47 protein-coding genes and 2 tRNA genes are annotated in these 57,671 nt (G+C 40.3%); 21 read left to right on the top strand and 28 right to left on the bottom strand.

Features of this window, described 5'->3' with window-relative positions; genetic code table 11:
* Positions 1-89 precede the first annotated feature (89 nt).
* Positions 90-461 carry an SPOR domain-containing protein gene (locus LV92_RS10780; RefSeq protein WP_072862846.1) on the top strand — a complete coding sequence of 124 codons (372 nt, stop codon included), beginning with the start codon at positions 90-92 and terminating at the stop codon, positions 459-461.
* A gap of 47 nt (positions 462-508) precedes the next feature.
* On the opposite strand, the gene infB is transcribed toward LV92_RS10780, so the two are convergent.
* From infB to rimP, 3 genes are read right to left on the bottom strand one after another with little or no spacing between them, the layout of a single operon-like run.
* On the bottom strand, positions 509-3,328 hold the full coding sequence (gene infB / locus LV92_RS10785; RefSeq protein WP_111623680.1) for a translation initiation factor IF-2: 2,820 nt from the start codon (positions 3,326-3,328) through the stop codon (positions 509-511).
* 43 nt (positions 3,329-3,371) lie between these two features.
* Positions 3,372-4,604 (bottom strand): transcription termination factor NusA, encoded by a 1,233-nt coding sequence (gene nusA, locus LV92_RS10790; RefSeq protein WP_031442384.1) that lies wholly within the window; start codon positions 4,602-4,604, stop codon positions 3,372-3,374.
* Between the two features lie 13 nt (positions 4,605-4,617).
* Complete coding sequence (gene rimP / locus LV92_RS10795; protein WP_111623681.1) at positions 4,618-5,079, bottom strand: ribosome assembly cofactor RimP; 462 nt, start codon at positions 5,077-5,079, stop codon at positions 4,618-4,620.
* 566 nt (positions 5,080-5,645) lie between these two features.
* Between rimP and LV92_RS10800 the strand changes: the two genes are divergently transcribed.
* Positions 5,646-8,003, top strand: coding sequence for an alpha-L-fucosidase (locus LV92_RS10800; protein WP_111623682.1), 2,358 nt, complete (start codon positions 5,646-5,648; stop codon positions 8,001-8,003).
* A 109-nt stretch (positions 8,004-8,112) separates the two neighbouring features.
* Here LV92_RS10800 and LV92_RS10805 read toward each other — a convergent pair whose 3' ends face one another.
* The 3 genes from LV92_RS10805 to LV92_RS10815 form a co-directional block, all read right to left on the bottom strand.
* Positions 8,113-9,276, bottom strand: coding sequence for a sialidase family protein (locus LV92_RS10805; RefSeq protein ID WP_211322963.1), 1,164 nt, complete (start codon positions 9,274-9,276; stop codon positions 8,113-8,115).
* Positions 9,277-9,346: 70 nt separating this feature from the next.
* Positions 9,347-10,609: a sialidase family protein gene (locus tag LV92_RS10810; protein ID WP_111623683.1), complete on the bottom strand. Its 1,263-nt coding sequence runs from the start codon at positions 10,607-10,609 to the stop codon at positions 9,347-9,349.
* 564 nt (positions 10,610-11,173) lie between these two features.
* Positions 11,174-11,245, bottom strand: a tRNA-Gln gene (locus LV92_RS10815).
* Between the two features lie 284 nt (positions 11,246-11,529).
* On the opposite strand from LV92_RS10815, the gene LV92_RS10820 reads away from it, so the two are divergent.
* Positions 11,530-14,862 carry a glycosyltransferase family 117 protein gene (locus LV92_RS10820; protein WP_111624105.1) on the top strand — a complete coding sequence of 1,111 codons (3,333 nt, stop codon included), beginning with the start codon at positions 11,530-11,532 and terminating at the stop codon, positions 14,860-14,862.
* 57 nt (positions 14,863-14,919) lie between these two features.
* On the opposite strand, the gene LV92_RS10825 is transcribed toward LV92_RS10820, so the two are convergent.
* The 3 genes from LV92_RS10825 to LV92_RS10835 all read right to left on the bottom strand — a co-directional run bounded on the left by LV92_RS10825 (position 14,920) and on the right by LV92_RS10835 (position 17,316).
* The gene (locus LV92_RS10825; protein WP_072862855.1) at positions 14,920-15,216 is read right to left on the bottom strand and encodes a thioredoxin family protein; all 297 of its coding nucleotides are present in this window, start codon (positions 15,214-15,216) and stop codon (positions 14,920-14,922) included.
* 91 nt (positions 15,217-15,307) lie between these two features.
* The gene (locus LV92_RS10830; RefSeq protein ID WP_111623684.1) at positions 15,308-16,537 is read right to left on the bottom strand and encodes a metallophosphoesterase; all 1,230 of its coding nucleotides are present in this window, start codon (positions 16,535-16,537) and stop codon (positions 15,308-15,310) included.
* A gap of 50 nt (positions 16,538-16,587) precedes the next feature.
* Entirely contained in the window at positions 16,588-17,316 is a 729-nt protein-coding gene (locus LV92_RS10835) for a copper homeostasis protein CutC (protein ID WP_111623685.1), read from the bottom strand.
* A gap of 42 nt (positions 17,317-17,358) precedes the next feature.
* Between LV92_RS10835 and LV92_RS10840 the strand changes: the two genes are divergently transcribed.
* Entirely contained in the window at positions 17,359-18,354 is a 996-nt protein-coding gene (locus tag LV92_RS10840; protein WP_111623686.1) for an isoaspartyl peptidase/L-asparaginase family protein, read from the top strand.
* A 44-nt stretch (positions 18,355-18,398) separates the two neighbouring features.
* Positions 18,399-21,242 carry a DNA polymerase I gene (polA, locus tag LV92_RS10845; RefSeq protein WP_111623687.1) on the top strand — a complete coding sequence of 948 codons (2,844 nt, stop codon included), beginning with the start codon at positions 18,399-18,401 and terminating at the stop codon, positions 21,240-21,242.
* Between the two features lie 82 nt (positions 21,243-21,324).
* On the opposite strand, the gene LV92_RS10850 is transcribed toward polA, so the two are convergent.
* Positions 21,325-21,825 carry a hypothetical protein gene (locus tag LV92_RS10850; protein WP_111623688.1) on the bottom strand — a complete coding sequence of 167 codons (501 nt, stop codon included), beginning with the start codon at positions 21,823-21,825 and terminating at the stop codon, positions 21,325-21,327.
* A gap of 403 nt (positions 21,826-22,228) precedes the next feature.
* On the opposite strand from LV92_RS10850, the gene rplM reads away from it, so the two are divergent.
* From rplM to tsf, 4 genes are all read left to right on the top strand, one after another.
* A complete protein-coding gene (gene rplM / locus LV92_RS10860; protein ID WP_111624106.1) occupies positions 22,229-22,684 on the top strand; it encodes a 50S ribosomal protein L13 in 456 nt (151 codons plus the stop codon).
* Positions 22,684-23,070: a 30S ribosomal protein S9 gene (rpsI, locus tag LV92_RS10865; RefSeq protein WP_111623690.1), complete on the top strand. Its 387-nt coding sequence runs from the start codon at positions 22,684-22,686 to the stop codon at positions 23,068-23,070. The genes rplM and rpsI overlap by 1 nt, the downstream gene beginning before the upstream one ends.
* A gap of 274 nt (positions 23,071-23,344) precedes the next feature.
* Positions 23,345-24,415 (top strand): 30S ribosomal protein S2, encoded by a 1,071-nt coding sequence (gene rpsB / locus LV92_RS10870; protein WP_111623691.1) that lies wholly within the window; start codon positions 23,345-23,347, stop codon positions 24,413-24,415.
* 96 nt (positions 24,416-24,511) lie between these two features.
* Positions 24,512-25,336, top strand: coding sequence for a translation elongation factor Ts (gene tsf / locus LV92_RS10875; protein WP_111623692.1), 825 nt, complete (start codon positions 24,512-24,514; stop codon positions 25,334-25,336).
* A gap of 204 nt (positions 25,337-25,540) precedes the next feature.
* On the opposite strand, the gene LV92_RS10880 is transcribed toward tsf, so the two are convergent.
* On the bottom strand, positions 25,541-27,433 hold the full coding sequence (locus LV92_RS10880) for a M61 family metallopeptidase (protein WP_111623693.1): 1,893 nt from the start codon (positions 27,431-27,433) through the stop codon (positions 25,541-25,543).
* Positions 27,434-27,675: 242 nt separating this feature from the next.
* Between LV92_RS10880 and pyrH the strand changes: the two genes are divergently transcribed.
* The 6 genes from pyrH to LV92_RS10910 all read left to right on the top strand — a co-directional run bounded on the left by pyrH (position 27,676) and on the right by LV92_RS10910 (position 35,247).
* Positions 27,676-28,383, top strand: a complete 708-nt coding sequence (gene pyrH / locus LV92_RS10885; RefSeq protein WP_111623694.1) for a UMP kinase — start codon at positions 27,676-27,678, stop codon at positions 28,381-28,383.
* Positions 28,384-28,424: 41 nt separating this feature from the next.
* Positions 28,425-28,979 (top strand): ribosome recycling factor, encoded by a 555-nt coding sequence (gene frr, locus LV92_RS10890; protein WP_111623695.1) that lies wholly within the window; start codon positions 28,425-28,427, stop codon positions 28,977-28,979.
* Between the two features lie 226 nt (positions 28,980-29,205).
* Positions 29,206-31,608 (top strand): efflux RND transporter permease subunit, encoded by a 2,403-nt coding sequence (locus LV92_RS10895; RefSeq protein WP_111623696.1) that lies wholly within the window; start codon positions 29,206-29,208, stop codon positions 31,606-31,608.
* A 102-nt stretch (positions 31,609-31,710) separates the two neighbouring features.
* Positions 31,711-33,144: an asparagine--tRNA ligase gene (gene asnS, locus LV92_RS10900; RefSeq protein ID WP_111623697.1), complete on the top strand. Its 1,434-nt coding sequence runs from the start codon at positions 31,711-31,713 to the stop codon at positions 33,142-33,144.
* A gap of 40 nt (positions 33,145-33,184) precedes the next feature.
* Positions 33,185-34,642: an RNA polymerase factor sigma-54 gene (gene rpoN, locus LV92_RS10905; RefSeq protein ID WP_111623698.1), complete on the top strand. Its 1,458-nt coding sequence runs from the start codon at positions 33,185-33,187 to the stop codon at positions 34,640-34,642.
* The gene (locus tag LV92_RS10910; protein ID WP_111623699.1) at positions 34,642-35,247 is read left to right on the top strand and encodes a hypothetical protein; all 606 of its coding nucleotides are present in this window, start codon (positions 34,642-34,644) and stop codon (positions 35,245-35,247) included. The genes rpoN and LV92_RS10910 overlap by 1 nt, the downstream gene beginning before the upstream one ends.
* Here LV92_RS10910 and LV92_RS10915 read toward each other — a convergent pair.
* The 8 genes from LV92_RS10915 to LV92_RS10950 all read right to left on the bottom strand — a co-directional run bounded on the left by LV92_RS10915 (position 35,242) and on the right by LV92_RS10950 (position 40,521).
* Positions 35,242-35,904 carry a porin family protein gene (locus LV92_RS10915; protein WP_245946351.1) on the bottom strand — a complete coding sequence of 221 codons (663 nt, stop codon included), beginning with the start codon at positions 35,902-35,904 and terminating at the stop codon, positions 35,242-35,244. The two genes, LV92_RS10910 and LV92_RS10915, sit on opposite strands and share 6 nt — an antisense overlap.
* Positions 35,905-36,022: 118 nt before the next feature.
* Positions 36,023-36,505 carry an ExbD/TolR family protein gene (locus LV92_RS10920; RefSeq protein ID WP_110356941.1) on the bottom strand — a complete coding sequence of 161 codons (483 nt, stop codon included), beginning with the start codon at positions 36,503-36,505 and terminating at the stop codon, positions 36,023-36,025.
* 25 nt (positions 36,506-36,530) lie between these two features.
* Complete coding sequence (locus LV92_RS10925) at positions 36,531-37,151, bottom strand: ExbD/TolR family protein (RefSeq protein WP_111623701.1); 621 nt, start codon at positions 37,149-37,151, stop codon at positions 36,531-36,533.
* A 14-nt stretch (positions 37,152-37,165) separates the two neighbouring features.
* Positions 37,166-37,609 carry a hypothetical protein gene (locus tag LV92_RS10930; RefSeq protein ID WP_111623702.1) on the bottom strand — a complete coding sequence of 148 codons (444 nt, stop codon included), beginning with the start codon at positions 37,607-37,609 and terminating at the stop codon, positions 37,166-37,168.
* Between the two features lie 26 nt (positions 37,610-37,635).
* Positions 37,636-38,385: a MotA/TolQ/ExbB proton channel family protein gene (locus tag LV92_RS10935; RefSeq protein WP_111623703.1), complete on the bottom strand. Its 750-nt coding sequence runs from the start codon at positions 38,383-38,385 to the stop codon at positions 37,636-37,638.
* A gap of 79 nt (positions 38,386-38,464) precedes the next feature.
* A tRNA-Ser gene (locus tag LV92_RS10940) sits at positions 38,465-38,552 on the bottom strand.
* A 66-nt stretch (positions 38,553-38,618) separates the two neighbouring features.
* Positions 38,619-39,644, bottom strand: coding sequence for an asparaginase (locus LV92_RS10945; protein ID WP_262511298.1), 1,026 nt, complete (start codon positions 39,642-39,644; stop codon positions 38,619-38,621).
* Positions 39,645-39,753: 109 nt separating this feature from the next.
* A complete protein-coding gene (locus LV92_RS10950) occupies positions 39,754-40,521 on the bottom strand; it encodes a TatD family hydrolase (protein ID WP_111623704.1) in 768 nt (255 codons plus the stop codon).
* Between the two features lie 39 nt (positions 40,522-40,560).
* Between LV92_RS10950 and LV92_RS10955 the strand changes: the two genes are divergently transcribed.
* Positions 40,561-41,001, top strand: a complete 441-nt coding sequence (locus LV92_RS10955; protein ID WP_111623705.1) for a retropepsin-like aspartic protease family protein — start codon at positions 40,561-40,563, stop codon at positions 40,999-41,001.
* Positions 41,002-41,090: 89 nt separating this feature from the next.
* Here the strand turns inward: LV92_RS10955 and odhB are convergent, their stop codons facing one another.
* Positions 41,091-42,314 (bottom strand): 2-oxoglutarate dehydrogenase complex dihydrolipoyllysine-residue succinyltransferase, encoded by a 1,224-nt coding sequence (odhB, locus tag LV92_RS10960; RefSeq protein ID WP_111623706.1) that lies wholly within the window; start codon positions 42,312-42,314, stop codon positions 41,091-41,093.
* Between the two features lie 116 nt (positions 42,315-42,430).
* Positions 42,431-45,241 (bottom strand): 2-oxoglutarate dehydrogenase E1 component, encoded by a 2,811-nt coding sequence (locus LV92_RS10965; RefSeq protein WP_111624108.1) that lies wholly within the window; start codon positions 45,239-45,241, stop codon positions 42,431-42,433.
* A gap of 105 nt (positions 45,242-45,346) precedes the next feature.
* Here LV92_RS10965 and LV92_RS10970 point away from each other — a divergent pair, with 105 nt between their 5' ends.
* Positions 45,347-45,877, top strand: a complete 531-nt coding sequence (locus tag LV92_RS10970) for an alpha-ketoglutarate decarboxylase (protein ID WP_245946353.1) — start codon at positions 45,347-45,349, stop codon at positions 45,875-45,877.
* 1 nt (position 45,878) lies between these two features.
* Here LV92_RS10970 and LV92_RS10975 read toward each other — a convergent pair whose 3' ends face one another.
* From LV92_RS10975 to LV92_RS10990, 4 genes are all read right to left on the bottom strand, one after another.
* Positions 45,879-46,235, bottom strand: coding sequence for a hypothetical protein (locus LV92_RS10975; protein WP_111623708.1), 357 nt, complete (start codon positions 46,233-46,235; stop codon positions 45,879-45,881).
* A 170-nt stretch (positions 46,236-46,405) separates the two neighbouring features.
* The gene (locus LV92_RS10980) at positions 46,406-46,834 is read right to left on the bottom strand and encodes a hypothetical protein (RefSeq protein ID WP_111623709.1); all 429 of its coding nucleotides are present in this window, start codon (positions 46,832-46,834) and stop codon (positions 46,406-46,408) included.
* A gap of 155 nt (positions 46,835-46,989) precedes the next feature.
* Positions 46,990-48,006 carry a UDP-glucose 4-epimerase GalE gene (gene galE, locus LV92_RS10985; protein WP_111623710.1) on the bottom strand — a complete coding sequence of 339 codons (1,017 nt, stop codon included), beginning with the start codon at positions 48,004-48,006 and terminating at the stop codon, positions 46,990-46,992.
* 67 nt (positions 48,007-48,073) lie between these two features.
* Positions 48,074-49,234: a DegT/DnrJ/EryC1/StrS family aminotransferase gene (locus LV92_RS10990; protein WP_111623711.1), complete on the bottom strand. Its 1,161-nt coding sequence runs from the start codon at positions 49,232-49,234 to the stop codon at positions 48,074-48,076.
* Between the two features lie 58 nt (positions 49,235-49,292).
* On the opposite strand from LV92_RS10990, the gene LV92_RS10995 reads away from it, so the two are divergent.
* The 4 genes from LV92_RS10995 to LV92_RS22070 all read left to right on the top strand — a co-directional run bounded on the left by LV92_RS10995 (position 49,293) and on the right by LV92_RS22070 (position 52,521).
* Complete coding sequence (locus tag LV92_RS10995) at positions 49,293-50,585, top strand: 3-deoxy-D-manno-octulosonic acid transferase (RefSeq protein ID WP_394336263.1); 1,293 nt, start codon at positions 49,293-49,295, stop codon at positions 50,583-50,585.
* Between the two features lie 17 nt (positions 50,586-50,602).
* Positions 50,603-50,863, top strand: coding sequence for a hypothetical protein (locus LV92_RS11000; RefSeq protein WP_111623712.1), 261 nt, complete (start codon positions 50,603-50,605; stop codon positions 50,861-50,863).
* A gap of 60 nt (positions 50,864-50,923) precedes the next feature.
* On the top strand, positions 50,924-52,240 hold the full coding sequence (locus LV92_RS11005) for a sugar porter family MFS transporter (protein ID WP_111623713.1): 1,317 nt from the start codon (positions 50,924-50,926) through the stop codon (positions 52,238-52,240).
* A 152-nt stretch (positions 52,241-52,392) separates the two neighbouring features.
* Positions 52,393-52,521, top strand: coding sequence for a hypothetical protein (locus LV92_RS22070; protein WP_262511300.1), 129 nt, complete (start codon positions 52,393-52,395; stop codon positions 52,519-52,521).
* A 125-nt stretch (positions 52,522-52,646) separates the two neighbouring features.
* Here LV92_RS22070 and LV92_RS11010 read toward each other — a convergent pair whose 3' ends face one another.
* The 3 genes from LV92_RS11010 to LV92_RS11020 form a co-directional block, all read right to left on the bottom strand.
* The gene (locus tag LV92_RS11010; RefSeq protein WP_111623714.1) at positions 52,647-54,098 is read right to left on the bottom strand and encodes a DUF1501 domain-containing protein; all 1,452 of its coding nucleotides are present in this window, start codon (positions 54,096-54,098) and stop codon (positions 52,647-52,649) included.
* 6 nt (positions 54,099-54,104) lie between these two features.
* Positions 54,105-56,948 carry a DUF1549 domain-containing protein gene (locus LV92_RS11015; protein ID WP_111623715.1) on the bottom strand — a complete coding sequence of 948 codons (2,844 nt, stop codon included), beginning with the start codon at positions 56,946-56,948 and terminating at the stop codon, positions 54,105-54,107.
* 251 nt (positions 56,949-57,199) lie between these two features.
* Positions 57,200-57,484: a hypothetical protein gene (locus LV92_RS11020; protein ID WP_111623716.1), complete on the bottom strand. Its 285-nt coding sequence runs from the start codon at positions 57,482-57,484 to the stop codon at positions 57,200-57,202.
* Positions 57,485-57,671: the final 187 nt, after the last annotated feature.

The raw sequence follows: 57,671 nt of genomic DNA on the forward strand, positions 1-57,671 counted from the left end.
TATACCAATTCTAAATAAAAATAAAATCTTTTGATTGATTCTGAATAATTTACATTTGTACTGTCTAAATTTCATAACATAAATACCCTATGAAAACCATTTCTTTTACCCTTATTTTAGCCTGTTCCGTATTTTATTGCCACGGACAACAGGGCAATATCAACATTCAGCAAGACGAAAAGATCACAAACCTACTTGGAATCTACAAATCTGTGAATGAAAACAGCAGCCATTATAGAATTCAGGTTGGATTTGGCTCCTTTCAGGAAGCAGAAACCCTGAAGGCCAATGTAGATAAGGATTTCCCCGATTGGCCCACAAAAATAGATTTTGAATCCCCGAGCTACAGGGTTAGGATAGGAAGATTTAAGACCCAATTGGAAGGGGAGCGAAAACTTATAGAAGTAAGACAAAAATATCCGAGTGCCATGCTCTTAAAACCAGAAAAAGCGACCAATTAGGTCGCTTTTTTCTTTTATAGTTTACTCTTTATATAAGGAATATCCGGTTATTTCAATTTCTTCTTAACAGCCACTTCCTGGAATGCTTCCACGATATCCAACTCCTGAATATCATTATAATTTTTAACCTGCAATCCACAGTCATAACCTTTGGACACCTCTTTAACATCGTCCTTAAACCTCTTCAGCGAAGATAACTCTCCTGTGTAGATAACCACACCGTCCCTGATCAATCTAATACTTGAATTTCTAAAGATCTTACCACTGGTCACCATACAACCTGCAATGGTACCCACTTTGGATATTTTAAAGGTTTCACGAATTTCCGCCGTTCCTGTAATCTCTTCTTTCATTTCAGGCGACAACATGCCCTCCATAGCATCCTTAAGATCATTGATGGCATCATAAATAATAGAGTACATTCTAATATCTATTTCTTCTTTCTCGGCCACCTGTCTGGCATTGCCCATAGGTCTCACATTAAATCCAATAATAACCGCATCAGAGGCAGAAGCCAACAATACGTCCGATTCCGTAATTGGACCAACCGCTTTATGGATAATATTAACCTGTATTTCGTCTGTAGACAATTTCTGGAACGAATCTGTCAAGGCCTCCACGGAACCATCCACATCCCCTTTAAGAATTATGTTCAATTCTTTAAAGTCGCCCAACGCAATACGTCGTCCAATCTCATCCAAAGTAATATGTCTTTGTGTCCTAACCGATTGCTCACGCAACAATTGGGATCTCTTGGTAGCAATTTGCCTAGCTTCACGCTCATCTTCCAGAACGTTAAACTTATCCCCTGCTTGAGGGGCTCCGTCCAATCCCAATATGGATATTGGTCGTGACGGCCCTACTTCCTTAATAATATTACCACGTTCGTCCTGCATGGCCTTTACCTTACCACTACATGTTCCCGCCAATACGTAATCTCCTATTTTTAAGGTACCTGCCTGAACAAGAATTGTAGAGACATACCCCCTGCCCTTATCCAAAAAGGCTTCCACAACAGTTCCTGACGCCAATTTATTTGGATTGGCCTTTAATTCAAGAAGTTCTGCTTCCAAAAGCACTTTTTCCAACAACTCCTTAACTCCAAGACCGGTCTTTGCAGAAATATCATGGGACTGTATCTTACCACCCCAATCTTCCACCAAAAGGTTCATTTGTGCCAGACCGTCCTTAATCTTTTCAGGGTTGGCAGTAGGCTTATCAATTTTGTTGATCGCAAAAATTATAGGAACACCCGCTGCTTGCGCATGGCTTATGGCCTCCTTGGTCTGTGGCATAATATCATCATCTGCCGCAACCACAATAATAGCTATATCCGTAACTTGGGCCCCACGCGCACGCATTGCTGTAAACGCCTCGTGACCAGGAGTATCCAAGAAGGAGATCATTTGACCATTTTCTAAGGTTACCCCATAAGCACCAATGTGCTGGGTAATTCCTCCGCTCTCCCCGGCAATAACATTTTCCTTTCTAATATAATCCAACAAGGAAGTTTTACCGTGATCCACATGCCCCATAACCGTTACAATTGGAGCTCTTGGTTTCAAATCTTCTGGGGAATCCTCTTCCTCCACAATACTTTCTTCCAAGTCGGCGGTTACAAATTCTACCTCATAACCGAATTCATCGGCCACAATGGACAAAGTCTCCGCATCCAATCGTTGGTTCATGGTTACCATGATTCCAAGGGACATACACGCAGATATAATCTTAGTAGTAGGCACATCCATCATGGTAGCCACTTCACTGGCCGTAACGAATTCCGTAACCTTTAATATTTTACTTTCCAGTTCCTGTTGCTCAAGGTCCTTTTCAGTTTGTTGACGGTGCTGATCCCGCTTATCCCGTCTATACTTGGCACCTTTTCCTTTTTTGGATTTTCCTTGAAGTTTCTCCAAGGTTTCCCTTACCTGCTTTTGTACATCTTCCTCGGTAGGCTCTACCTTGGCATTGGACACAAAACGCTGGCCAGGGGCCCTCCTTACAACAGGACCTCTTCCTTTTGCAGCTGGCGGCCTGCTCGAAGATTCCGTACCAGGTTTGGAAACTATACGTTTCCTTCTTTTTTTCCTATCGGCAGTATCACCAGCCTTAGGTGCTTCTTTTTTCTTCTTGGGCTTTTCAAATTTTGTGAGATCTATTTTGTCCCCCATGATTTTTGGCCCACTTAGTTTTTGATACTTGGTAGCAATAACCTCATTTTCTGCCGATGCCTCCTGTTCAGCAGGAGTCTCATCCTGCTTTTCTTCCTTCTCCGCCTTAACCTCTTTAACCTCTTCAGGTTTAACGGTTTCCGACTTAGGAGTCTCTTCAACTTTCTTGGCCTCAGGAACTTCCACTTTCTCTGGCACTTCAACTTTTGGCTCTTCCTTGGCTACTACTTCAGGAGTCTTTTCCGCTACTTTCTCAGGAGCTTTTTCCGGAGTTTTTTCAGGAACCACCTCTTCCGATTTAACCGGTTCGGCAGGAGCTGGTTTTTTGCTAGCGTCCAAATCTATCTTTCCAACAGTTTTTGGACCGGCAAGTTCCACTCGACCCTTGATAACATTATCTTTCTCGGCCCTCTTTTCCCTTGCAAGCTTTTTCTCTTCCTGCTCTTGCTCCAGTTGTAATCGTATGGCTTCCTTTTCCTTCCTCTTTTCTTCACCCACCTCTTTGGACGCAACTTTCTTGCTCATGTCCGTTTGGAACTCGTCCAATAGAACCTGATATACCTCATTGGATATTTTAGTGGTAGGCCGTGCATCTATATCGTGCCCTTTGGACCCGAGATAGTCTACCGCACGGTCCAATGAAATATTAAGTTCTCTTAGGACTTTATTAAGCCTTATCGTTGCATTATCCGCCATAAAAAAAAATTCCTATTCTTGTAATTTACTGCTAATATATAGTTTAATCTTCTAATTCTTCCTTAAGAATTCGCACAACTTCCAAAATTGTTTCCTCTTCTAAATCGGTTCTTTTTACCAAATCATCCACATCTTGTTCCAAAACGCTTCTGGCGGTATCCATACCAATTTTCTTAAATTCTTCAATGATCCATGCTTCAATTTCATCGGAGAACTCAGTAAGCTCAACATCCTCTTCCACACCTTCACGGAAAACATCGATCTCATAACCAGTTAATTGTCCTGCCAATCGAATATTGTGACCTCCCCTACCAATAGCCTTGGAAACTTCCTCTGGCCTAAGATACACCTGGGCGGTCATTTTTTCATCATTCAATTTCACAGAAGACACCCTGGCAGGGCTCAAAGCCCTTGTAACCAATAATTGTGGGTTACTGGTCCAGTTTATTACGTCTATATTTTCATTGCCCAATTCACGGACAATTCCATGGATCCTGGATCCTTTCATTCCCACACAGGCACCTACAGGATCAATACGATCATCGTAGGAATCCACAGCCACCTTGGCCTTTTCACCTGGAATTCTCACTGCCTTCTTAATGGTTATCAAGCCATCAAAAACTTCAGGGATTTCCTGAAAGAACAATTGCTCCAAAAACAAAGGGGAACTTCTGCTCATAATTATGGTAGGCTTGTTGCCCTTAAGCTCAACGCTTTCTATTATTCCGCGTACATTATCTCCCTTCCTAAAGAAATCTGAAGGAATCTGCTTATCCTTTGGTAAAATAATCTCATTTCCCTCATCATCCAAAAGAATAATGGCCTTATGTCTAATATGATGTACCTCAGCGGTGTAAATCTCACCTTCAAGATCCTTAAATTGCTTGTAGATCGTGGTATTATCGTGCTCGTGAATCTTAGAAATAAGATTTTGTCTTAAGGCCAAAATAGCCCTTCTTCCAAGATCTATCAATTTTACTTCCTCTGACACATCTTCACCCACCTCAAAATCCGGTTCAATTTTTCTGGCTGCAGAAAGGGATATCTCTTCGTTAGGATCTTCAACTTCCCCGTCTTCTACCACAACCCTGTTTCTCCAAATCTCCAAATCCCCTTTATCCGGGTTTATAATGATATCGAAATTGTCATCGGAACCAAACTTCTTCTTTAACGCATTCCTAAAAACATCCTCCAAAATCGCCATTAGCGTTACCCTATCTATGAATTTATCATCTTTAAATTCCGAAAAAGATTCGATTAGCGCAATATTTTCCATTTTTGAACTACAATTAAAATTTTAATACAACTTTAGCTTCCTTAATATCAGAAATTGCAATTTGCTGCTTTTTCTGAACCGTAATTTTCCCTTTTCCTATGGGTTTGGGTTCCCTATCTTTCCACTCCAGGGTGATACTATCCCCTGATGCCTCTGTCAACTTGCCTTCGAATTCCCTATCCTGGGTCTTAACTTCAAGTTTTCTACCAATATTTTTTGTGTACTGCCTGGGCAACTTGATCGGAGAAGCCGCTCCCGCAGAAGCCACTTCCAAGGAAAAATCCTCTTCCTCCCGGTCCAAATTGTGTTCTATGGCCCTACTTACATTCATGCAATCCTGCAAGGTAACTCCATGGTCACCGTCCAAGGTTATCCTTATTTTATTATCTGCGGATATCGAAAAATCCAATAAAAAAAGTGATTGATTCTCCTTTAACGCTTCCTCTAAAAGTGCAGTAACTTTATCCTTCAACATATACTTCGGTTTTATTAAACATATGCTCCCAAATCTGAAATCGACCTGCCTCAGAATATAACGTAAAGCTGTTTTCTTACCGTGCCGTTTAAATAAAGTATAGTAATAAAAGAGGGGACAAAATGTCCCCTCATGAATACTTTATATTCTTTCAGCACCGCAAATATACATAATTTTTAGATTCCACAATAATCTAAGTTATTTATTCTAAAAAGGATTCCAAAAATTACGGACACTCTACAAAGGCCAATCCTTCTATATCACAAAAAAATAACAAAAACTAATCCCTACATTTCAAACCATGCCTTAACCCTTGTGCGCGGCATTTTTAATAGCAATGTTCATTCCCAGATGGACATTTTGCAAAAACCTTAAAATGTATAGTTAAAAATAATCCCAGATGACTATACCTTCCAAACCAGACCAAACCAACTTCACTGGTTATCTCCCTGTTTCCATTCAATTATTGAAGATTGGCTAAATTATCATCATACATTGAGTAAAATCAAGTAGTTTTTAATAAAGGTTCATCATATTTTTAGAGCTCGTAACAAGCACATTGACCGATGATTAAATTAACAGAACTGTGTGCCTTTTTAATGGCCTGCCTTATTAGTTGTAACATTCTTGCGCAAACACCTTTTGAGAATCCAATAAAAAAACAAGAACGGCTTGGATCCCCACTAGTAGAAACCTCTCCCTTTGTTTTCGACAATAAATTATACCTGTTGGAAAACAACCAAAAGTTTTGGGATGTGCCGGGAGCAAAGCCAGGAGATTTTTTCCACGAGGACGAAGTTCGCATAAGGGACATAGAATCAGGAAAACTAATTTCGGTTCCCTTAAAAAATCATGGTTTTGGAACTGTATTGGTCTGGAAAGGCGTTGTTTACGTTTTTGCCGGAAATTACGGAAAAGGAAAACCATGGCGTAAGATGACAGAAATAACCATGACCAGTTCTAAAAATTTAAAGAATTGGACGAAGCCCCAAACTGTATTTAAGGCGTCAGGTGAAGAGTTCTTTTTCAATACCGCGGTCTGCAGGGGCAAGGATAAGTTTATACTACTTTACGAGACCAATGACTCCCAATGGAAACCATTTACATTCCGATATTTGGAATCAACGGATCTGATCAACTGGAAGGAGATTCCCGATGCCATTTATGGAACTAACAAATATGTAGGTGGTCCTGCTTTATACTATGAAGGAGGTTGGTATTATACCCTCTACCTGGAGGCACTTAACAAATCATGGGAAACACATATTACGCGCTCAAAAGATTTGATTCAATGGGAGGATGCACCGAAAGAGAGGCCTTTCGTTACTTTTGACTCAACCCACTTTAACATGCCATTGACTGATCCTAAAATCAGCGAAAATAATGCCTCTGATGTGGAATTGTGTTATTTCAATGGCAAAACCATTCTTTATTTTACGGGAGGAAATCAACAAATTGCAGGTGATTTGCAAAGGGCTACTTATAAGGGAACACCCCGGCAGTTGTTTGAACATTTTTTTAAAGATACTGGAAAACAGTCCAAAGCTCCACCCGAACATGAAGGCGAATGGGCGCCGGTATTGACTGCAGGCGAGAGCAAACTGGGCGTTCAAATTACCCCCACATCGGAGTTCCAAACCAAACCCACCCCTCAACAGCTTGTGTTTCAGGAAAGACAATTGGGAGCATTTGTTCACTACGGTCCAGCTGCTTATATCGAATCCGATATGATGTCCGTTCCTGATGCCGATATTTTCAACCCTTCCCAATTGAATGCCGAGCAATGGGTGAAAACTGCCAAATCCTTTGGCGCCAAGCATATTGTTTTAACAGCAAAACATCATAATGGCTATTGCCTGTGGCCAACCGAAACTACGGATTACTCCATAAAGAAATCCCCCTGGAAAGAGGGCAAAGGCGATGTGGTGGGCGAATTTGTAAAAGCTTGCCGCAAATATGATATTGAAATTGGCCTATATATCTCAGGGGGCGATAAGCATTTTGGATGCAGTAGTACCACAGACCCCCAGGGTGAAAGAAAAATTGTAGGGGATATCCACAAGTACTTTCCCGTATTTATGGAACAACTGAGGGAACTACTGACCAACTATGGCGAGATATCATACCTTTGGTTCGATGGCGCCTACGACCCCTTTGGCTGGGATGTAATGGACCCTGAAACCATGCAACCATTTGGAACAGCCTACGGCGATGCTATCCATTCCATGGTAAAACATCTACAACCCCAAGCAGTGATAATGGGAGGGACCAAACCCGATGTAAGGTGGTCTGGGAGCGAACAAGGTTGGGCCGCTTATCCCTTGGATAATATTGTAAAACCAGGAGAAGGTCTCGACATGTGGGTGGGGCCACAAAATGCCGGATGGATTCCTGCTGAGGCCAATCTGCATACCAGAAGTACCTGGTTCTGGACACCAAATTCGGACAATACATTGAGGGATATTCCATTCTTAAAGAAAGTATATTTTGAATCGATAGGGCGTGGCGCCAACCTCCTTGTCAACATGACACCAGACACCACTGGCCTTATTCCAGAGGCTGAAGTAAAGCGATTATCCGAATTTGGCAAGTCGCTGGAAGAGACTTTTGCATCACCTTTGGGCAGTACCTCCTCAAAAGCTGATCAACCCAATAACCAACTTGGCATTGATTTTCACAAAAAGCAAAAAGTGAACCTACTGGTCCTTGAGGAAGATATTGAAAATGGCCAACACATCAAGTCATATAAAGTTGACGCCTACATTGACAAGCAATGGAAAACTATTGCAGAAGGCCAAAGCATAGGCAGGAAGCGCATTCAAACTTTCCCTGTGGCCAAAACCTCAAAACTCCGACTTACCATGGACGGGGAAGATGAAAGGATGTTTATTGATAATTTTACAGTTTATTTTTCGGAAAAATAAACTGCAAAATTAGAATCAATATTAGAAAACCAAATGGAAATCTTGGGACTTCTATAGCATCAATCCATTTTATTGCTAAATATGCACCTTTATAACCTAAATTATTGGATTATTCTGCACCACCTTGGCTTATAAGTATCCGTCGATTAAAAACTTCTAAAATTATTCTGCTGGAAGCCAGCGCCACATCTTCCTCAGAAAAACTAGTAACAAAGATCTTCTGATCACTTCTGCGGTTATAATCGTAGGTAATATAAATAGTTCCATCATTTGATTGCTGACCATCTGGATAGGACACATCTTTTCTTTCATCCAGTAACAACCCATCGGACCATGAATATCCATCATCTTTTGAAACAAAAGCCATGAGGTGGGAACGTCCAATTTTCATATCTATTGGCCCATGTTTTACTAGTAAAAGATTTCCAGAATTGAGTCGATAAATGAAAAATCGAGCAGTGGGGTGTTGAATTCTAGAGGGTATTAGTGAAGTCCAAGAATAACCTTTATCGTTTGAAATACTTTCACCCATCCCATATTTGGTTCTAACAAGCATCCATAATGACCCATCCTTTCTCTCAACAATCATGTGTTCATCAGCATTACGCGCCGATTCTGGAACGTTAACGGCGCCCCGTACTTGCCAGCTTTGGCCATGATTAACTGATACAACTGCTTTTGCCCCATCGTTTATTTGCCATGTTGAGACTGGTAAAACCCATTCACCTGTAGATAATACGACTGGCTTACACATCATAATACCATCAACAATTCGTTTAGGGGTGGGCCAAGTTGGGTTACTTTCTTCTGGATCATCCATCGTCAAAACCCACACACCTGTATTAATGCCATCGTAATGCTTATCCATCTCCTTATGAATTGATTGAGACCAAAAAATCCAGAGTTTACCTTCAGGGTCAATCCATAGTTCAGGATCAAATGCCCGAACAGGACCCTGTTTATCAGAATCTATCACAAGTACTTCTTCCCAAGTTTGCCCTTGATCTCCACTAGTAGCAACAACTACATAATTATTAGCATCTTCCCCCGGTGTTATTCCAGAATACCATGTAGCCCACATTCGCCCTTTAGGGCTAACAGCGAGGCTAGAAATACCAGTAAATTTTCTGTTTTCGGGTGAATAATACTCCACTGATGATGGATTCTTTATTAGTTTGGGCGGATCAAGGAAGGATTTATCCATTTGACCAAGACACAAATTGTATGTCATTGTGGTGATAAGAAATACGCAGCAAACTTTTAAATTCATCATATATCAAATTTATTTATAAATCCAATTTGGGCTTAATCTATTAATTTGTTTAGTCTCCTAGGCGTTCTAGTTACTTCTCCGTCATGGCCTTAACATTAAAGTAGGTGCCCACGAGTTCACTTTTCCAATGATCGTTTGGGTTGGTGCGGGAATACACTACCAGCAAAATGTCCGGAGCTACTTCCGCAACTGATACATAATTTCCGCAATCCGGGGGATAAAGATCATTATAAAATGGAATAATTGGACCCCAGGTATCGCTCTCCCCTAGATTAAACATTATCCAGTTGCCCGGTCGCCCATAAGTAAGTGCTATAATCCCATTTATCATTAGAGTGGCATCCGGCCAAACACCATGGGAAGTTATGGGGTCCGGCATACTCCAGTTTTTACCACCATCAACTGAAACAGTCTTATAGATAGGTGTTTGTTGCCCAAAACTGAAAGGCATTTTATTATCCCAATCATTGTTATTAAAGCTACCTAAGGAGGCCTGGTAACTTGCACCCGACCTCATGTAGCAATTAATTTTACCGTCGGGAAGGACCAGCAATGATGCTTCATTAAAGCCTTCTCCCCTATTATCTTCCGACATATCAAAGGCTACCGTAGATAGATAATGCCACGTCTTACCTCTATCAGAGGATTTTAGAACAATGTCTCGGAATTTATTCTCAATGGATTTCTTGTCCCCACTTCTGAGGTACATACTCATAAGAAGGCTCCCATCATTGAGTCCAACAATATTACGGCATAAAACGCCCGACCAATTTTTAAATTTTTCAGGCAAATAAACTCTTGCAGGATCACTTACCCTAGTTAATCCATTATCCTTTGAACGAAAAAAATTAGCTTCCAAAACTCCTTCTTCATCGGTCTTTTGCAAAGAGATTTCCGGTCTTCCCGCGCTGGTCGAACCTCCCGCCTGATTATCCGATTGAAACATGACTACTTCCCCATCCGGATCAGGGTACTGGTAGGTAGAATTTTCTAGAATATGGGCTACCTGGAGCCAAGTCTTTCCACCATCACTAGAACGCCTGTCAAAAACCTGAATATCCCCATTATTGAATTTAAAAACACTGCCGGCAGGGCAGAAAAATTCTTGTTCGGGAACAATTACATGGGTTTCCCCTCTGATCACCTTAACGCCCGGAACATAACTCACCCTAGACTTGACCTTCTCATATTCGGGATTAAAATCATAAGCCGATTTACCTGCACTGCCAGGCTGCTCCTTTTGGTGTTTCTGAGCTAGTGCCCTTGTAGAGGAAAAGCATATTATAGTTAGGCATAGAAAAACACTAAGTCTTGAAAAATTACGTAAATTCATAATTGTACTCTCTTTATTAATTTGGTCGCTTTTTGATACAACAACATGTTGACGCCCCTAGGTAAAACAACATTCTTGATTTAAACGATTAAGCAAATTTCATGAAAGTATCTCATTTTTTTATCGTTGAATAAAAGTGGGAATATAATATGAAACACTCCATATTCCAACTTTGTCCGATTTTTTTTGGAAATTAAGTATATGCTTTTTATAAGCTTATAACAATCCAAATGTAGTTGATGTCGCCCACAAAAAGAGATATTGCACATTTTACATTGCTGATAATCAATTTTTATGATGTCATATTTACATTAAACTAAAGAGACATAAACAATGGGTGAACAAACCTGGAAAAAAACTGTTCAACCAACAATTTTCCACGGAAAAGCTATTAGGAACAAGTATACGATTTATAAAAATATCGCTATGGTAGTTGGATTATGAAATGTTACTTTTTTACTGAAAAGAAGTTGGGATTATACCTAATCTCCGGCATTTGGAGAATTTCATCTAAAATAAAAATCCCAATACCTTTGCATTGGGATTTTACTTCTAAACTTTAAGTTGGCCTACTAGGACTCGAACCTAGAACGACTGGACCAAAACCAGCTGTGTTACCAATTACACCATAGGCCACTACCTCGTTTGAGCGTGCAAATTTAAAACAAAGTTTTATATGCACAAATATTTTTGTGCCATATTCCAAAAAAATAGAAAAATATTCCACCACAACCAGCACTGTAAGGGTTCCAGCAACAGCATTAACTACTTGCCCTTAAGGAATACTCCTTTGCATTACCCACATTGGCCTACTTAATGAAGTCGCCTTGACCCATATATCATGTTAAAGGTTTATGAAATATATATCCCATTATATTTTTAAATTAGTAAATTCGCCCTTCGGACAAACGACAAACCGCATGTTTTCAAAAAATTTCAAAAAATGGGATACCATCACAGGATGGTTTGTTTTTTTTATAGCCCTTATCACCTACGGAATAACTGTTGAACCCACTAGTAGTTTTTGGGATGCAGGTGAATATATCTCAACAGCGGCCAAACTACAGGTAGGGCATCCACCAGGAGCACCTTTACTGCAAATGATCGGGGCATTTATGGCCCTGTTCGCCTTGGAACCTACCCAGGTTGCAAAAATGGTAAACCTCGTTTCCGGGGTTTCCAGTGCCTTCACCATCCTCTTTATGTTTTGGACCATTACCAACCTAACAAGAAAACTAATTTCTAAAGAGGAAGTCATAACAAATAGCAAAGCTTTGGCCATTTTAGGGAGTGGTATCGTAGGTTCCTTGGCCTTTACCTTTTCTGATAGTTTTTGGTTCAACGCAACAGAAACCGAAGTCTACGCAATGGCCAGTTTAATTATGTCCCTGCTGCTGTGGCTAGGATTAAAATGGGTAGATGACCTGGAGAATCCAAGAGGTAATAAATGGATAATACTTATTTCTTTTGTGGTTGGACTTACCTTTGGAATACAGTTTATGGGGTTCCTGGCGATACCCACAATTGGTTTGTTGTACTACTTTAAAACCTACCAAACCACTACCATTAAGAATTTTCTATTGGCCAATATTATTGTGGTTGCCATATTGATGCTGGTCTATAAATTTTCATTGACCTATGTGCTAAAAGTTTTTGGTTGGAGCGAGGTGTTTTTTATCAACACCATTGGCCTACCATTTAACTCGGGAACCATTATCATGGGCCTCATTTTTATAGGAGTTTTTTATTGGGGTTTACGTTATACCCGCAATAACAACTACACAATAGCAAACACCATTGTGCTCTGTCTAATGTTTTTATTTTTAGGGTTCTCTTCTTGGCTAATGCTTCCCATTAGGGCAAATGCCGATGTGGTAATCAACGAAAACGATCCTTCGGATGCCAGATCTTTGTTGGCCTATTACAACCGTGAACAATACCCCGGAGTAGACAGCCCGGTTTATGGCGCCTATTACTCCGACACTTTTGCGCCTGCAGGCGATGAAAAGGACGAGAAACCCAAATACGAAAAAGACCTAAAGGCAGGAAAGTATATTATTGTAAACAACTATGAGGATGCGTTACAAGGACCAAACTCTGATCATGTGGGACTCTTGCCACGGATGTGGAGCGAACAAAATGCAGAGAATTATATGAAGTATTTTGACCCGCTGACCTTTAGGATAAAATCTGATTACCTTGGAAACAACGAACTAAGGGAAGCCGTAAACCAATTTAAGGACGGTTACGCCAAGGGAGAAATAGACACTTCCCAATATATGAGATTCCTTAGAGAGTTTAGCGAATATATTGATGTACAGCCCCCAACAGTAATGCAAAATATAAAATACATGTTCCAATTTCAGTTTGGCTATATGTACTGGCGTTATTTTATGTGGAATTTTGTTGGCAAGCAAGATGATATACAAGGAAGATATGACAACCATGGAAATTGGTTAAGCGGTATAAACTTTGTTGACAATGCCAGGTTGGGCAGCCAGGAGAACCTTCCTAGCGATATTAAGAACAACAAAGGCAGGAACACCTATTTCTTCCTCCCCTTACTTCTAGGTATTATTGGTCTTATCTTCCAAATAAGCAAAAACCCCAAACAATTTTGGGCTTTATTCGTATTCTTTATGTTTACGGGTATTGCCATCCAGTTTTACACCAATCCGGCCATTTTTCAACCAAGGGAGCGGGACTATTCCCTAGTGGGCTCCTTTTATGTTTTTGCCCTCTGGATCGGCTTGGGGGTGTACGGACTATTTGATGAATTCCAAAAGCTATTGAGTCCCAAAATATTGGCTCCCGGAATTACTATTCTCTGCCTTTTGGCCGTACCGGGAGTAATGGCATTCCAAAATTGGGACGACCACGACAGATCCAATAAATTTACCGCTAAATCTACCGCAAAGGCCTATCTGGAATCGACCAAGGAAGACGCGGGCGCAATTTTGTTCACTATTGGGGACAATGATACTTTCCCTCTGTGGTACGCCCAGGAAATTGAAGGTTACAGAACGGACGTACGCGTGGTAAACACAAGCCTTTTTGCCACAGATTGGTATATAGACCAAATGAAAAAGAAGGCCTACGAAAGTGAACCTATTCCCTCTCAACTTACCCATAACGAATACAAATGGGGATCTAGGGACGCCATATACTTTAACGAACTTACCGAGAGCAGATGGGACATAAAAGACTTTATGAACTGGGTAGGTAGTGACAAGGAACAAACGAAATTTAGAAGTATATTACAGAAGAAAGGCGCGGATCTGAGTCAGTATTCCGAAAGCAATTTGGATGTTGTCTACTATCCGACCAATAAAATTAGGGTTCCGGTAAACAAGAAAAATGTTCTGGAGAGTGGCTTGGTCAAAGAAAAAGATTCGGCATTAATTGTTGATTATATTGATATTGACCTACCAAAAAGTGCCCTGCCCAAGAACCGAATCCTGATGTTGGACATCATTGCCAACAATGACTGGAAACGCCCCATATATTTCTCCGGGGGAAGTTTTGATGCCGCAGAATACATTTGGATGAAAGATTATCTTCAATTGGATGGCCTAGTCTACAAACTGGTCCCTATTAAAACAACCAATAGGAGTACTTATGAGATGGGTAGAATAGATTCCGATCTTATGTACGACATTGTAAAAAAATGGGATTGGGGCAATGCGGGAAGCCAGGATATCTATCACGACCCCCAAACAAGAACACAGGCTCTTTCCTTTAGAGGTAACTTGGCGCGGCTTACCGAAACTTTGATAGACGAAAACAAGATTGAAAAGGCGAAGGACGTCATCAATATTGCAATGGAAAATATGCCTGTTGAATATTTCGGGTACTACGCTTTTGTAGAACCTTTTATAGATGGATATTTTAAAGTAGGGGAAACCCGAAAAGCTAGGGACCTATTTCAAAAATTAAAAAACATTTATCAGGAACGATTGAATTATTACGCCAATTTACCCTTTGAGGAACAGCGAATGTTCTTGGACGAAATTATTCCCGACCTAGAGGCCTACAGTAGAAATATAGACATTTTAATCACTAACCAGGATCAGGAAACCGCCGAAAAGGAAACGCTTATCTTCAACGAATACATAGAGAAGTTTGAACGCTTTTATCGCAACGATCCAATGGAGGGCATACAGGCTCCAACTTCGGATCCCGATCTAATAGATTCATCTGCTATAGATGCTATACCGGAAGAACAATTGGATAGCATAGCAATTCCGGAATAAAGGACACAAAAAAACCGAGACTTAAGTCTCGGTTTTTTTTGTATAATGTTTAATTAGTTAGAGATACTCATTGAGTATACCTATAAGGGTATTAGCATCCTGTTCCCCACTTTGCCTCCAAACCATTTCACCTTTCTTGTATATCATCAAGGTTGGCAGGCCTTTCACCCGCAATGCTTGGGAAAGCTCCTTATTCTTATCCACATCAATCTTAATAACCTTGCCCTTATCGCCCAAGGCCGCGGCAACATCCCGTAGTACAGGGTGCATGGCTGTTGACTGTTCGTTCCACTCAGCGTAAAAATCCAATAGCACGGGAACATTAATATCAATTAATTCACCAAATTTAGACATATACTATACATTGGGTTATAAATCAAAAATAAGAAAAAATGTTAAAACACAACTAGTGCTATCGTTTTTGTCGACAAGGTAGTAGTTAAAATCAGGTTAACGACCTCTTTTTTAAGGTAATTACAGTAATTTCTGGCCATATACCCACCCTTCCAGGGTATCCCAAAAATCCAAATCCCCGGTTTACATTTATCATCTGCCCCATTTCTTCGTACACCCCGGCCCAATACTTATACCTCCATTTAGCCGGGCTCCATTTTATCCATCCTGGAATTTCTATTCCAAATTGCATCCCATGGGTATGTCCGCTTAAGGTGAGATGATAGTGATAATCATCTTTTAAAACTTGATCCTCCCAATGGGATGGATCATGGCTCATTAGAATTTTAAAATCATCCTTGTTAATATTGGAGACAGCCTTTTTAAGGTCTCCCGCTTTTTTAAATCCTCCCCTGCCCCAATTTTCAACACCTATCAAAGCAATCCTATCCCCTCCTTTTTGCAAGTACCTACTATCGTTTAATAAGAGGTCAAAGCCCATGTCCTTTTGAATATTTTTAAGATCGGTCAAGTTATTGCTTTTGGCCTCTTCGGTTTCCCAGCTTACATAATCCCCATAATCATGGTTCCCCAAGACTGAAAACTTCCCGTCTTTTGCGTTTAAGGTAGAAAAAAGGTCTTTCCAAGGCAACATTTCCTCTGCCATGTTGTTCACCATATCTCCCGTAAAAAGCAACACATCACTTTTTTGCTTATTTATCAAGTTTATTGCGTATTCAATTTTCTCCCTATTATCAAAACTACCACTGTGCACATCCGATATTTGGGTTATTTGATATCCATCGAAGCTATTGGGCAAATCGTCGAATTCCAAATTATACTTAAGTACTTTAAAATTATACTTCCCCTTAATCATCCCATACAACAAGGCCGAAAATGGCAAAGCGGCAATACCCATGGCAAGGGTACTTAAAAAACGTCTTCTCGCGGGTAGGCTGAATTCTTTGGTGCCGCCAAATATTTTGTGATAGCTTGCAGTAAGAAATCTAAAAATATCTTCGGAGAATAAAAATACAATGGTAATCAACATAAAAGTGAGGATTGCCAACAAGAGACCAAAAGCATAACTTTTTGGTACACTCAACACCCTACCAGGGGCATCGCCCATGGTAAACTGATAAATGAAATTCCCTAAAACAAATAGTGATAATGCCATATAAGCATAATAGACCCAGGGATATCGGGTTGAGGCCTTTATGGCTTGCAAAGTATAAATTCCGAGCGTTATATAAATGACAATAAAAACAATCCAACGTAGCATTCCTTATTTTTTTAGTAAAGATATTGGTTTCAAATCCATTAGGTGGTTTTTTACTTTTCTTTAACTAGGCGGACCACCTCCTTCAGAGTAGCCAAATCGCTGATGCCAATTTCATCATCCCTAAGAAACCCGGGGCTGCTCATTGGAATTTCAGGTGTATGATCCAACGTTTTATGAAATTTTATCCCGGACAAATGCACTGCGCCAAAGCCCGGCTGCTTAAATTCCAACACATTAGTATCGCGTATACCTCCCCCGGGCATTATAACACAGCCCTTGGATTTTTTTAACAACCCGGTCAACAACTCCATTCCTTGAACCGAAGAATTTTGCTGCCCAGAGCTTAATATGGTATCTACTTCCAATTCCTGCAATTGCAACAAAGTAGCCATAGGATCCCCTACCCAATCGAAAGCCCTGTGAAAGGTAAATTGCAAAGGTCTGGACACCTCTATCAATTCTTTTGTCCTTTTATAATCCAAGGTAAAATCCCTTAACAGCACCCCTGAAACAATTCCATTAAAACCGAGGTCCCTGCACAATGCAATATCCCTTTTCATAATCTCAAATTCCAGATCGGAATAGGTAAAATCCCCACTTCTGGGTCTTATCAATACATTTACTGGAATAGAAATATGTTTCTTTATAAGCTGCAAGAGACCAAAAGAAGGGGTGACCCCACCTACGGCAAGCTCCGCACACAACTCAATTCGGTCAGCACCAGCTTTTTGGGCATTTAGGGCAGATTCTAAAGAATTGGCACATACTTCTACAATCATATTTCTTATATTTAGAGCCTTAAAATTAAGTAACACTGTCTTATGAAAAGAAGAAATTTCCTTAAAAATTCCACCTTGAGTACCGCTGGAATAATATCAGCACCACTTTTCGCATCATATAGCGATGCAAAAAAAGAGTTACCGCCTACGTCAGAAGGTATGGAAACGGTAAAACCTATTGTCATTTGCACTTGGAATTTCAAGAATGCCACGGCAAAGGCTTGGGAGGTTCTGGAAAAAGGAGGCTCTTCGTTGGATGCAGTAGAACAAGGGGTAATGATAGAGGAGGCAGATCTTAGCAACGAAACGGTCGGCAACGGCGGAAGACCGGACAGGGATGGCCATGTTACCTTAGACGCCTGTATCATGGACAAGGATGGAAACTGCGGGGCGGTGTTATGTATGGAAAATATTGCCCATCCTATTTCTGTTGCAAGAAAGGTAATGGAAGACACACCCCATGTAATGTTGGCCGGAAAGGGAGCAGAGCAATTTGCCTATGAAAAAGGGTTCCCTAAAACCAATTTACTTACTGAAAAGGCAAAAAAAGACTGGTTGGAGTGGAAAAAGAAATCCAAGTACGAAACCATTATCAATATAGAAAACCACGATACCATAGGTATGTTGGCCATTGATAAAAATGGAGATATTGCGGGAGCCTGTACCACAAGTGGAATGGGCTATAAAATGGCCGGACGTGTTGGCGACTCCCCGATTATAGGGGCCGGACTGTTTGTAGACAACGAAGTTGGCGGGGCAACAGCAACAGGAGTCGGGGAAGAAGTAGTGCGAACCGTTGGCAGCTTCCTTATCGTGGAACTTATGCGCCAGGGGAAATCGCCACAAGAGGCATGCGAGGAAGGCGTAAGACGAATCATGGAAAAGAACAAGGACAGAAGGGATTTCCAAATTGGGTTTATCGCCATCAACAAGAAAGGGGAAACTGGAGGTTATTGCATACATCCTGGATTTAGCTATAGCAAATTTACAGAGGCAGGACAAAGCAACAACCCGACGGAGACTTTTTTGAAATCCTAATAATCAATTTCACAATATCCAAATCTTAACAAGACTCAAACATAATGGCTGAACAAAAAAGACTTTTCTTACTTGATGCATATGCACTCATTTTTCGGGGTTATTACGCACTCATAAAAAACCCAAGGATAAACTCCAAGGGAATGGATACCTCCGCCATTATGGGATTCATGAATTCTTTATTGGACGTAATAAGAAGGGAAAAACCGGATCATTTGGCAGTTTGTTTTGACAAGGGAGGAAGTGCCGACCGTACCGAAATGTTTGCCGAATACAAAGCCAATAGGGATGCCACTCCCGACGCCATTAAAATAGCCGTGCCTTATATTCAGAATATATTGAAGGCCATGCATATTCCCGTAGTGGAACTGGAAGGAATGGAGGCCGACGATATTATAGGCACCTTGGCCAAGCAGGCGGAAAAAGAAGACTATAAGGTATACATGGTTACCCCGGATAAAGATTTTGGACAATTGGTATCCGAGAACATTTTTATGTACCGCCCGGCAAGATTGGGCAATGGCATAGAAATTTGGGGCATTCCCGAAGTCCAAAAACGCTTTGGCGTTGAACGTCCGGAACAGGTAATAGATTATTTGGGGATGATGGGCGATGCAAGTGACAACATTCCAGGATTACCAGGAGTGGGCGACAAAACCGCCAAAAAATTTATTGAGGAATTCGGTTCAATGGAAAATTTGCTTGCCAATACCGATAAACTCAAAGGCAAAATGAAGGAAAAGGTCCAAGAAAATGCAGAGTTGGGCATTCTTTCCAAAAAACTGGCCACCATATTTGTGGATTGCGATGTAACCTTTGACGCCAAAGACTACGAGCTTTCCATGCCCGATGGCGAAAAAGTACAGGAGATTTTCGAGGAGCTGGAATTTCGTAGACTAAAAGACCAATTCCTAAAGCTCTTTTCGTCCGAATCGGATAGCGATAGCACAGCGGAGAGTAAGCAAGAGCCCAACACTTCAAAAAAGAAACAAACAGAGGCGGGAGGGGGCCAATTTTCCTTATTCGGAGGTGACGGTCAGGTCACGGGAGGAACAATAAAGGAAGTATCCAGTAGAAAAAATATAAAGGAAGTTTCCCATGTATACCAAAGTATACTGCCTGGGATGGCCATGAAACTTTTTATTCTGAATTTAATGAAACAAACTTCGGTTTGTTTTGACACCGAAACCACCGGACTTAATCCACTTACGGCAGAGTTGGTGGGAATAGCTTTTAGCTGGGAAGCCGGTAAAGGATTTTATGTTCCATTTCCCGAAGACAGGGAGCAGGCACAGGAGATTATTGAACAGATACGACCTTTTTTTGAGGCGGAAGACATTGAAAAAATTGGGCAGAACCTAAAGTATGACATCAAGGTGCTGCACAAATATAACATCTCCTTAAAGGGCAAATGCTTTGATACCATGCTTGCCCATTACCTTATTAATCCGGACATGCGCCATAACATGGATGTGTTGGCAGAAACTTACTTAAACTACACCCCCGTTTCAATAACGGAGCTAATTGGAAAAAAAGGAAAAAACCAATTATCTATGAGGGATGTTCCTTTGGAACAACAAACCGAATATGCCGTAGAGGATGCCGATATCACTTTTCAATTGGCACAACACTTTCGACCAGAATTGAAAGAGGCAAAGACGGAGGAATTATTCAATAATATAGAAATTCCCTTATTACACGTCCTGGCCGACATGGAACAGGAAGGAATCAACCTGGACAAGGCCTTTTTAAATTCGCTTGCCAAGGATCTGGACAACGACATCAAAAACCTGGAATTAAAGATCTACAAGGAAGCAGGGGAGGAATTCAATATTGCGTCACCAAAACAATTGGGTGAAATATTATTCGATAAACTAAAACTGGTGGACAAACCCAAAAAGACCAAAACGGGTCAATATTCCACAGCAGAAGATGTACTGTCCTATCTGGCAAAAGACCATGAAATAATTCAAAGTGTATTGGACTATCGTGGGCTCAGCAAACTAAAGAGCACCTATGTGGATGCCCTACCGGAACAAATTGAGGAAAGTACAGGCCGAGTACATACGGACTATATGCAAACCGTTGCCGCAACCGGAAGGTTAAGCAGCAACAACCCCAACCTTCAAAACATCCCCATTAGAACGGAACGGGGAAGACAGGTAAGAAAGGCATTTATTCCAAGAAACGAAAACTACACCTTATTGGCAGCGGATTATTCGCAGATAGAATTGCGGATTATTGCCGCTCTTAGCGATGAGTCTACCATGATAGAGGCCTTTAAAAACGGAGAGGATATTCACGCCTCCACCGCTTCCAAGGTATTTAATGTCCCCTTAGAAGATGTTACCAGGGAACAGAGAAGCAATGCCAAGACAGTGAATTTTGGAATAATATATGGAGTTTCGGCTTTTGGATTGAGCAACCAAACCGACCTATCCCGTGCGGAAGCCAAGGAGCTAATAGAGACCTATTATAAAACCTACCCAAAATTGCGCAACTATATTAGTGAACAAATAGAATTCGCTAGAGAAAATGGGTACGTGCAAACGGTATTGGGGAGACGCAGATACTTAAAGGATATTAATGGAAGTAATGCCATTGTACGTGGAGCCGCGGAACGCAACGCAGTAAATGCGCCAATTCAGGGAAGTGCCGCTGATATTATAAAAATTGCAATGATCAATATTCATAAAAAACTCGAAGAAGGAAAATACCAAAGTAAGATGCTCCTACAAGTGCATGATGAATTGGTGTTCGACGTATATAAGCCCGAATTGGAGGAATTAAAGACCATGATCAAGACAGAAATGGAAAACGCCTATAAATTATCCGTGCCCTTAGATGTGGAATTGGGCGTTGGAAATAATTGGCTGGAGGCCCATTAAGCCCAGGCTTATAAAAAACAGGAATGCCGTTGGTTTAAAACAACGGCATTCCTGTTTTAAGTTATAGCTATTTATCAGGATATTATTTTCTCTTAAAGAGAAGCTGTCCACCTGCATTTAAATTTGGAATATCAAGGTCAGCTGCATCCAAGGTCATAACATCACCATCAATGGTCACATCTACAGAGATCTCCTGCTGATATTCATCCGTATAGGTTAGTTTGCCATCGGCATAAACATAAACAGTGGTTTCCGTATCCTTTTCGGTAGGACAAGGAATATCAAAACCATTCCCTTCGGAATTTAAACCAATTTCCAGATACTGTATCGAATTTTCAATGATAATCGTTAAATCCTGTTTAAAATCGAAACTCAGTACATAACACTCTTTCGCAGTTAAAAAGGCCAATAAATCCCTGGCATTTTTTTCATCATCACTGGCGGTATCATTATTAACCTTAAGTTCATAGGCTTGCCACACGCCCACTATCGAGTCCTCCTTGGATTTATCATCATCACTGTCCGAGGAACATGAAAAGAAAAGACCGGTAACAAGAAAAAGTAATAAAAACTTAATTTTCATCTTTTTTTAAAATTTACATTGTATTAAAAGCTAACGCATTATAGTACAAATTAGTATCCCAGCTAATCCAAACAATTGAACAGGCTGCCAAACTTAGCCAAACTGCGCCTAAAAACTAAGAAAATTGGATACTCAATGTATTGAAATTTAAAAACATTGACCATGTTTTGACAATCTGCCATATCAACTCCAAAAAGCCAATAAAACTTCTTTGAATTTATGCCGAGCAAAAGTCTTATAGTATACAAAAACCAATTATTGGGCTGGCAAAGTTTGCTTAATTTCACAATATTGGAAAAAACTATAAAATAATAAGAAACAACCATTTGGAATTCAACTTAATAATTGTACATTTGCAGCCCGTTAAACGGGATTGAAGTGTTTAATCAATAAATATATTAGTGTGGATACATTAAGCTACAAGACGATTTCGGCCAATAAGGCGACCGTTGACAAACAATGGTTACTAGTTGATGCTGAAGGAGAAACATTGGGCCGTCTTGCTTCTAAAGTAGCGCAGTTACTTAGAGGGAAGTACAAGCCTAGTTTTACACCACATGTTGATTGTGGGGATAATGTTGTTATTATCAATGCAGAAAAAATCAACCTAACCGGAAAGAAGTGGGATTCAAAAACTTACGTTCGTCACACCGGTTATCCAGGAGGCCAGAGGTTTACAACGGCTAAAGAAATGTTGGCTAAAGATCCAGCGCGTATACTAGAGAAATCGATTAAAGGTATGTTGCCCAAAAACAAATTGGGTGCAGAGCTTTTCCGTAATCTGAAGGTGTATGCAGGCTCAGCCCACAACCAAGAAGCACAAAAACCAACAGCAATTAACTTAAACGATTTTAAGTAATGGAAATGATTCATAAAATTGGTAGAAGAAAAACTGCAGTTGCCAGAGTTTATGTTACTGAAGGTAAAGGTAACATTACCATCAACAAGAGAGACTTAAGCAACTATTTTCCTACAGCAACATTACAGTACAAAGTAAAGCAGCCATTTACCTTAACCAACAACGAAGAAAACTTCGACGTAAAAGTTAATGTATATGGTGGCGGTATTACAGGACAGGCGGAAGCAGTTCGTTTGGCATTGTCCAGAGCATTATGCGAAATGGATGCCGAGAACAGATTGGTTCTTAAGCCAGAAGGTCTTTTAACCAGAGATCCAAGAATGGTTGAACGTAAGAAATTTGGTCAGAAGAAAGCTCGTAAGAAATTCCAGTTCTCTAAACGTTAATACCGTATTAACAAATCAAATACTGAAATACGGCAATTCTCTTAATGGTTATCATGAAGAAATTGGCAGATTTGGTATAATTTTTAATTGTTCATTGAAAACCCTTGTCATAGGGTAAGTAATAATCCAAAGTTAATCATAGGGTTTCTCCTTAAGGGAAAATTCAATGCATTCAAATTCTGGATAAATTAGTTTAGCATCTAAATATTAAAGGCTGCCTACAGGCACCACTTTAGTATTGCTAATTCAAAGGAACGTAAACTAAAAAATAAAAATGGCAAACAAAGTTGAAGTAAAAGACCTTTTAGAGGCAGGTGTACATTTTGGTCACCTTACCAGAAAATGGAATCCGAACATGGCTCCCTATATCTACATGGAGCGTAACGGAATTCACGTTATCAATCTTTATAAAACAGTTGCAAAACTAGATGAGACCAACGAGGCTCTTAAAAAAATTGCAGCATCAGGTAGAAAAATACTTTTCGTAGCTACCAAAAAACAAGCAAAGGATATTGTTGCTGAAAAAGCAGGCAATGTAAACATGCCCTACATCACTGAAAGATGGCCAGGTGGTATGTTGACCAATTTCGTTACTATTCGTAAAGCCGTAAAGAAAATGGCTTCTATTGATAGAATGAAGAAAGACGGTACCTTTAACACGCTTTCCAAAAAAGAGCGTTTACAAGTTGACCGTTTGCGTGCCAAGTTGGAAAAAAACTTAGGTTCTATTTCTGAAATGACACGTCTACCAGCTGCTTTGTTTATTGTTGACACCATGCGTGAGCACATCGCTGTAAAAGAAGCACAAAAATTGAACATTCCAATTTTTGCAATGGTAGATACCAATTCCGATCCAAGACCAATCGATTTTATCGTTCCATCCAATGATGATGCCTCCAAATCCATAGAGGTTATTATGGCATCTGTAACTTCAGCTATTGCAGAAGGATTAACAGAACGTAAATCTGAAAAGCAAAGTGAGAAAGAAGGTGGAGATGAAGCCAAACCAAAGGAGAAAAAAGCAAAGGTAGCCTCAGAAGAAAAAGAATCGGAACCAAAAGCAGAGAAAGCTCCCAAAAAAGCTAGTACTTCTGGAGACGATCTAACTAAAGTAGAAGGCATTGGCCCAAAGATTGCTGAAATTTTTCAAGAAGCAGGTATAAACACTTTTGCTGATCTAGCCGACAAATCAGAAGAAGATCTTAAGGACATCCTTACTGAATCAGGCCCAAGATACGCTTCCAAAAATCCAGCGTCATGGCCTAAGCAGGCTCAAATGGCTGCAGATGGTAAATGGGATGAATTGCAGGAATGGCAAGATAGCGTTAAGGGAGGAATAGAATAATTCTCTTTTTACTAAAAACAGAATATAAATTTAACATTAACCTAGATTAGGATTACATTTCAATCTTAATTTAGGTGAAAATTAAAACAAAATAAAATGGCTAAAATTACCGCCGCTGAGGTAAACAAATTAAGACAAACAACGGGTGCAGGCATGATGGATTGCAAAAATGCATTGGTTGAAGCAGAAGGGGATTTTGAATTGGCAATTGAAATCTTACGTAAAAAAGGACAAAAAGTTGCCGCCAAAAGAGCTGACCGTGATTCTTCCGAGGGTGCTGCTATTGCCAAAGTAAATGCAGACAACACTACTGGAGTTATCATTTCTTTGAACTGTGAAACCGATTTCGTTGCCAAGAACGACACTTTTGTTGCTTTGGCCAACGACTTGGCAGACCTAGCCTTAAATTTCGACACTAAAGAAGATTTCTTGAATGCCGATTACAAAGGAAACTCTGTACAGGATAAACTTACCGAACAAACAGGTGTTATTGGCGAGAAAATTGAAATAGGTGGATTCAGCAAACTTTCCGCTCCATTTGTTGGTTCTTACATTCACGCTGGAAATAAAATAGCTACTTTAGTAGGACTTTCTGCTGCTGTTGAGGGTGCTGACGTTGCCGCTAAAGATGTTGCCATGCAGGCAGCCGCTATGAATCCAGTAGCTTTGAACGAAGAAGGAGTTGATCAGTCGATTATTGATAAAGAAATCGAAATTGCCAAAGATCAATTACGTCAAGAAGGAAAGCCAGAAGCTATGTTGGACAATATCGCTAAAGGTAAATTGAACCGTTTCTTCAAAGACAATACTTTGGTGAACCAAGATTTTATTAAGGACAGCAAACAAAGTGTAGCCCAATACGTAAAATCTGTTGATTCCAAATTGGAAGTAACAGGATTTAAAAGGGTTGCTTTAGGATAATCCTTAAGTACCAAGCATATAAAAAACGCCTTTACAATGTAAAGGCGTTTTTTTATGCACTAAAATCAGATTATAGAATTTGTAAGCCTAAATAAAGGCAAGGAAATTGTTATCCAGTTTCTTACCTAAATATTAACATTGAAAGGCATAATACATTCCAATTTAACCACTTGCTCTTTTTCTTAATTGCTTTGTCGACAGCTATTAACCTTTCAACCACGCTTCCCGCAGTTTGATCTGTTGTTCGCCAGCCCCTTCCATTGGAACCAACTTAACGACATCCAAAGTAGGCACCCCAACCTTCCCGCTCAATGTAATTTCCTCATCCCCTCTTTGCACCACCATTACAATTTCCTTGTCGGAATCCCAATTTATGCTCTGCCCTATAAGTAATCGAATATTGACCAGATTGGTCAATTTACCATCAACACTCTTGATTATATCTCCCCCTTTGGCTCCCAAATTATTAAAAAAGCTGTTCAATTGAATGCCTTCCCTAACAAAAATGGCATTGTCATTTGCCGGATCTACATCTATGTAAGGTACCTCACCATCAAAAAAATATCCTGTAGCCTCTTCCTGCTCCGTTGTTTGTAGTCCCACCTTTTTCCAATACGCATCGTAATCTATAGGTGTATTTCCAATGACATTGGTATTAAAGAATTCTCCTATTTCCGTATACGTCATAGCAATGATTTCATCAATCAACTTGTCATCCTCAAAAGGTTTGGAATCTCCATATTTTTTGGAAAGTTCCTTCATCAACCATAAAACACCTTTTTCCCCTCCACTTAACTCCCTAAGGTTAATATCCAAAGCCATATTAATCAATGCCCCTTTTTCATAAACGTTGGCATAATTTTTCTTGTAGGGCTCTTCCAATATATTTTTGCTCATTACGATAAAAGACATCCTATCATCATAGGTTTTGGATCTCTCGATCTTCTCCATAAGCCTTTGATAAAAATCTTCCTCGGTAATCAACCCTTGTTGAATTTGAAAAAGATTGGCAAAATATTCGGTAGTCCCTTCATACATCCATAAGTGCATGGACATTTTGGGGTGATTAAAATCAAAATATTGTATTTCATTGGAGTGAACCGTCAAGGGAGTAACGATATGAAAAAATTCATGGGCAACCGTGTCAAAAATTGCCTCTTCCAATCGCTCCTTCGATATTTGTTCCGGCATTACCACTACCGTAGAAGTATGGTGCTCCAATGCCCCAAAACCTATAGCATCATTATCATCCATATTGGAAAGATAAAGAATAATGGTATAGTGCTTGGTACTGTTAATATCTCCCAGAAATGCCTTTTGACCCCGCATCATTTTTTCCATCCCTGCCTTTAAACTAGCAGCTGTAAAAAGACCATTGGGAGAATAAACACTTAAGGTTACCGCAATATCGTTTACTTGAAATGTTTCCGTACTTGGGTTGGAGTACATTATAGGATTATCTATAACCTCAAAATAACGATTGGCCACAAAAATATCTGTTTCCGGCCTATTTACATCCTGTATTCCTTTAACCAAGGACGTTACAGGCTCCAATCCATCTGGGGCAGAAATTTCCAATGAATAAGGTATTTCTTCAAGACCATCAAAATAACCCACAAAGCCATGAAGGTTCAACATAAAGTTCTTCCCCTTTAGAATATTGGTCCCGGACGGTGAAAAGACAGGATCACTCACCTCTACTTCGGTATCATAGGTATCGTTTACCCAATAATCAATTTTATCCAAATCCTTGGCATTGATAATCCTCCAAGTATTATCATCCAACTTTTCTACCTTTAACTCCCCTCCTTTGTAATCCAGGGCCTTGAATTGCTCTATATACTTTCCATAATTGTCATCGCTATAGGTGCCCGGCACTGTCTTAGGAATAAAAAAGGAAACTGTATCGGCTACAAATGCCGCCGGATCCAAAATCACATTTACTTTATCGTCTACAACATTGATCAAATTGATTTTCGCAATTACTGAGGCCTTATCGGCAAACACCAAGGTCTTTGTGGTGCCACAACCTTGGAACACCAAAATTGCAACCCCTAAAATCCATGATTTTTTAAATAACCCTATTCTATTCGTCATTTTTTATTGATTTTATTAATCGTTTTTTCCAAAAATACCATACCCCTCTAGGCACTGACATAGCAGGAAATGGCATTTTTCAGTTATAAAATGGTGGAACTGGAAAAACTGACGCAAGATTATAAAAATAAATCTACCTTCCCATATGCATTAGGAAATAATTAAGGATAGACGAATCGTACGCGCCAAGCCACTTCATAAATATTTTTGATTATTTTTGCATGAAATTAATCAACATCACGATGCATTACAAAAGAATACTTTTAAAACTCAGTGGAGAAGCCCTTATGGGCACTAAGCAATACGGCATAGACGCACAGCGTTTATCCGAATACGCAGAGGAGATCAAGGAAGTAGTTGACAAAGGTATAGAAGTTGCTATTGTAATCGGTGGTGGAAATATTTTCAGAGGATTGGCAGGTGCCAGTAACGGAATGGACAGGGTACAAGCGGACCATATGGGGATGTTGGCCACCGTGATAAATGGATTGGCCCTACAAAGTGCCTTGGAATTGCAGGGAGTACAGACCAGATTACAATCTGCCATAAAAATAAATGAGGTAGCCGAACCTTTTATCAGAAGACGCGCCATGCGACATTTGGAAAAAGGCAGAGTAGTCATATTTGGCGGCGGTACAGGAAATCCATATTTCACCACAGATTCCGCTGCTGTATTAAGAGCTATAGAAATTGAAGCCGATGTAATTTTAAAAGGGACCCGAGTGGACGGTATTTATACCTCCGACCCGGAAAAAGACAAAACAGCTACCAAATTTGACACGATAACCTTTAAAGATGTACTAACAAAGGGACTAAAAGTTATGGATACCACAGCCTTTACCCTAAGCCAGGAAAACGAATTGCCTATTGTTGTTTTTGACATGAACAAAAAAGGAAACCTTATGAAGTTGGTTTCCGGAGAGAATATAGGAACCGTTGTAAATCTATAGTTTTGGCACTATTTGTGTTAAATCATTAAAAAAAATAGCATATGAACGAAGAAATTAAATTTATACTGGATACTACCCAAGAAGGGATGGATAGTGCTATAGCACACCTTGAAAAAATGTTTTTAAAAATTAGGGCCGGAAAGGCAAGTCCGGTAATGTTGTCCAGTGTAATGGTGGAATATTACGGCTCCCCCACCCCATTGTCCCAGGTTGCAAATGTGAATACCCCAGACGCAAGGACCTTGTCCGTTCAGCCATGGGAAAAGAACATGCTACATGAAATTGAAAAAGCCATAATGAACGCCAATCTTGGATTTAATCCTATGAACAACGGCGATTTCGTAATTATAAACGTACCTCCCCTAACGGAAGAAAGAAGAAGGGATTTGGTAAAACAGGCAAAGGCTGAAGCGGAAGACGCAAAGATAGGTGTCCGCAATGCACGTCAGGAAGCCAACAAAGAAATTAGAGGCCTGGAAGCGTCAGAAGATTTACAGAAGAACGCAGAAGCCGATGTTCAGGCACTCACCGATAAGTATATTAGAAAGATAGATGCCTTCCTTGAGTCCAAGGAGGCGGAAATCATGAAGGTATAATCCTCAAAGTATCAAAACTAAAAGAGCGACCCCTAGGGGTCGCTCTTTTAGTTTTTCCCGACCCTTACTATTTAGTACCAGCTTCCTAGGAACAATAACAATCATTCTCTACCTTTGCGCTCGAATAATTTTAGAATCCGAAAGACCTGTTTAAATCATAACGGTTTATTGGTTTTTTTAAGGTTTATATGCCAAATAAGCATTCTATAATAAGACGTTTCACTAGATGGTTGCAAAGTTAACGCGAGGATTTTGGGCAAAAATAGCACGGATAATACTTAGGAACAGAATTATAATTCTAGTCCTACTGGCCATTATGACCATTTTTATGTCCATGCAATGGGACAAAATGAGGTTTTCCAATTCGCAGGCCAACCTCCTGCCAGATCACCACCCTGTAAACCTGGAATATCTTTCTTTTCTAAAACAATTTGGGGAAGAAGGCAATGTTGTTGTTTTGGCCGTTAAGGACAGTTCCCTATTTACCCCTGAAAAATTTAATCGCTGGAACAAGCTCAGTAAGCAACTAGGGGCCTTCCCTGAGGTGGACTTTGTATTGTCCACAGACAATTTACAAGAGCTCGTAAAAGACACTGTAAAACAAGAATTTGTTATGCAGCCTTTTATAAAACAAACCCCACAAACCAAAAAGGAGGTTGACAGTCTAACCAATCATCTTTTTAATGATCTTCCCTTTTACGATAACCTTATCTACAATAAAAAAACACATACCATACGCAGTGTAATTTATTTGGACAAGGATATTGTAAATACCTCCGTACGCAAGGACTTTATATTGGAAGACCTGTCTACTTTGGTCAAAAATTTTGAAAAAGAAACCGGCCTCGATGTTCATATTTCAGGCATGCCCTATATTAGAACAATGAACTCCCAAAATATCATTGATGAAATTGGGAAATTTATTCTTGCGGCACTAGGGGTTACCTCCTTGATCTTCTTTTTCTTTTTCAGAAGTTTTAGGGCTACAATGATTTCCATGTTCGTGGTAATTATCGGGGTTATGTGGGCTTTTGGAATATTGGGCCTGTTACAATACGAGATTACGGTACTTACCGCCCTAATTCCACCATTAATTATTGTTATTGGTATTCCCAACTGTATCTTTCTTATCAACAAATACCAACAAGAAGTTAAAAAGCACGGAAACCAGGCCTTGTCATTACAACGTGTAATCTCAAAAATTGGTAACGCAACCTTAATGACCAATGTTACTACAGCTTCAGGTTTTGCCACATTTATTATTACGGATAGCAAACTACTCAAAGAATTCGGTATTGTTGCCTCCATCAATATTATCGGAATATTTGTGCTTTCCCTCTTGATAATTCCGATTATCTATAGCTTCATGTCCCTTCCAAAACACAAGCATTTAAAACACTTGAATACGAAGTGGATAGAAACTTTTGTTAGCTGGATGGAAAGAATTGTTAGAGAGAGAAGGATTACTGTTTATATAGTATCCATTGCTCTTTTGGTAACTAGTATAATTGGAATTTATCAAATAGACATTTCCGGAAGCCCTATAGAGGACATGCCAAAAAAAGCCGAGTTTTTTCAGGATATACGGTTTTTTGAACAGGAGTTTGACGGAATAATGCCCGTAGAAATTGTGGTAGATACCGAGAGGCCCAAAGGGGTCTTAAAACCTACCACCCTGAGAAAGATGGACGAGTTGGGTACGGTGATAAATGAAATTCCCGAACTTTCCAGACCAGTTTCAGTGGTGGATTTAGTTAAATATTCCAAACAGGCCTTTTACAGCGGCATCCCCAAATATTATCAACTGCCCACCTCCCAAGAAAACACTTTTATTATGGATGTCGCCCGCAAATCAGCAGACAACGGCAACCTACTGAGTAGTTTTGTAGATAGCACCGGACAGGTAGCGCGGATGACCACGTACATGAAGGATGTTAAAACATCCCGAATGGAAGCCATAGAGGCTAAACTAAAGGAAAACATTGACAAAATCTTTCCTGCGGACAGGTACACGGTTACCATGACCGGGAGCGCCCTTCTATTTTTAAAGGGGACCAAATATTTGGTAAAAAACCTGATTATGTCCCTGGCCTTGGCCATTGGCCTTATTGCCCTCTTTATGGCCTATCTTTTCCGATCGTTTAGAATGATCGTAATTTCATTGATACCCAACTTATTGCCGCTGGTGATAACAGCAGGAGTAATGGGATTTGTAGGGGTGCCCATTAAGCCTTCCACTATTTTGGTGTTTAGTATCGCTTTTGGAATTTCGGTAGACGACACCATACACTTTTTGGCCAAATACCGGCAGGAACTCACAAGCAACCATTGGAGGATTAAAAAATCGGTCTATGCAGCCTTAAGGGAAACCGGAGTAAGCATGTTTTACACCTCCATTGTACTGTTTTTTGGATTTTCGGTCTTCATAATATCAAGTTTCGGAGGAACTGTGGCTTTAGGAGCATTGGTTTCGGCTACCTTATTGTTCGCCATGCTGGCCAACCTTATTTTATTACCCTCTTTGCTCCTTTCTTTGGAAAGAAGCATTGCCAACAAACAGGTACTAAAAGAACCACAAATAGACATTCTTCCCAAGGAAGAACTCAATATCACGGATAAGGAGGAATAGTCCGTTGATTAAAATATTTTTTACCCGGTATATACAGATATACACCCAATTTATATTTTTGCAAAAAGGCTATCTTTGCCACTTAATTTACAAGGAATTCAAATGAACACATTTAGCGTAAAAGAGCTACTATCCCCAGATCATTTACACCAAGAAGTTGTTGTAAACGGTTGGGTAAAAACCTACAGGAGCAATAGATTTATTGCTTTAAACGATGGGTCCACTATAAACAATATTCAATGCGTAGTAGATTTTGAGGAATTTGATGAAAATTTATTAAAACAAATTAATACCGGAGCTGCACTTAAAATAAGCGGCACCTTGGTGGAAAGCCAAGGAAAGGGGCAGTCCGTGGAGATACAGGTAAAGGAAATAATGGTTCACGGAGGAGCAGACCCTGAGGCCTACCCTATTCAACCCAAAAAACACTCCTTGGAGTTTTTGAGGGAAAAAGCACATCTACGTGTAAGAACAAATACGTTTGCAGCTATCATGAGGGTTCGTTCGGCCCTTTCGTTTGCCGTACATCAATATTTTCAAAAAAATGGATTCTTTTACGTTCATACTCCTATAATTACCGGTTCGGATGCGGAAGGAGCAGGAGAAATGTTCAGGGTATCCACTTTAGATAACAAAAAGCCGCCTTTAACAGAGGATGGGGAAATAGACTATAAGGAAGATTTTTTTGGTAAAGAGACCAATTTAACGGTATCTGGACAGCTTGAAGCCGAAACTTATGCCATGGGACTTGGGAAGGTCTACACTTTTGGCCCCACTTTTAGAGCTGAAAACTCGAACACTTCAAGACATTTGGCCGAATTTTGGATGATAGAGCCCGAAGTAGCCTTTAATGACCTGGACGCCAATATGGATTTGGCCGAAGACTTCATTAAGGAAGTCATTAATTACGCTTTGGAAAATTGTATGGAAGACCTACAGTTCCTGGAGCAGCGATTATTGGACGAAGAAAAGAGCAAGCCACAGGCCGAGCGCAGTGAAATGCCGTTGATAGAAAAACTTAAGTTTGTTTCAGACAATACTTTTAAGCGAGTAACCTACACCGAAGCCATAGACATTCTTAGAAACAGTAAACCCAACAAAAAGAAGCAGTTTAAATACCTTATTGACGAATGGGGTGCAGACCTACAAAGTGAGCACGAACGCTTCTTGGTGGAAAAACATTTTAAATGCCCAGTAATACTATTTGATTATCCAGCAAAAATAAAGGCATTTTATATGCGTTTAAATGAGGATGGCAAGACAGTCAGGGCCATGGACATACTGTTCCCAGGTATTGGTGAAATAGTAGGAGGATCGCAACGTGAGGAGCGCTTGGACATCCTATTGGAAAAGATCAAAGCCTTGGGGATTGATGAAAAGGAACTTTGGTGGTATTTGGATCTTAGGAAATTTGGAACGGCCGTACATAGTGGTTTTGGACTCGGTTTTGAGAGATTGGTATTGTTTGCAACAGGAATGGGCAATATCAGGGATGTAATACCTTTTCCAAGAACCCCGCAGAATGCTGAATTCTAATCTTTATTATTTAACTTTATAAGATAGATCACCGTTATAAATGCTGAAACAACACCTACAGTTTAAATTATCGCAGAAATTATCTCCTCAACAAATACAGTTGATGAAGTTGATTCAATTGCCTACGCAGGCCTTTGAACAACGGCTAAAACAAGAGCTGGAGGAAAACCCTGCCCTGGAAACTGGAAAGGAAGAAGGTGAAAGCCAAGATGATGATTTTGAGGATTTGTACGATAATGAATCGGATAGTGAAAGCATAAATGCGGAAGATATAAATATTGATGATTATTTAAGTGATGACGAGATTCCTGATTATCGCACACAAGCCAATAATTACAGTTCCGATGATGAGGAAAAAAATGTGCCATATGCGGCCGGGATTTCTTTTAATCAATATCTTATAAATCAGTTGAACACTATTTATTTAACTGATGAGGAATGGTCCATTGCCGAATTTTTAGTGGGAAGCGTAGATGAGAGCGGGTATATAAGAAGACCACTTGCGGATATAATGGACGACCTGGCCTTTACCCAAAACATTTATACAGAGGAAAAGACCATTAAAAAAGTATTGCACATAGTTCAGGATCTAGACCCCGCCGGTGTAGCCGCCAGAACGCTGGAAGAATGCCTTCTTATTCAATTAAAAAGGAAGCAAATGACCCCAAGTGTAGATTTGGCCATTCAGTTGTTGGAAAAATCCTTTGAGCAGTTTACCAAAAAGCACTATCAAAAACTTATTCAAAAACACAATATTACAGAGGAGCAACTAAAGGATGCCATTGCAGAAATTGAACGTTTAAATCCTAAACCTGGAGGTTCCTATTCCGGGAATAACAGAATTGTGGAACACGTGGTCCCCGATTTTTCCATACGTATTGTTGACGGGGAATTGGAGCTTACCCTGAACGGAAGAAATGCACCTGAGCTACATGTTTCACGCGAGTACAACAACATGCTGGAAGGGTACAAAAACTCCAAGGAAAAGTCGAAGTCCCAAAAGGACACCGTGATGTTCATTAAGCAAAAGTTGGATGCGGCCAAATGGTTTATTGACGCCATAAGGCAGCGTCAGCAGACCCTTTATATTACCATGAACGAGATCATGGAATATCAAAAAGAGTACTTCCTGACCGGGGATGAACGCAAATTACGCCCCATGATCCTGAAGGATATAGCCGATGGTATTGGTATGGACGTTTCTACAGTCTCCAGGGTAGCCAACAGTAAATACGTTGATACGCCCTATGGCACAAAACTGATAAAAGACTACTTTTCCGAATCCATGAAAAACGATCAGGGAGAAGATGTATCTACCAAGGAAATAAAAAAGATTTTGGAAACTGTTATTGGAGAGGAAACCAAGAAAAAACCGTTAACGGACGATAAATTGGCCGCTATTCTCAAAGAAAAAGGCTACCCCATTGCCCGACGTACCGTTGCAAAATATAGGGAACAACTGGATATTCCGGTGGCCAGGTTGAGAAAACAGATTTAATGCGACTATTCCTCAAGATCACGTCTTACCTTTTACACCCGCTTTTTGTACCATTTGCAGGCACCATAGCCTATTTCCTGATTACCCCCAAATACAGTCCGTTAGAGGTTCAGAGCGGAAACATTTTGCCCATATTTATACTCACCATAATTATACCCATTATATTTTACCTGATCTTGCGCAATCTGGGTATTGTGAGTTCCGTATTCATGCCCAAACTCCAAGAAAGGAAATATCCTATATATATTAGCCTAGGACTGCTTATAATGGTCTTATTTAAGGTAATCCCCAATAACTTTACCATAGAGTTGCATTACTACTTTTTAGGGCTTATAGCGGGCTTATTTAGCGCCCTTGTCTTATTATTTCTAAACTTCAAGTGCAGTATGCACCTATTGGGCATGGGAAGCCTATTAATGTACTTAATAAACCTGAGTATACACTTTGAAATCAATGTTACTATTGCCATTAGCATAGTTACATTGCTCAGTGGCCTAGCAGCCACCTCCAGACTATATTTGAACGCCCACACCAAAGCAGAAGTCTTAATTGGCTTTGCAATTGGCCTATTCACCCAATTATTTACGATTAAATTTTGGCTATAAAATATAGAAAATAAGTCCCACCTTAAGCGGCTTAATTTCAATGACTTCTCCAGATTGTTCCATCACCCCATCATTGAACAGCGAACTGAGTGCATAATAAATATGAACATTGAAGGTATTGTACCCTACATTTAAGGTTAGACCATATTGAAAGTCCCTTATATCTTTGTTTACAAAGATTATTCTCTCAGAGCTTGAAACATATTTGGACCTGCCGTCGAAAACATAACCAAGTTTAACACCGGTATATATTCTCCAAAACTTATATTCCTCTGAGGTCGAATTGCGCCATCTAAACTGAAAGGGAACCTCCAGGACGTGCGTGGCAATTTTATTTCTCTTGAAGTCGGCATCACTGTCCAAAACCGTATATTCTACATCGGACCCCTGCTGGGAAGCCAACAAATTAGTATAATAGGAATTTATACCATAACCTAAACCAATACCGATACCCATGGTCCTTTCGTAACTCAAGGGAATATCCTTTATAAAACCGGCCTGCAAACCATATGACAGGTTTCTTTGGGAAACATCGGCTGGAAGATTAGTGGCAAAATTATAGGTAAGTCCGAAATAAAATTGATCTTCCAAATATTTCCTATCCAAGTCCCTATTGGATTCCAAAACCTGCCCAGTAACAAAAGTACTGGAGAACATAAGTATAATTAATATGCAGGAAAACCTCATAGCCCAATAAAGGTAATTAATTAAACATAAAAAAAACGCTCCAAATATATGCATTTGAAGCGTTTTGATTCTCTTATCCTTTTACTAACTATTGCAAATTCCTGAAAGCATCACCTTCATAGGTGGTATAATTTACTTTCAAGGCGTTTACTTTTCTAAGTTCTTGTTTTATATCGGAAATAATACCCATATTGGCTTCCTTGTCCACTTTAAGCGCGGTTGTCAATACATTTTGTAATTCCTGTGGCTTTTTGGCCCTTTCCATCAAAATATAATCTCCAACTTCAGATGCATCGGCAAATTTATCGTTCAATTGAATTTTGGATTCGGTACCATAGGTCTTTTCATACTCACGGGTAGGTTTCCCAACATAAATATAGATTACCCTATCCTTCTTTTCCAATTTTTTGATTTCCGTAGCATTGGGCAGCACATTTTCCACCTTCAAGGTACTATCTTTCATAACTGTAACCGTCATAAAGAAGAACAAAAGCATAAAAACGATATCTGGCAAGGATGCAGTATTCACCGCAGGTAAGGCCGCATCTTTTTTCTTATTAAATTTTGACATAGTATCTTGTTTTTAACTTCTCAATTTAGTTTGACGATGTTTCTGCCTCTGAAAGCTTCTGTGGAAACAAATCCTGTATTCTCTTAACCTTCTCCTTCAATTCCTCACGAACATTGTCCGGAGTTTCAGGATTAAGATATTCAGCTTCCATATCCGTAAAATCCTTCTTGAACAAACGCTGGGCTTCCCTATTTCTAAGATCGTTATAGGCTCCAACCAATTCGTTTTGAACGGTAATATAGGTTCCGTACTTCGTCTCCCTATCGTTCTTAAGCGATATAATGGCTTTGGCAGGACTATCGGATGACGATACATCCCTTTTACCTTTGCAGTAACTGCAATAGTCAGCAGATCCCGATGGTGCTCCTCCATTGTCCAAAAAGGCAATGGCCTTGGCCCTTAAATCCTTAATATTTGTTAGCTCATCATCAGCCAATAACTGTCCATCACGGTTAAGATTGACCTGAAATATATTCTTTTGCTTAATGATTACATCTGTATCGGGCGGCTCAATTGGTGGCAACATACGATCTAATCCTGCATCCGTTTCAATAGTGGTAGTCACTAGGAAAAAGATAAGCAATAAGAACGCTATGTCTGCCATAGAACCTGCATTAACCTCTGGTGGTGCTCCTCTTTTTGGCATAATATTTTATTTTATTATTTACTAATCATTTTCTTAACTCCGGACCACAACATGGCACCTACAGCTATAATGGTAAGGATAAAAAATACATTCAATCCCATACCTATGGTTTTCACTGTGCTCTCAGTAGTTGGCACTCCCTTTTTGGCCATTTCTTCCAAATTAACATCGGTTCCATTAGCTAGGGCATAAGAAATAATTACGACCACCAAAAGACCACCTACACCAATTAAGGTTTTCTTAAGGGCACCTTTGGATGTCAACAAGTTCATCAATCCAAAAAGAACCGAGGCCGCTATCGCAATCCCCAACAATAAATAGGTAATAATGAACATGAAGTTCATGGACCCATTATTTATGGCTTCCGTTGCGGGAACGTCTGTACTAGGAAGCTGAAACCAAAGTATGGCACCAATCGCTCCGAGTACAACTAATATTATTTTAACAATTTTATGCATGATACTTTAAGTATTTAGTGTCCGACTTATTTTTTGTGATCTGCCAACATATCAATCAAACTGATTGATGAATCTTCCATGTCATTTACAATACTGTCAATCTTGGCAATGATGTAATTGTAGAAGATTTGAAGGATAATCGCAGTAATAAGACCGAATACTGTGGTCAATAACGCCACCTGAATATCACCTGCAATAAGAGAGGCACTCAAGTTACCAACAGCTGCAATTTTCTGGAAAGCCTGAATCATACCGATTACCGTACCCATGAACCCAAGCATTGGAGCTACTGCGATAAACAAAGACAACCAAGAAACGTTCTTCTCCAATTGACCCATTTGCACACCTCCGTAGGCAACAACTGCCTTCTCTGCAGATTCTATACTGTCTCCAGCTCTTTCCAATCCTTGATAGTAGATAGAAGCAACAGGACCTTTTGTATTTCTACAAACCTCCTTGGCAGCCTCAATGCCACCGGAAGCCAAAGCATCTTCTACTTGTTGCTTAAGTTTAGTAGTGTTGGTAGTTGCAAGGTTTAAATAAATAATCCTTTCAATAGCTACGGCCAAACCAAGAATTAAACACAAAAGAACAATACCCATAAATCCGGCACCACCCTGTATAAATTGCTCCTTAAGCACTTGGGTAAAACCTTTTTCCGCTGCTGGAGCTGCATCTTGCAAAATGGCTGCTGCTGCAACAACTTTTGCACTTACTGTATTTGTACCTGCCACAAATAACCCAGCCGTTGCCAGGATAGAGAATAATCTTTTCATTTCTTTGAAACTTAAATTTAGTTAGTTAATAGGGTTAAAGATAAAAAAAATTCGCAATATAAAAATTAAAACTTAACAGCAGAGAGGAAGGGATTCGAACCCTCGATACCCTTGTGGGGTATACACACTTTCCAGGCGTGCGCCTTCGACCACTCGGCCACCTCTCTAGTTATAGTTATCGGGCAGCCAAATAACAAAAAAAATATTAGTTAAAGAAATTTAGACTGTTATTTTTATTGCATTTCGCCCCTGAGAGATGTTTCATATATGGTTTTGAACAACTTAGGGGAAATATTATTTCCAAGTAAATACATCAACTTGGTAATTGCCGCTTCGGTTGTAATATCCTTACCATTAATAACTTGTAAGCTTTCAAGGTGCTTACTAGTTTCATAGCGTCCCATAAGAACACTTCCCCCGGAACATTGTGTTACATTGATAATAAAAATTTCTCTCTCCATAGCTTTTTTCAGCTCCAAAGTAAACCATTCATCAGTAGGAGCATTTCCAGAGCCATATGTTTCCAGGACCACTGCTTTTAAGTTAGGTGAATTTAAGATGCTATGCAAGACTGTTTGGTTAAATCCGGGAAATAATTTCAAAATGACCACATTTTGATCCATAACCTTATGAACTTTCAGCTTTTTAGTTGCATTTGCCCTAAACAAATACTCTCTGTTTACCTTTAAATGTACCCCAGACTCTATTAAAGCCGGATAATTTAAGGAGGCAAAAGCTTCAAAATGTTCCGCATTGATCTTTGTAGTTCTGTTTGCCCGGTACAATTTATATTCAAAATATAACCCTACCTCTTGGACTACAGGCTTACTGTCTTCCCTCAATGCAGCTATCTGGATGGAGGTGATCAAATTCTCCTTGGCATCCGTCCTTAAATCACCAATAGGCAACTGGGAACCTGTAAATATGACCGGTTTTCCCAAATTCTCCAACATATAGCTCAAAGCTGATGACGTATAGCTCATAGTGTCACTCCCATGAAGCACCACAAACCCATCATGGGAATCATAATGTTCTTCTATTATTTTGGCAATATTTATCCAATGTTCAACATTCATATTGGAGGAATCTATTGGAATATCGAAAGAAACACTGTCTATAGCGCAATCCAATTGACCGAGCTCGGGGATATTTTTGATTAATTTATTAAAATTAAAAGCCTTCAGCGCCCCGGTATCGTAATCCTTGACCATACCTATGGTCCCTCCCGTATAAATGAGAAGGATTTTGGTTTTTTTCACTGTAGAATTTCTATTTTTCAATCTTAATAATTGTTTAGGGTTAAAAATAAGGAGGCGCTTCCAGTACCAATTGAGAACTTTCCATAAGGCAACTTGTCAGGAGACCTATTTATATTCCAAACACTTCTCGGGAGTTAGTGGTAGTAATTGCAGCAACTTCTTCTTTGTCCATGGCATAAATATGTGCCATTTTTTCCAAAACGTTCACCAAATAAGCACTTTCGTTCCTTTTTCCACGGTAAGGAACAGGTGCCAAATAAGGAGAATCCGTTTCCAAAACCACATGTTTCAGGTCTATTTCCCCAAGAAAAGTATCAATTTTACCATTTTTAAAAGTAACTACTCCGCCAATACCCAATTTCATATTATAGGAAATTGCCTTCTGTGCCTGCTCAAAAGTACCCGTAAAGCAATGAAAAATTCCAAAAAGGCCATCGCTTTTTTCTTCTTCCAGGATTTGGAATATTTCATCAAAACCCTCCCTGCAATGGATAACTATAGGATATGCGTACTTTTTTGCCCACTGTATTTGCTGTTTAAAGGCAATCTGCTGCTCCTTTAGAAAAGTTTTATCCCAATACAGGTCGATGCCGGTCTCCCCTACTGCGTAAAATTTCCTGGACGCCAACATTTCCTCAACGTGGGCAAGTTCCTTTCTGTAATCTTCCTTTACATGTGTTGGATGCAGCCCCGTCATAAGAAAGATGTTCTCCGGATATGCTTTTTCCAAATCGAGCATGGCATTCGTATAGGTTGAATCTATTGCAGGAATAAAAAACCGCTTTACCCCCAATTCCATGGCTTTCTCTATGACCAAACTGCGATCTTCATCAAAAGCTTCACTGTATAAATGGGTATGTGTATCTGTTAATATCATAGAACAAAAATAGGATTATCTTTGACAAAAAAAGTACATATGCCCAGCCTTAAAGTTTTTCTACATAAAAAAAAATACATCGCCATTCCTTTAGTGCTTACGGCTACAAACCACTTTGAAGTTACTGCCACTATAAATGGAGTTAAAGGCAGGTTTATATTGGATACAGGAGCATCCAACACCTGCATTGGTCTGGACAAAATAGAATTCTTCAAATTAAATTCCAAAGATTCCAAAATAAAGGCAGCCGGGGCAGGAGCCACGGAAATGTTCACCAAACTATCAACCAAAAACGTTATAGAAATAGGAAAATGGTTTAAACACAAACAGAAAATAGTCCTATTCGACCTAGTCCACGTCAACCAGGCCCTGACCTCCCACCAAGCCATGCCGGTCGATGGGATTATTGGGGCGGATATCTTAAAAAAAGGAAGGGCCATTATCGACTACCAAAAAACCCGACTTTACTTAAAACAATAAACCCAAAAAAATAAGACCTGCCAGATTTCGAAATCCCGACAGGTCTATGTTATTCCAGGCGGGGATTCCCCCACCAACAAAATACTATATTAAAGCTCCAGCGCCCTTTTGACGTTGTTGTCCATCAACAACTCTTCAGGGCTCTCCAAAGCTTCCTTAACTGCTACTAGGAAGCCTACAGACTCTTTACCGTCAATAATTCGGTGATCGTAGGACAAAGCAACATACATTATAGGTGCTATGGCTATGGCCCCATCACGGGCAATGGGCCTTTCCACTATATTGTGCATCCCCAAGATTGCACTTTGGGGAGGATTGATAATTGGAGTGGACAACATGGAACCAAATACCCCACCATTGGTAATGGTAAAGGTGCCCCCTGTCATCTCATCGACAGTAATCTCTCCTTCACGAGCTCTTATTGCCAATCTTTTTACTTCGGATTCCACACCTCTGAAGGTTAAATTTTCTGCGTTGCGGATAACAGGCACCATAAGACCTTTTGGGCCGGAAACCGCTATACTGATATCACAGAAATCATAAGAAATCATTTCCTTGCCGTCTATCATGGAGTTCACGGAAGGATACATTTGCAACGCCCTTATTACAGCCTTTGTAAAAAAGGACATAAATCCTAAACCAACATTATGTTTGTTCTTAAAGTCTTCCTTGTATTGGTTTCTCAATGCAAAGATGGCCGACATATCCACTTCGTTAAAAGTGGTCAACATTGCCGTCTCGTTCTTGGCAGCTACCAATCGCTCGGCAACCTTACGGCGCAGCATGGACAATTTGGTTCTACTATCACCTCTGGACCCTCCTGTAGGAGTACCCATAGATGGAACTGCGTTAACGGCATCTTCCTTGGTAATGCGCCCATCCTTTCCAGTGCCTTTTATAGTTGAGGCATCCATATCCTTCTCGGCAAGTATTTTCTTTGCAGCTGGTGAAGCTGATCCAGACGCATAGGAAGTTTTTTCTTGTTTTACCTCGGTTTTCTGTTCTGCTACTTCCTTAACTTCAGGCTTTTTCTCCGCTGCTTTTTCTTCACTCTTGGCGGCCCCTGCAGGTTTGGAAGCGCTAGTGTCTATTAAACATACCACCGCACCTACTGCAACAGCATCTCCTACCTCAGCCTTTAAGGTTATAATGCCACTTTCCTCGGCTGGCAATTCCAATGTAGCCTTATCCGAATCTACTTCCGCTATTGCTTGATCTTTCTCCACGTAATCACCATCGCTCACCAGCCATTCTGCTATCTCTACTTCTGTAATGGATTCCCCTGGAGAAGGGACTTTCATTTCTAAAATCATGTTTTATAATTTTAATTTGTGTTTTGTCTTAACTCGTTTTTAATTTTAACTTTTATTAAATTTCCCTTTTTGGACATTTAGGACTTTTCACCTATCAATACCCAAAGTAAATAAAACTATTTATCAGTAGATTCAGGGTTTCTCCCCATATTGTTTTTGTTTATATCAAAAACATAATCTATTACCTGCTGATGGCGGCGTTTGGAGCGTACTGCACTACCAGCAGCCGGGGAAGCGTAAAATCTTCTGGAGGCCACCCTTAATTTGTGCGCCTCGCTAAAGTGCATGGTTAAATGCCCCCAAGCACCCATATTTCTTGGTTCTTCCTGGGCCCAAACTTTGTCTTCGGCATTTTTGTATTTATCCATTATCACCTTCATATGCTCTGTAGGCACCGGAAACAATTGTTCTATCCTCACCAAGGCTACATCCTCCCTATTATTTTCTTCCCTAAAGGCCAATAGGTCGTAATAGAATTTACCGGTACAGAAAACCAAACTCTTAATTTTGGATACTTCAGCGGTTGCATCATCAATTACCGTTTGGAATTCTCCGTTTGCAAATTCCTCAACTGTTGATACTGCCCTGGGATGCCTCAATAAACTTTTTGGCGTAAACACTATTAACGGTTTCCTGAAATTCACCTTCATTTGTCTTCTTAACAAATGGAACATATTTGCCGGGGTAGAGACATCGGCGATATACATATTATCCCTTGCGCATAATTGTAAGTAGCGCTCCATACGGGCTGATGAATGTTCCGCACCCTGACCTTCGTATCCGTGCGGCAACAACATTACCAAACCATTCTGCAATTTCCATTTATCCTCTGCTGCAGATATGTACTGATCTATCATAATTTGGGCACCATTACTAAAATCCCCAAATTGAGCTTCCCAAATCGTTAAGGTATTAGGGCTCGCCATAGCGTATCCATAGTCAAACCCAACTACACCATATTCCGATAAAAGAGAATTATATATTTGAAAATCTCCCTGTTTATCTGAAATATGGTTTAAAAGCATTACTTCCTCCTCACTTTCTTCCACTTTCATGACAGCATGACGGTGTGAAAAAGTACCCCTTTCAACATCTTGCCCGGACATACGCACTCCGTAACCTTCCTCCAAAAGAGTACCGTAGGCCAAAAGCTCTCCCATGGCCCAATCCAAGGCATCATTTTCAAAAAACATGGCCTTACGGTCGTTCACCAATTTCTCAACTTTACGCAAGAACTTTTTATTCTTGGGCAACTCGGTCAACACCTTGGCTATGTCCGTAAGTTTCTTTTTATCGTATTTTGTATCTACCGCATCCATCATCTCCCACTCGCGTACATGGGTATACCCGCTCCATTCATCTGCCATGAATGGGGTAATTACAGTCTTATCCTCTTTTCTGGAGTCTTCCAATTCCTCCTCAAGGGAAGCTTTGTACTGTTCTTCAAGTTCTTGCACAAAACCATCGCCAATAATACCTTCCTTAATCAATGCCTCTGCATAAATATCCCTTCCGTTTTTATGCTTGGCAATCGCCTTGTAGAGTTTTGGCTGGGTAAAACGCGGCTCATCGCCTTCATTATGACCATATTTCCTATATCCCAAAAGATCTAAGAATACATCCCTTTGAAAACGCATGCGAAATTCCAGGGCAAAAAGTGAGGCATGCACAACTGCCTCGGGATCATCCGAATTAACATGTAGCACCGGACTCAAGGTTACCTTGGCCACATCCGTACAATAAGTAGAACTACGGGCATCCAAATAATTGGTAGTAAACCCAATTTGATTATTAACAACAATATGGATAGTACCATTGGTTTTATAACCGTCCAAATTTGCCATTTGAACCATCTCATAAACCAATCCCTGACCCGCAATAGCAGCATCACCATGCACTACAATGGGCAATACTTTGGAAAAATCGTCTTTATAACGAGCATCCTGCTTTGCTCTGGCAATACCTTCAACAACGGCACCAACAGTCTCCAGGTGGGAAGGGTTTGGCGCGATGTTCATAATTATTTTCTTTCCATTTTTAGCTTTCCGCTCAGAGGTCCATCCCAAATGGTATTTTACATCACCGTCAAAAATTTCCTGCTCGTAATCCTTACCATCGAACTCGCTAAAAATATCCTTTGCCTTCTTTCCAAATATATTGGTAAGAACGTTTAAGCGGCCCCTATGGGCCATACCCATAACAAATTGTTCAACGCCCATTTCTGCAGCCTTTTCCACAACCGCATCCAATGCAGGTATCAAAGATTCATTTCCTTCCAAGGAAAACCTCTTTTGGCCCACATATTTGGTATGCAAGAAGCTTTCAAAGGAAACTGCTTCATTTAATTTCTTAAGAATATGCTTTTTCCTGTCGGCATCATATTTGGGATGATTGTCATTGACATTCAACCAATTCTGGATCCATTCCACCCTCTCAGGGTTTCTGATATACATATATTCCACACCAATGGCATCACAATAGATGCTTGTAAGGTGCACAATGATTTCACGCAAGGTGCTGGGACCAATTCCCAAAATTTCCCCTGCAGTAAATGTGGTATCCAAATCGCTTGGAGCAAGTCCAAAATTCCCAATCTCCAAAGTAGGGAAATACTGTCTTCTTTCCCTAACCGGGTTTGTTTTGGTAAATAAATGTCCTCTAGTCCTATAACCATCAATAAGCCGAACTACCTGAAACTCTTTCTGAAGCTTCTCGGGAACCTCTACCTCATGACCTCCAGCTACGGACAATGGTGCTGTCTGCGATTCATCGACCATCCCGTCCATGGAATTTTCCATACCAAAATCAAATCCTTGAAAAAAGGCCCTCCAACTAGGCTCTACACTATCCGGATTTATTAAATACTTATCGTATAATTCTGCGAAATAAGAAGTATGCGCAGCGTTTAAAAAGGAATATTTATCCATGAAAAAAGTCTCTCTGTCTTTTGAACAAAATTTATTCAAAAATACAACATTTAGCATATCTAAGCTTATCTTAGCTCTGAATAATGGAAAATTATTACAATAATTATGATAAATCGCTATTCCTTAAAAAAAAGCTTGATTTTATGTGTTTTTTTCACGGCATTTTGGGGCTTAGGTTATTCGCAACAGACGATTAGGAATTCCGATTTTTGGAACCAGGTATATTTTGGAGGCAATTTAGGCCTCGGTTTTGGCAACAATTCCTTTAATGCATCCATCTCTCCCAGTGCTATTTACCAAGCTACCGAGCAATTCGGTGTAGGTGTGGGAGTTAATTTTAATTATGCGAAATTTAGGGATGCAAAATTAGTGGCTTATGGAGGAAGTTTACTATCTCTGTTCAATCCAATTCGTGCGCTACAACTTTCTGCCGAGCTGGAACAGCTAAGGGTATATCGCGTACTTGAACTTGACGGTAGCAACCTGGAGGAAAATTATTGGTCACCGGCCTTGTTTCTGGGAATAGGTTACGGCAATAGAAATGTAACCGTGGGCATACGCTACAATGTTCTGCACGACCAACAAAAAAGTATTTATGCCGATGCCTTTATGCCCTTCGTCCGCGTATATTTTTAGGCTAAGACCCGTACTCCTTTCTGAACCACACTTTTTGCCATTCCCTTTTCAGTATCTCAAAGGTCACTTGTTCCGAAATTTCAACCACATCGGTGGCTTCAATGGCTTTGACCACTTTCTCGGGGACATCAATAATATAAAGCAAGTTTAAATAATCGGTGAATTTCTCCATGATCAAATAATATACTTTCTCATGTACCAGGGTTTTTAGATCCTTGGGAGATATCTGGTCCGGTAATTCTATAAATACATTGGCGAACACAAAATCCTTCTGCAATTGCGATACTAGATCCTGATAGAGACTTTGGTCCTTAGCATGTTTTAGAAGTGCCGAAATGTTGGGGAATTTTACAACCATATGCTATTTACGAAATTTTACTTGAAATGGTTTTTAAGGAAGCGCAATAAAGCCATCTTTTTCGATAATTCCCCAGTCTTGGGACTATTTTCGTTGAAAATATTTAGAAAAAACGGATTTCGCCCTAAGGTTTTCTATTTTTAACCAAGAAATTTCACGTTGCCTTAAGATCAAGGATTAGTTATGACAATATCTGTTTCCCCTTCAATAAGTGTAACATGGCAGCAATCTGCACCTACCGTGTAATTCGAATCAACCAATAGCTTATCATCGACATATCCCCGGAAATTTATTTCAAGTTTCTTATTTCTATATTTTGCAACATATTTATCGCTGAATAAAGGATAAGTGCCATTTTTCGTCATCCATCCATACTCACTACTTGAAGCATCAAGCGTGATATTTTCTCCATTAGTCAGATCATCAACCTTAAAACTGTCCAAGGCCACGGCAACACCATCCTTATCTTTGACACTTATCGTAATGGTCCTGTATTCCTCTGTACAGATTGCATCCATACAATTTGGTGTATCATCCGTACCGTTATCACTGCAATTTAGCGCTAGCAAAACCGTTAATAAACCAACAAATAATTTCATAAACCCTTTTTATTTTAGGATGCACAAGATTTGGATGGGTTGCTTTCTTCAAGGCTAATTTATTTGAACTACTAGGTAATACCCACAAATAGAGAGGGATGACTATTTAGACAACCCTCCTACATTGTTAAAATAGAAAAATAGATTCTAGGGGTTTATTTCCTGATTTTTTCCTCCCAAAGCCAGGCCGACTTCATAGCTTCATCCAGAGTAGATTCAGCCTTCCAACCCAAAACTTTGTTTGCCTTTGTGGTATCCGCATAGGCCGATGTAATATCGCCAGGTCTTCTGTCCACAATTTTATAGTTCAATTTTTTTCCGGAAACCTTTTCGAAGCTTTTTATGACCTCCAAAACAGTGCTACCCGTTCCCGTACCTACATTGAAGACTTCATAATTATCCTGGTTCTTGCCATTCATCAACCTTTCCAAAGCCACTACATGGGCCTTGGCCAGATCTACCACATGAATGTAATCCCTAATGCAGGTACCATCCTCGGTAGGATAATCGCCGCCGAACACGGAAAGCTGCTCCCTGATGCCCATGCCTGTTTGGGTAATAAACGGTACCAAATTTTGAGGAACACCAATTGGCAATTCGCCAATTTCCCCACTAGGATGTGCTCCCATTGGATTGAAGTATCTAAGGGCAATAGCATTTATACCCGGTGTTACCTTACAGGTATCACGAATTATTTCCTCGCCCATTTGTTTGGTATTGCCATAGGGTGATTCCGCCGTTTTTACTGGCGCACTTTCGGTAATGGGCATTTTATCGGCCTGTCCGTAAACGGTACATGAGGAACTAAAGATGAAACTGGATTTGTTTTTTTGAGAAAGTTCCTTAAGCAAGTAAACCAAAGTACCAATATTGTTCTCGTAGTACAACAAGGGTTTTTCCACGCTTTCACCAACAGCCTTGGATGCCGCGAAATGAATTACGCCGGCAACATCCTGATGCCTTTTAAAAAAATCCTCCACTTTTGATCTTTCTTTCAGATCTATTTTTTCGAAAATTGGTCGCTTCCCCGTAATGGCCACAATACCGTCCAAGACCTTTTCGGTCGAATTGGACAGATCGTCAATAATAATTACTTCATAGCCTTTATTCTGTAATTCTACCGTGGTATGGGAACCTATAAATCCCAAGCCGCCCGTTACGAGTATTTTCATCTATTGATTTTTATTTTAAATTTTGGTTTTCATTATTGATAAATTGAACTTGACCAAACTTAAGCGTTTAACTATTACCTCCAATAAACTGGTTAATGGTTTGGGTGATAAAATTAATTTGCTCGTCGTCCAGCTCGGTGTGCATTGGCAAAGAAATTACTTCCTTGACCAATTGATTGGTTACAGGAAAATCCTTCTCATCATAACGTTCATCCAAATAGGCCTTTTGCCTATGTAAAGGAATGGGATAATACACACCGCATGGAATTTGTTTTTCTGCCAAATGCTTTACCAACGCATCGCGTTGTCCGTTCAAAATCCTTAAGGTATATTGGTGGAACACATGACAATCGCAGGTTTCGCAAATCTCGGCACAGGAATTGGCCATTTGAGGTACAATAATATTTTTGTTTCCCCCAAAAGCCTTGGAATATTTTCTTGCCGCTGCCCTCCTACTGGCATTATAACCATCCAATCGGGACAATTTGGAACGTAAAACCGCTGCCTGAATAGAGTCCAACCTAGAGTTGACACCCACTACATCATGATGGTAGCGTTCGTACATTCCATGGTTCACAATTCCCCTCAGGGTATGCGCCAGGTCATCATCATTGGTAAAAATAGCGCCGCCATCCCCATAACAACCTAAGTTCTTGGAAGGGAAAAATGAGGTTGCAGCTACATGCCCCATAGTACCTGCTTTCTGTTTTTTACCATTTTTAAACGTATAATCAGCCCCAATGGCCTGGGCATTATCCTCTATGACAAAAAGCTTATGTTTTTCTGCAATTTCAAGAACTGCATCCATATTGGCACATTGGCCAAAAAGATGAACAGGTACTATAGCCTTGGTTTTAGGAGTAATTGCTTTTTCAAGGGCCACGGGATCTATATTAAAACTATCTGGCTCCACATCTACCAAGACCGGGGTTAGTTGCAACAGTGCAATCACCTCTACAGTAGCAGCAAAGGTAAAATCGGCCGTTATTACCTCGTCACCTGGTTTTAGACCCAAGCCCATCATCGCTATTTGAAGGGCATCGGTCCCATTGGCACATGGGATAACGTGCTTCACCTCCAAATAGTCCTCCAATTCCTTTTGAAAGGCATGTACTTCGGGGCCATTAATAAATGCGGATGTTTCCAAAACATTGGAAATGGAGGCATTTACTTCCTTTTTTATGACTTCATATTGACCCTTTAGGTCTACCATTTGAATTTTCCTCATCGAATAAAACTTAGATTCCAAACTTGGTTTGGCGCGAACAATATTACAAAAATAAGGATTGGCAGCCAATGGAATTTATATAAAGAAACGTATTTTAGCCCCAAACGAAGATTCTGTGTTTGCCATATATAATTTTGCCGTACAATTATCTGCTCTTTTCCTGAAATTGATTGCTTTGTTCCACCCAAAAATTAAACTTTTCGTAGATGGGCGGAAAGAAGTAGTGTCCTATTTACAGAAAAATATTTCAGAGGGAGATTCAACAATATGGATACACACGGCCTCTTTGGGCGAATTTGAACAAGGCCTTCCTATAATAGAACAGTTAAAAGAAAATTATCCCCAATCTCGAATATTGGTAACCTTTTTTTCCCCTTCGGGCTATGAGGTCAAAAAAAATACAGCTGCGGCCGATGTGGTTACCTACCTACCAATGGACACCAAAAAAAACGCTATAAAATTCTTGGATCTTGTCAATCCCAAGTTGGTCATTTTTGTCAAGTACGAAATTTGGCCAAATTACCTGAGAACCTTATCCCAAAGGAACATCCCCACCCTATTGATCTCCGCACTCTTCAAAGAGAATCAAGTTTACTTTAAAAATTACGGTGGTTTCATGCGAAAAGCCCTCCACAACTTCACCCATATTTTTGTTCAGGATACCAAATCCATTGAATTATTAAGTAAAATCAACATCAAGAATACCGCTATTAGTGGGGACACCAGATTTGATAGGGTTATTGAAATTCTTGAAAGGGATAACAACCTGGCCTTCATGGAAGATTTTAAAAATGGCGCACAAACCTTGGTGGCCGGTAGCACTTGGCCCGATGATGAGGAAGTATTGGTACCTTATATAAATACTGGCGAATCCTCCATGAAATTTGTTCTTGCCCCGCACAACATTAAACCGGAGCACATCAACAAACTTAAGTCCTCCATCAATAAGAAAACAATACTTTATTCGGAATTGGAGAATAAGGATTTATCCTCCTACGAAGTTCTTATCATAGACACCATTGGCATTTTGACCAAAGTTTATAGTTACGCGGAAATTTCCTATGTAGGCGGGGGTTTTGCCACCGGATTGCACAACACTTTGGAACCTGCAGTATACGGTATTCCCGTAATTATTGGCCCAAACTTTAAAGGATTTAAGGAAGCTGAAGATTTGGTCAATAAGGGCGGAGTATTGGTTGTTAGATCACCAAAAGAATTCTTTACCCTGATCAACCACCTACTAAAAGACGAGGCCTACCTTAAAAAGACCGGGGATATCAACAGCACTTATGTCTCTGAAAATAAAGGGGCAAGCATCCAAATCATGACATATATACGTACATTAATTTGAACACCTATGTTACGACTATGCAAAATTCCCGAATTCTATACCTGGTTTCCCTGACCACTTTTGTCCTATTCTGTCTCTCGTGCAGGGAACCTCTTGGCGAACAACAAGGCACTACACCACCAGAAAATGCCGTTCCTTCGCCTAAAAAGAAGGATATCAAGAAGACAGAACCAGAAAAAGTTGCGCCCCAAAGGGACAAAAACACCCCTACCAAATCCAAAAATGGACAAAAGCCCAAAGCAAGGGACACCCTTGCGCCCAAAATTGCACTGTCTTAAATACTCCATACATTTGGTTTGTTTTTTTTGTTAGCTTTACAAAAATCCACAAACCAAATTATGAATTCCAAAATACTTCGCATTTCCCTTATTGCCGCTTTGGCCGGTTTTTTATTTGGCTTCGACACCGTAGTTATTTCAGGTGCCGAGAAAAAATTACAACTTTTATGGAATTCCTCCGAAGCTTTTCACGGAACAGTTGTGATTGGCATGGCTTTGTTCGGAACTGTAATTGGAGCTATATTGGGAGGCATCCCCACCAACAAAATTGGCAGAAAGAACACCCTTATTTGGATTGGGATACTATATTCGGTCTCGGCAATAGGATCTGCCTTTGCAAATGATCCCGTTACCTTCGGAATATTCAGATTTATTGGCGGTTTGGGAGTTGGTGCCTCCACGGTTGCGGCCCCTTCCTATATCTCCGAAATTGCCCCGGCAAAAGACCGCGGAAGATTGGTTGGCCTTTACCAGTTTATGCTTGTATTTGGTATCATGGTGGCATTCATGTCCAATTACGCCCTCAGCAACATGGGTGAAAACGATTGGCGATGGATGGTTGGCGTTGAAGCTTTCCCCGCAATAATATATACCTTATTTGTCCTTACGGTACCAAAAAGTCCAAGATGGCTTTTGACCAAAAACAGGACCGAAGAAGCAAAAAAAATACTAAATTCCATAAATCCGGACCTGTCCGTGGAAGAATTGGAAGCCGAGATCGCCTATGGAGAAGAAGTTGGGGCCGCGTCCGAGAATATTTTTATGAAAAAATATCGCTTTCCGTTGACCCTGGCCTTTTTAATTGCCTTTTTCAATCAATTTTCAGGGATAAATGCCTTTTTATACTATGCTCCCCGAATATTTGAAGCAGCCGGACTAGGTGAAAGTACAGCACTGCTCAGCAGTATAGGGATCGGTATCACTAACCTCATCTTTACCTTTTTGGGCATATTTCTTATAGACAGACTTGGGCGTAAACAACTAATGTATTTTGGCTCCATTGGCTATATCATTTCCTTATCGCTCGTAGCCGCGGCATTTATTTTGAACTGGGAAGGCATGGCCGTCCCGATTTTTCTTTTCTTGTTTATTGCATCCCACGCTATAGGCCAAGGGGCTGTAATCTGGGTTTTTATCTCCGAAATATTTCCAAATCATTTGAGAGGTTCGGGTCAGGCTTTTGGCAGTTCAGTACATTGGGTATTGGCATGGCTTATCCCATCGTCTATCCCTGCACTTTTTGCTTGGGTAGGTCCTGGGCCCGTATTTGGATTCTTTGCCTTTATGATGGTTTTGCAATTGATCTTTGTAATTTTCATGATGCCGGAGACCAAAGGAATTACACTGGAAGAACTTAGCAAAAAACTGAGTAAGTAAGAAAATACCACTTGTTGATTTCCAGCACTTTATCGAAAATTTCAACTGTACAACGGATTAGTATACTAATTCATGGTCGTTTAACGGATTTGACTTCAAAACACATGATAATTTGAGGATAATTCATTAAATTGTTTTAAAATCTAAATATCATGGAAGATGTTACTTTTGGCACAAGGGTGCTCAATGGATTCCTTAGCCTTATGGTTGTAGTATTGGTAGCCATTTTGTTGGCTGTGGTAGTCTGTTTGATTTTAGCAGCTTTTGGTTTCTTTAAATAGCACACAAAATTTGCTTCCACTTCTTAGCCCATTAAAGTTTTACCCCCTAATTGGGCATGCCCAGTTTTTTTATTTCCCTATGGTTTGATATTATAATATTCATTAAAAATTGAATCAATTTTCATCTAGCTTACCATTGGTTCCCCGAACAAGTCTAAGATAGGTTTCCCCTGTCCATCGGGTGTGGTGTAAAAGGGCCTCCCTTCTATAGTATAATTGGTTTCTGGATCCATGCCCAAGGCGTGATATATGGATTGATGCACCTGATCTATCACTACCGGGTTTTCGATGGAAGAACAAGGACGTTCATCCGCTGTTTTACCATAGACCAAACCTTTTTTAATTCCACCGCCCCACATAAGAATAGAGCTGCCATCCGTAAAATGTCTATGCATACCGTAAAACTTTTCATCCTCGATAATATCCGGTTGATCCACTTGGTCCTGAACAGGTACTCCGGGGCGTCCTTCCATAATGGCGTCCCTACTAAATTCACTGGCCAGAATAATCAGTGTTCTATCCAAATGCCCTGACTCGTCCAGATCTTTAATAAGCTGGGCAATAGGCCTATCTATAAGCTCTTTCATTTTCGCCGCGCGGGTATGACCATTTTCATGGGTATCCCAGCCAAGAAATGGTTCATACTCCGTTGAAACACTTATAAACCTACCTCCGTTCATGGCCAGTCTTTTTGCCAACAGGCACCCCAGACCAAATCTGCCTGTATTGTAGGTATCATATACCTCTTTAGGTTCTTGGCTCAAATCGAACACCTTGGCTTCGGGAGAATTTAACAACCGATAGGATTGCTCCATGGAGCGCATCAAAGATTCCCTTTGATAATCACTGCCCCCCTCCATAATCTTGCTCTTATTGGCCAACTCCTTATAAAGCTTATAACGGGCTTCAAATCGCTTCAGTGACATCCCTTGTGGCGGCCTTACACTATCCAAACCTGTGGAAGGGTCGGGTATTAGAAACGGGCCATATTCACTCCCTAAAAATCCAGCGGAATGAAACGCCTTTAGCTCCTCGGCTTCCCCAACCGTAAAACGTTGGCCCATGGCAATAAATGGGGGAATAACAGGATTTACAGGGCCCAACTCTTTGGCAATCCAAGCACCTATGTGTGGAGCTTGGACCGATTGTGGGGGCTCATAGCATGTATGCCAATGGTACTGATGCCGCGTATGCAGGATATGACCAAGATCGGCCGATTTATAGGAACGGATTATGGCTCCTTTATCCATTACCCCTCCTATAGCTTCCAATCCCTCAGAAAAATGGAGGCCATCCACTATAGTAGGCACCTTTGGAAAGGTACTTAAAACTCTTTTGCTCTCCACTCCCTTGGAATAAGGCACATATGCCTTGGGGTCAAATGTTTCCGTATGGGCCATTCCCCCAGCCATCCAAAGTAATATAACCGTATCCGCTTTGGAGGTTATTGAAGGAGCCGAATTACAGGAACTTAAAAAACTGGCAATGGGAATACTGGTTGTGGCTGCCGACAGACTGGCTGCGGCCATCTTTTTTACAAAATCCCTACGTGCATTGATATGTAAATCCTTATCCATTATTGCTTAGTATATAAATTGAAATTCGGGCGAAATGAACATAGACCAAAAAAGGTCCTGCAATGCCTCTTCTTTCGCATCGGTTTGCAAGGCACTTAACATTATTCCCTTTTCCTTATCGGTTGGATTTCTACCCAAGGTCTTTTGATATAGATTATGTACTATTTCCTCATTGCGATCACCATACTTCTTAAGCCATTCGGCTGCGCCTTCCTTGAGTACGCCATTAAAATATTCGCCATTGGTCAGCTCCAGCGCCTGCAACAAAGTAGCTTGTTCGTCTCTTGTGGTGGCCACATTTTCCCTAGTGGGCCTACCCATAACCTTCATAAACGGATGTTGTTTTACAAGACTGGCCCTAGCAAATTCCCTTTCCGAACTTTCAAAGGTAAAATTCACCAATTTGTCCCAGTTACTGGAACCGTAATTGCGTGCCCCTTGCCAGCCGTCATCATCAAATTTGGCGCTTACCCATCCTGCCTCAGGTAGTTTGTCGCTGCTTTTCCATTTATCATTGGAAGTGATCAACTTTTCCGAGCCATCCTCATATTGAACTTTCATGGTGAACAGGATTCCTGCGGGATTGGCGATGGTGCCCTCATTGTTACCCTCTATAGCCAATATATTTTCCCCTTGAACCAGCATGTCGTTTACCTCCAAACGATCTACTTTTCTCCAATCCGTACCTTCCGATATTTTTTTACCATTGAGATAAAGAACATAAGAATGATCCACTGAAATCAATGCTTTTGCCGTCAGTATTTTATTATCATTTAAATTGAAGCTATTCCTAAAATATCGTTTCCCTGGTTCGGGCAATACATCACGATCAAACTTAATTTCCCTGTGCCAGATCCTATTGGAAGGCAGCCCTTCATTATTGGGGTCATACGCTGCGGCGTAATACATGGGGGCGACTACCTGGCTAACGGCATCGGAAAACTGTTCTGCACTTAATCGTCTTAGTATAGGCCCCTTAAACACATACCCCTTTTGCAAATCCTCCTGATTTTCCAATCTAGTCGATTCAAGCTGATAGGACTTTGAGGTCATGATCGTTTTCATTAAGTGCTTTATGTCATAGCCAGACTCTACAAAATCGGCGGCCAACCAATCCAAAAGAACGGCATTCCATGGATCATTGTCCATTTCATCTACCGGTTCTACGATCCCTCTTCCCATAAAACGCTTCCAAAACCTGTTGGTAATGGTTCGGTACAGTCTTCCGTTCTCCGGTTTTACCATTACCTCTGAAAGTAAGAGCAATCTTTCCTTTACACTCTCCGCTTCTACCGAGCCTAGTTCTGGATATAAAAAATTTACTTCGGCCATTTTCCCAATGGGCATATCACACCGGTTAAGTTCCATTATGGAATCCGCAAAAATCGAGGCGAATCCGTAGGATTGTTCCAAAGTAAGATTGCTAACAAAACTGTTATGGCAGGAGGCACATTTTACGTTCACCCCCATCAAAGACTGACCTATATTTTGGGCAGCCTGCATTTCTGTACGTTGACTGGCATTGACCAGGCCCCGCCACTTAATCCCTTTAATAAATCCTTCCGATTCCTCGTTCGGATTTATCAATTCTTTTACCATAACATCATAAGGCTTATTTTCCATAAGCGACTTGTACAACCAATCTGTAATCTGCTTGCGTCCTCCAGTTATAAATCCTGGACCGCTGTAATCGTTCCTGAGTATATCGTTCCAAAAACTCAACCAGTTTTGAGTATAATTATGCTTATCGCCCAACAACTCATCTATGAGCTTAACTCTCTTCTCCTTATCCCCATTGTTTACAAATTGATCTATTTTAAGCGGTTCTGGAAGCAGACCTAGAATATCCAGATAGGCTCGTCTTATAAAGGTCCTATCATCTACCACCTCTGGCCATTTCAACTTTTTTTCCTTAAAATAGGAATCCATTATTTTATCTATGGGATGACTTTCCAAACTGCCCTTTGGTAATTCTGGTTGTGATAGGGCCAATTCGGCCTCAGGAAAAATCTTTAATGCCCCATCAGACCATTTTGCTCCATTTTTGATCCACAATTCAATCAACCTTATTTCACTATCCTTCAATACTTTCCCCTTCTTTGGCATTACATCATCATGATCGGGAGGAAGGCTTACCCTAAGGAACATTTCGCTCTCCTCCGGCTTGCCCTCAACAATAATAGGGCCCGACTTTCCTCCTTGGTATACCCCGCGTTTATTGTCCAGTACCAAATCGCCTTTTTGCTTGTTTTCACTATGGCATTGATAGCAGTTATGTGCCAAAATTGCCCTGACCCCCAAGTTTAAGTCTTCCTGCTGCGCTTCGGACAAAGAATCCAAACCCTTTAATTCTGCAAAAAGCACCTTTGTCCTTTCGGTATCATAAGACTCTTGATTATGGGACAAGACGCTGGTTAAATAATCTTCCCCATGGGTTAGATTTGCTCCCAAATGACCAGCGACAACCAAAACCAATACAGTTGCAAATAGTCCAAATCGATAATATATATAAGTGGTAAGTTTTCCTTTCAAGGTAGTGTGCAACAAATAACCGGTAACAATGGCCAAAACAGCTGTGGCAATACCCGCATTCTGGTGAAACAGGACCAAATCGCCTTCATAATCGTCGTGGGTACGAAGCAACCAACCCAAGAGCGCGGCCAGCACGGCGAATGCAGCCCCCAAAAAAACCATCCAATTAATTCCCTCCCTGAGGCCTTGTCTTTTTCCACCTAGGGTCAAAAACTCCAAAAATAAAGCAACCACCAACAAGCCTATGGGAAAATGCACCACCAAAGGGTGAAAGCGCCCCATCAACTGAAATATCCAGTCCCAAGAATTAATGTCCATAGCAGTAATTTAATATTTTTTTGTATGCTAATGTTACTTTAAATGTAAGGTTTAATTTACTCAACCTAATTTTATGCCTATTACATTTATTTTCCTCTAAGTTAACTATTCGATTTAAAAATGCAAGACCAAGTGCCGCTGATATTCCCAAAAAAAAAAACAACCCTCTTGGGTTGCATTTAATAATTATTGACCATACCATTACAATGTCTCAGTGATAAAAACAACCAAGACCGATTTAGGCCGGAATTTTATTTTTTTGTTTTTTTAATGCTATCAACTTCTTTTCTGAACCTTAAAATCATTAAACTATCCAATTGACCACCAATACTGTCCCTCATAGAAGCCCAGTTTTGGTCGTTCATATCCCCTGCATACCGCATTATCTTGTTAAATCTGGCCACATTGAAGCGGTTGGCCTTCCAGGCTGCCTTGGTACTTTCTTGATGTTTTAAATCCTGCAAGTAAATACCAATCCCAAAACCAACTATGACAAGCCCCAATATCAATAACCAACGGGCGGATGTTTTAGACATTATTCCGAATTTAGATTAAAACAATAAAATGTTCCATTGAGATACCACATTATATTTACGTAAAAATTGGTATCCATGGACCGCTAATTTTAAGAATCTTTTCTATGACCTTAGTACCAAGCGCTACTATACGAACTTGGCAACGACCAATAACAATACAATAATCGCATAAGCACCGCTACATGTC

It is taken from the genome of Arenibacter echinorum, assembly GCF_003259375.1.
GTDB classification, from domain to species: Bacteria; Bacteroidota; Bacteroidia; order Flavobacteriales; family Flavobacteriaceae; genus Arenibacter; species Arenibacter echinorum.

What these genes read in the sequence shown, in the direction of transcription:
- LV92_RS10780 (WP_072862846.1), top strand. Translation starts at nt 90, where the DNA reads ATGAAAACCATTTCTTTTACCCTTATTTTAGCCTGTTCCGTATTTTAT.
- infB (WP_111623680.1), bottom strand. Translation starts at nt 3,328, where the DNA reads ATGGCGGATAATGCAACGATAAGGCTTAATAAAGTCCTAAGAGAACTT.
- nusA (WP_031442384.1), bottom strand. Translation starts at nt 4,604, where the DNA reads ATGGAAAATATTGCGCTAATCGAATCTTTTTCGGAATTTAAAGATGAT.
- rimP (WP_111623681.1), bottom strand. Translation starts at nt 5,079, where the DNA reads ATGTTGAAGGATAAAGTTACTGCACTTTTAGAGGAAGCGTTAAAGGAG.
- LV92_RS10800 (WP_111623682.1), top strand. Translation starts at nt 5,646, where the DNA reads ATGATTAAATTAACAGAACTGTGTGCCTTTTTAATGGCCTGCCTTATT.
- LV92_RS10805 (WP_211322963.1), bottom strand. Translation starts at nt 9,276, where the DNA reads ATGATGAATTTAAAAGTTTGCTGCGTATTTCTTATCACCACAATGACA.
- LV92_RS10810 (WP_111623683.1), bottom strand. Translation starts at nt 10,609, where the DNA reads ATGAATTTACGTAATTTTTCAAGACTTAGTGTTTTTCTATGCCTAACT.
- LV92_RS10820 (WP_111624105.1), top strand. Translation starts at nt 11,530, where the DNA reads ATGTTTTCAAAAAATTTCAAAAAATGGGATACCATCACAGGATGGTTT.
- LV92_RS10825 (WP_072862855.1), bottom strand. Translation starts at nt 15,216, where the DNA reads ATGTCTAAATTTGGTGAATTAATTGATATTAATGTTCCCGTGCTATTG.
- LV92_RS10830 (WP_111623684.1), bottom strand. Translation starts at nt 16,537, where the DNA reads ATGCTACGTTGGATTGTTTTTATTGTCATTTATATAACGCTCGGAATT.
- LV92_RS10835 (WP_111623685.1), bottom strand. Translation starts at nt 17,316, where the DNA reads ATGATTGTAGAAGTATGTGCCAATTCTTTAGAATCTGCCCTAAATGCC.
- LV92_RS10840 (WP_111623686.1), top strand. Translation starts at nt 17,359, where the DNA reads ATGAAAAGAAGAAATTTCCTTAAAAATTCCACCTTGAGTACCGCTGGA.
- polA (WP_111623687.1), top strand. Translation starts at nt 18,399, where the DNA reads ATGGCTGAACAAAAAAGACTTTTCTTACTTGATGCATATGCACTCATT.
- LV92_RS10850 (WP_111623688.1), bottom strand. Translation starts at nt 21,825, where the DNA reads ATGAAAATTAAGTTTTTATTACTTTTTCTTGTTACCGGTCTTTTCTTT.
- rpsI (WP_111623690.1), top strand. Translation starts at nt 22,684, where the DNA reads ATGGAAATGATTCATAAAATTGGTAGAAGAAAAACTGCAGTTGCCAGA.
- rpsB (WP_111623691.1), top strand. Translation starts at nt 23,345, where the DNA reads ATGGCAAACAAAGTTGAAGTAAAAGACCTTTTAGAGGCAGGTGTACAT.
- tsf (WP_111623692.1), top strand. Translation starts at nt 24,512, where the DNA reads ATGGCTAAAATTACCGCCGCTGAGGTAAACAAATTAAGACAAACAACG.
- LV92_RS10880 (WP_111623693.1), bottom strand. Translation starts at nt 27,433, where the DNA reads ATGACGAATAGAATAGGGTTATTTAAAAAATCATGGATTTTAGGGGTT.
- pyrH (WP_111623694.1), top strand. Translation starts at nt 27,676, where the DNA reads ATGCATTACAAAAGAATACTTTTAAAACTCAGTGGAGAAGCCCTTATG.
- frr (WP_111623695.1), top strand. Translation starts at nt 28,425, where the DNA reads ATGAACGAAGAAATTAAATTTATACTGGATACTACCCAAGAAGGGATG.
- LV92_RS10895 (WP_111623696.1), top strand. Translation starts at nt 29,206, where the DNA reads ATGGTTGCAAAGTTAACGCGAGGATTTTGGGCAAAAATAGCACGGATA.
- asnS (WP_111623697.1), top strand. Translation starts at nt 31,711, where the DNA reads ATGAACACATTTAGCGTAAAAGAGCTACTATCCCCAGATCATTTACAC.
- rpoN (WP_111623698.1), top strand. Translation starts at nt 33,185, where the DNA reads ATGCTGAAACAACACCTACAGTTTAAATTATCGCAGAAATTATCTCCT.
- LV92_RS10910 (WP_111623699.1), top strand. Translation starts at nt 34,642, where the DNA reads ATGCGACTATTCCTCAAGATCACGTCTTACCTTTTACACCCGCTTTTT.
- LV92_RS10915 (WP_245946351.1), bottom strand. Translation starts at nt 35,904, where the DNA reads ATGTTCTCCAGTACTTTTGTTACTGGGCAGGTTTTGGAATCCAATAGG.
- LV92_RS10920 (WP_110356941.1), bottom strand. Translation starts at nt 36,505, where the DNA reads ATGTCAAAATTTAATAAGAAAAAAGATGCGGCCTTACCTGCGGTGAAT.
- LV92_RS10925 (WP_111623701.1), bottom strand. Translation starts at nt 37,151, where the DNA reads ATGCCAAAAAGAGGAGCACCACCAGAGGTTAATGCAGGTTCTATGGCA.
- LV92_RS10930 (WP_111623702.1), bottom strand. Translation starts at nt 37,609, where the DNA reads ATGCATAAAATTGTTAAAATAATATTAGTTGTACTCGGAGCGATTGGT.
- LV92_RS10935 (WP_111623703.1), bottom strand. Translation starts at nt 38,385, where the DNA reads ATGAAAAGATTATTCTCTATCCTGGCAACGGCTGGGTTATTTGTGGCA.
- LV92_RS10950 (WP_111623704.1), bottom strand. Translation starts at nt 40,521, where the DNA reads ATGATATTAACAGATACACATACCCATTTATACAGTGAAGCTTTTGAT.
- LV92_RS10955 (WP_111623705.1), top strand. Translation starts at nt 40,561, where the DNA reads ATGCCCAGCCTTAAAGTTTTTCTACATAAAAAAAAATACATCGCCATT.
- odhB (WP_111623706.1), bottom strand. Translation starts at nt 42,314, where the DNA reads ATGATTTTAGAAATGAAAGTCCCTTCTCCAGGGGAATCCATTACAGAA.
- LV92_RS10965 (WP_111624108.1), bottom strand. Translation starts at nt 45,241, where the DNA reads ATGGATAAATATTCCTTTTTAAACGCTGCGCATACTTCTTATTTCGCA.
- LV92_RS10970 (WP_245946353.1), top strand. Translation starts at nt 45,347, where the DNA reads ATGATAAATCGCTATTCCTTAAAAAAAAGCTTGATTTTATGTGTTTTT.
- LV92_RS10975 (WP_111623708.1), bottom strand. Translation starts at nt 46,235, where the DNA reads ATGGTTGTAAAATTCCCCAACATTTCGGCACTTCTAAAACATGCTAAG.
- LV92_RS10980 (WP_111623709.1), bottom strand. Translation starts at nt 46,834, where the DNA reads ATGAAATTATTTGTTGGTTTATTAACGGTTTTGCTAGCGCTAAATTGC.
- galE (WP_111623710.1), bottom strand. Translation starts at nt 48,006, where the DNA reads ATGAAAATACTCGTAACGGGCGGCTTGGGATTTATAGGTTCCCATACC.
- LV92_RS10990 (WP_111623711.1), bottom strand. Translation starts at nt 49,234, where the DNA reads ATGAGGAAAATTCAAATGGTAGACCTAAAGGGTCAATATGAAGTCATA.
- LV92_RS11000 (WP_111623712.1), top strand. Translation starts at nt 50,603, where the DNA reads ATGCAAAATTCCCGAATTCTATACCTGGTTTCCCTGACCACTTTTGTC.
- LV92_RS11005 (WP_111623713.1), top strand. Translation starts at nt 50,924, where the DNA reads ATGAATTCCAAAATACTTCGCATTTCCCTTATTGCCGCTTTGGCCGGT.
- LV92_RS22070 (WP_262511300.1), top strand. Translation starts at nt 52,393, where the DNA reads ATGGAAGATGTTACTTTTGGCACAAGGGTGCTCAATGGATTCCTTAGC.
- LV92_RS11010 (WP_111623714.1), bottom strand. Translation starts at nt 54,098, where the DNA reads ATGGATAAGGATTTACATATCAATGCACGTAGGGATTTTGTAAAAAAG.
- LV92_RS11015 (WP_111623715.1), bottom strand. Translation starts at nt 56,948, where the DNA reads ATGGACATTAATTCTTGGGACTGGATATTTCAGTTGATGGGGCGCTTT.
- LV92_RS11020 (WP_111623716.1), bottom strand. Translation starts at nt 57,484, where the DNA reads ATGTCTAAAACATCCGCCCGTTGGTTATTGATATTGGGGCTTGTCATA.